Origin of the sequence: Flavobacterium sp. (assembly GCF_036759525.1) — a bacterium.
In the GTDB taxonomy this organism is placed as follows: domain Bacteria; phylum Bacteroidota; class Bacteroidia; order Flavobacteriales; family Flavobacteriaceae; genus Flavobacterium.
On record NZ_DAIOUN010000001.1, the window covers coordinates 325,430 to 383,100 of the forward strand.

Below are 57,671 nucleotides of genomic sequence, written 5' to 3' on the forward strand. Positions count from 1 at the left end.
AGACGGTTTTGCGTTATCTTTAATTAATTTTTTCTAAAAATTTACAATAAAAAAAACCTCCAAGTTTCCTTGAAGGTTTCAGAGGCATCGCCCTCCCGATAGCTATCGGGATAACCGGGTTAGACGGTTTTGCGTTATCTTTAATTAATTTTTTCTAAAAATTTACAATAAAAAAACCTCCAAGTTTCCTTGAAGGTTTCAGAGGCATCGCCCGGATTCGAACCGGGGTAGACGGTTTTGCAGACCGGTGCCTAGCCGCTCGGCCACGACGCCATATAATCGGATGGCAAATGTATATAAAAAGTTTAAAGTTAAAAAACTAAACTTCAAAAAACTTTTGTAAAAGTAAACTTAATCTTAAATTTATGAGATTCCTCATTCTTCGGAATGACAATATTGTGTTGAAAACTTGAAACAAAATCAATTCCTATATTCCTCCATCACCACCGTTACCGCTTCTACATCGCCACCAATAGGGGGATTGAGTTTTGAAACCGAAACTAGAACACGAGAAACTGCCGGAAGTTCGTCAAAAATTCGTTTGATAATTCTTCGTCCAACATGTTCTAAGAGTTTTGATCGAATGGCCATTTCTTCTACTACAATTTGATTCAAATGCACATAATCAACTGTATCTTTTAAATCGTCTGATAGCGAAGATTTTCGCATATCGGTTTTGATTTCCAAATCTACAGAATAATCGGAGCCTATTTTACTTTCTTCAATCAAGCAACCGTGAAACGAAAATGTTCTGATGTTTTGTAATTTGATAATTCCCATTTGTTTTTTAATAAGTACAGGGACAATTACTGATTCCTTGAAAAATGTCTAAGCCAATAGTTACCATATGCGTTCCGGAGTTGTAATTGATCAACTTGTTAAGGGTAACTTGATAGGAATAAGCAAAATAAAAATTATTCTTTTTAATCCCTGCCATGGGTCCGATATTTAAAGGTTCTAATAACTGATCGTTTAAAAAGCGATAGGATATTCCCGCCCAGTAATAATCTTCAAAGTTATAAAATCGTAGCTTCAAATTCAAATCGGTAGTTGATCTTTTATCACTTTCAAAATATTGAAAGAAAACAGAGGGTTCTACTTCGGTATCGCTGTTTTGAAAAGTTCGGAACTTGTAACCGCTAAAAAATTGATAGTTTCTTAATTCTAAGGGCTCAATATCATTAAAAATATCTACATTTTTATTTAACAAGTTGGCCGCTGTAAAACTGGCATAAAATCCGTTTATACGATACAGAATTCCTACATCTGCATTGTGATTGGTAAGCCTTCTATCGTCAACAACACCAAAATCGGTTCCGTTAAAATTTTCGGTTTCAATTCGAAATTGATTCAGATTATACGAAATACCGAAAGATAGGTATTGTTCTTCATATTTATCTAAAACCAAATGGTGAGCAAAGCTGAATTTTAATCCCGATTGGCGGGTATTTCCGTTTCTATCATTGTATAAGTAAACACCTATTCCGGATTGATCATGAATACGCATATCTGCAGCTAAAGATTGATTTTGTGGAGCATTTTTTATGCCAACCCATTGCGTTAATCCGTTGGCACGTATTTTAACATGGTCTCCAATTCCGGCATATACCGGTGATATTACAAACGGATTATCTGCTAAATATTGAGTAAATGAAGGAAGATTTAATTCCTGAGACTTTCCGTTTAAGAAGGCCAATAACATGAAAAGTGGGGCTATTTTTTTCATAGTGTATGTGATATGTGATTTAAACCCTGCCAAATAAATCATAATATTGGGCAGGATTATTTGTATTATCTATATAAAGTTACGTTTCCAACAATTTGTCTTCCATTATCCAAAACAATCGTGTACCAATAATCTCCGGTAGGTAACAGAGCACCATTGTAACGACCATCCCAAGAACCGGTTTGTCCAAATTGGGTTATTATTCGGCCATATCTGTCAAATACTTGGATTTGAACATTAGGAAAACCATCTAAATTGTTAGGTTGCCATGTATCATTTTCTCCATCATCGTTTGGAGTGAAGAAATTAGGAATATCGATATCAATAAAAGTAATATCAATTTGTGTGGTAACCGAACAATTGTTACTATCTACAACGGTAACCGTATAGGTATTGGTTGAAAACACATTGATTACCGACTGATTGCCATAATTGGTTCCGTTTAAAAAGTAGGTATATGAACCTGAACCTCCGGCGGCATTTATAGTAATCTGATTCGGATTACTTTCAATTACACTAACCGTTAAAGGCTGTGCATTTTGAACTGTGAAAGTAAGTGTTTCGGTACATCCAGTTGTATGAAGAACCGTAATTGTGTGAGATCCATTGGATAAATTGGTAAACTGAGGACTATTTTGAAAGGGTAAGCCATCCAAAGAGTAAGTTACTTGTGAAGCTACAGTTCCGGAAACATAAACTGTAACTCGGTTCTGAATTGGATCGTCAAAACAAAAATAACGCACATCAATTTCAGCATCTAGAACTACACCTCCATCAACAGCAACTACCAAACTGGTTTGACATCCATTGGCATCTCTAACGTAAATGGTGTAAGATCTGCCTCCGGCTAGATTTTCAAATAATGTTTGATTGGTTACAAAGTTAGAATTCGGATTTAAACTTGTTTGGTAAGGGGCTGTTCCTCCTTGAATTGTGATTTCAATAGCACCCAGATTATCACCCGCACACAAGTCTGAGAACATCGTTTCTAATTGAGCTACCAAGGTATTTGGTTGTGTAATGGTTATAGTTTCTGTTCGGGTACATTGTATGCCGTCTCTCACGATTACAGTGTAATTTCCGGCAGCCAAATTACTAAACGTAGAAGCTGTTCCAAATTGGTTTAAATTAGGTGAAATAGCATACTCTAAAGTACCGGTTCCGCCTGTGGCATTAATTTGTATGGAACCATTGGTAAGTCCGTTACAAGTTACAGGAGTTGTGTTGAAAGTAAATTGTAAAGGTGTTGAAGGTTGAATTACAAAAGGAACTTGTTGTTCACATCCGTTAGTATGTCTTACGGTAATGGTATGATTTCCTACTGCAACATTTGTAAATGATGCACTAGATTGAAATGCTCCTCCATCTAAAGCATAGGATACTTCATTTTGAACAGCTGTATTAACCGTAACCGTTACTGTATTTCCTACTACATTTCCGGTACACAAATAGGTTATATTGACATTTGGAGTAAGCAATACCGCACTTTGTAATGGCACATTTAAAGTGCTTATGCAATTATTAGCATCTCTAATGTAGATAGTATAAGTTTGACCTCCCGTTAAATTTGTAAAATTCACTTGATTGGATACAAAATTATTAGGGTTATTTAAACTAGTAGCATACGGACCTACTCCACCCGAAATAGCTAGGGTTATACTTCCATTACCATCTCCTACACATAATTCTTGTGTAATAGCACTCACGGTTGTATTTACAGCAGTAGGTTCTGAAATGGTAAAATCTTGACTAACGGTACAACCAATCTCGTCACGTGCCACAATGGTGTAGTTTCCGGCTGTTAAATTATTGAAAGTATTCAAGGTTCCAAAGGTTCCCAAATTGGGTGAAATAGCATATTCTATTAGTCCTGTTCCTCCGGAAGTACTTGCAGTTACACTACCATTCGTTCCAGCGTTACAAGCAACATTCTGAAGGTTTGTAATATTCAATTGTAAGGGTTGATTGTCATCAATATTTACCGTAACCGTTTTAATACATCCATTGGTATGTTGCACCGAAAAAATATGGGTTCCGGAAACTACATTTTGGAAAAGGTTTGAACTTTGATAAGTTCCGCCATCCAAGGCATATTGAACATTGCCCATGGCAGAGGCATTTACTGAAACCGTAACGGTATTTCCGGGAACATTTCCGGTACAATTGTAGGTTACAGTTGCAGAGGGAACAACCTCTTCGGGAGCATTTAAAAAGACATAAGCAATGGTTTCACATCCGTTTGCATCGCGAACGAAAATGAAGTAATCTGTACCTCCGACAAGTCCGGAAAACGAAAGTTGTCCTTCTACAAATGCGGCCGGATCCGGATTATTCAAACTGGTAAAATAGGGTGCAGTTCCACCGGTTACAGTTACGTCAAACGATCCGTCATTATCTCCCAAACACAAGTTTTGAACTACATTAGCCACATCGGCTAGTAATGGTAGAGGTTCTGTAATTTCAATATCCAGCAATTGGAAACATCCTTTTTGATCTTGAACTATAATTTGATAGTTACCCGGGGCTAAATCTGTAAACAATCCGGTGTTAAAAAATTGATTTAAGTTTGGAGAAATTGCAAACTGAATTGTTCCGGTTCCACCTTGAGTAAGGATTTCCACACTACCATTCTCACCACCTGCACAAAGTACCGAGGTTATATTTACATTGGTAACCACAAGCTCGTTTGGTTCGCCTATTTGAATCGTACTGGAATTAGCAATACAGTCGCCACTTTCCACCCGTACCGAATAGATTCCAGAAGGTAAGTTAGCAAAAGTACCATTTGGCTGAGGTCCGGCAATAGCTGTATTGGAACCATCAAATAAGGTATAACTGTAATTTCCTAATCCACCGGTTGCATCTGCAATAATAACAGCTGTATTTTCGCCAAAACAATTGATGTTGGCACTGTTTAAATTCAGATTTAAATCTAAATTTGGAATCATATTTACCGTTACTTGATTGGTATTTACAGCCGTACAATTATTAGCATCCCGAACAAAAAACTGGTAAACTCCAGGTCCCACATTGTAAACCGATTGTGAAGAATAATTAATTCCATCTGAGCTGTATTGATAAGGTGGAGTACCTCCGGTTGCCGAAATTGAAAGGGTTGCATTGGTAGTACAAGTTAATGTTGAGTCAACAGTTAATGAAGCTATTATATTTGAAGGTTCGGTTATTTGAACTGTAGGAGTAGTAAAATCACATCCCCAACCATCCGTAAGGGTAATGCTATAAATTCCGGCACCTAAACCTGTAAAAGTAGGTTCTATTTGTGATCCGGAACTGCTCACAATAGTTGTTCCACTTGCATCGTATTGGTTTAAAATGTATTGATAAGAGCCTTGACCTCCCGTAACACTAGTTGCAGTTATAGAAGCAGTAAAATCACCTTGACACAATAAAAGGGTTTGAGAGGCATTTAATGTAGCGTTAATTAAATTGGGTTGAGTTAAAACAACAGTTGTACTTACAATACATCCTCCGGAGTCTCTGGTTGAAACCAAATAGGTACCGGCAGATAAATTGGTAAATAAAGCATTAGTTCCATAAGGCTGAACGGTAACACCGGTTGATGTATTAATCAATTGGAATTCAAAATTACCCCAACCACCTGATGCCGTAGCACTTATTTCACCTTCAGAATTAGTACATGTAACATTAGCTGTTTCCGATGCAGCAATTACTAAATTTGAAGAAGGTGATACAATGGTAAATGTATTACTTGTAGCACTACAGAAAGGGGTTCCGGTAGCCACAACAGAAAGTGTGTAATTTCCACCGGAAAGACCTCCAATTACCAATGGATTTACAGTTGTGTTACCATTTCCGGAACTTACTATTGTTCCCAATTCGTTTAGAATTTCATAGGTGTACGTTCCGCTATATCCGTTTACGTTTAAAGAAACACTTCCATTGGTATCTCCAAAACAAATGACAGCATCTACAGCAGTAGCAGTAACGTTTAGGGTATCAAATGGAGTAATTTCATAGGGTAAAGAAATTTGGGTACATCCGGTAATGTTATCGGTAATTAAAAAGGAATAACTGCCTGGTGTACTTAGGTTAAAAAGGGCTTGAAATACACCTGCACCCGGAGTTATAGGAGCTTGAGTACCAACCGGCAAAACTTCAAAGGTAAAATCTCCTGAGCCGCCAACAACACTTACCTCAACCTCTTCATCATTCAAACAGGTAATACCAGATACCAAATTGGTTTGGATTGATTGTATTTCAGGTAACGGATTTAGTACTATTGGAGTAGTGGTGATACAACCATTTGAATCTCTAACGGTCACCGTAATATTTTGAACAGAACCGGTATCTGCAATTTCAAATACAGGATTACTGAAGAACGCAGTTCCATTTATACTATAAAAATAGGGTGCAGTTCCGCCGTTGGCAGTTACTGTTAGTTGCGAGGCTTCAAAATTATTTTGGGCATCACATTCAAATGCAGTAGCCGAAGCCGAAACTGTCAAAGCACTTGGTTCGATAATATTAAACGATTCTATACGTGTACAATTTCGGGAAGAAGTAACCGTTACCGTGTAGTTTCCTCCTGGTAAATTGGTAAATAAACCATTATTTTGAATTACAGGTGGGTTACTTCCGTTTGATAAGGTGAACGTGTAAACGGGATTCGTATTTGAAGCATCTAAAACAAGAGTAATACTTCCATTGGAGGCTCCTTCACAAGTTACATTAGTAAAGCTTGATGAAAAAGATACCGGAATTGGATTATCCAAAACAACACTTACTTGACGGTTACAACCGGTTACTAAATCATTAATTTCAATTGTATAGGTTCCGCTATTTAAGTTTGAAAATTGGGGATTCGTTTGGTTGGCTATCAATGTTGTTCCGGAACCATCTAAAAGATTATAAGTAAACGAACCGCTTCCTCCTGATGGAGTCAATGTAATTTGTCCATCGTTTCCAACACAAGAAACAAGTGCAGTAACAGTAGGGCTTAACTGTAGTGGTTGAGGTATAGATACAGTTGCTGTAGCAATACATCCATTAAAGTCACGAACTCGAATACTGTAATTACCAGAAGTTAAGTTGGTATACGTAAAAGTTGGTACAGTTTGAGTTTGAAAAGCACCGCCATTGATGCTAAATGTATATGGAGCAATGCCTGGTGATGTTAACGAAACTTCTAGGGTAAAGTTTCCTTGTGTAGCACTACATAAGTTGGTTACCACAGCACTTATAGAAGGAGCAGGATCGGTAGGTACAAATACGGGTGTAGATTGAATACAACCGTTTGCATCTCTTACATATAAAACGTAGTTTCCACCTTCTACAAAGAATATGTTGGTTGGAATACCGGCCCAAGTAGCTACAGTTGGTGCAGGGTCACCTGCATTAACCAATTGAAATTGATAAGGAGCGGTTCCAAATTGAGCAACTCCAGATATTCTTCCTCGGTTTAAATTACAATTATCGTTTCGTGTTACATTGGCTCCAACTTGTAATAAGTTAGTAGATTGAAAGATATTAAATGCAGCAGAAGAAGCCGTACACCCGGCAAAAGCACCACCCACTTCGGTGAATAAAATGTAGTAATTACCGGGAGCCAGTGGACCTAAGTTCGTTGCACTTATTGGTGACCCCGTAAGAGGTGAAAGGGTTCCTGTAATTCCGGTAGTTGTGTTAGATTGAGAAGTAAAAATTTCATATCCTATGGCTGTTGCTCCTAAATCATAGTTACTCAAAGTAACGTTTACATATCCATCAGAATTTCCGGTACAACTCACATTGGCAATAGTATCTAAAACTATATTTAAGTTGGATGGCGTATTGATAGGCGTATCAGCTGTTTTGAAATAGTAACAATCTGTAACCAAATCATGTACAACAAATGTGTAAATAACACCAGGTATCAACCCGGTAAAAGTTGACGATTCCGGAGTTCCTAAATCGGCCGGTTGGTACGAGGATGAGTATGGAAGCGTGTTAGTCTCCAAAATAGCAAATTCATAAGAACCACTACTCACAGCAGCGGTTACCGATATAATTGCAGTACCTCCGGTTGTACAATCTACCGTTGAGGTACTTACATCAATTATCAAATCACTTGGAGGTGAAGCAATAGTAATATTTTGATTGGCAACTACACAACCGTTTGAATCGATAACCTCAACACTGTAAATTCCGAAGTTTAAAATTACAAAAGAATGATTTTCATTTGATGTTGTGGTATACGTATCAATAAATCCAAAATTATTGAATAAATTGTAAGTATAAGGAGCCGTACCTCCGGTTACTCCTTGTACTCTAATTTCACCAAATGAAGTTCCACCCGGATTGTTACAGGTTATATCTACTGTACTTATGGAAAAGTTAAGCGGACTTGGTTCTGTTATGGTAAAGGTTTCCGTATCAGTACAATTATTTGAATCAATCAACGTAATTTGATATACTCCAGCATTCAATCCCGAAGTAACGGTACCATAATTGACACCTGTAGTAGTATTGATTATTTCAAAGAAAAAAGGAGCCAATCCGGCTAAATTGTTTACAGAGATAACAATTTCGGCATCACTTCCACCATGACAAAGTATAGGTTGGATTTGATTTACCGCAACAATTTCGGGTAATGTTAATGGTGAGATAGTTAAAACATTGGTTTCAAAGGTACAACCTTGTGCATCGGTTACTAAAAACTGATACGTTCCCGAGTTATTGGTGGTGTAAGTAAAACTTGAACCCGCCACATTAGTACTACCGGTGTAGGTTCCGGAGTTGAAAGAAGTTTGAAATGTATAAGGTGCGAGGCCTCCTGAAATTGTAATTTCAATAGCAGCATCTGGAGTGATACTACAATCTAAAGGCTTAACTATTGCAGTATTTGAAACCAATTCTGGATAGATAGTTTGTGTGATACTATCGGTACAACCAAAGGCATCTGTTACCAAAATAGTGTAAGTTCCCGGTTGCAAATTGTTAAAAACCCCATTATTTTGAGCTAAACCTCCATTTAAACTGTAAGAATAAGGAACTACACCTCCCGTTACTGTAATTGCTAATGAAGCCCCATTCGCATCAAAGCACAAGTCAGTTGATGCCGCAAGAACAGCAACAGGATTAGTTGGTGTAGTTAAATTAAATGTATTGCTCACAATACATCCATTGCTATCTTGAACTTGAACCGTATAAGCACCTGTTAGAGTTAAATTGGGGAATATGCCCGAATTTTGTGGTCCAACTTGGGTTCCGTTAGGTTGAAGTAATGTATAAAGATTGGATCCCCAACCCCCGGTTGCTGTAATTTGTACACTTCCTGCACCAATACATGTAATTGGATTAACGGTTAGTGTAGCTGTTAGTGCACTTGAAGGTTGAGATACAGTAACTGAAGCAGAATCGGTACAATTGGTTAAAGTATCAGTTACCAAAAGGGTATAAACAGAAGCATTCAATCCGTTTACTACATGGTTTGAAAGCGTACTTCCTGTAGCCGATGCAACAACAGTTCCCGAGCCATTTGTTACAGTGTAATTGTATGGATTGTTACTATTTACAGTGAAAGTTAAAGAACCATCAGAACCCCCAAAACAAGAAACATTTGAGGTAACCTGACCCAATACAGAAATTGGATTAACCGGAAGTAAAGTATAGTTTTCTTGATAATTACAACCATTAGAATCGGTTACTTGAAAAGTATAAGTTCCGGCTTGTAGATTTGTAAATGTTGGATTTGCATTATTTACAATTGCACTACTTGAAGGAGCAATGATTTCATAAACAAAAGGTCCGGTTCCTCCTGTAACTGCCAAAGTTATAGAAGATGTTAAACTCGGACACGTTAAAGGTGTTGCTGTAAATGAAAGATCGGTAGGTCTAACTAATGGATTGATTGTAATTGGATTTGTAACCCAAAGACAGTTATTTGCATCTCTAATCGTTATCGTGTAAGTGCCTGCCGTTAAATTCGAAAATACAGAGTTGGTTCCAAAGGTTATTCCGTTTATACTGTATTGATAGGGAGCTGTTCCCCCACTTACACTACCGGGTTGAATTCCTATGGTAGCTCCCGTATTTAAACAAGTGTAATTACTCAATAAAGTTGCAGTACCCATAAGTGGAGCCGGTTCTGTTATTGTGTAATCTGCCGGAAAATTACATACTCTATTTCCTTGACGTTGAATCAATACTACGGTATATTGACCAGCAGGTAATCCGGTAAATATTCCCGAGTTATTACTAGCTATAACTTGACCGCTACTATTTAGCAATTGGTAGGAAACCTGATATCCATTTGCAGCTACCAAATTGTAGATTACAGAACCATTAGACGCACCGGCACAAGTAACATTTTGAACACTGGTTGTAAATACAACATTAGGAACCAAATTAATAGTAACCGGATTGGATAAAGCTGTACAATTATTGCGATCTACAACAATGAATTGATAAGTGCCTTGTTGTCCAAAAGGAATATCAAAAATTACACTGGTTTGAAAGTCCGAACTCGTTGGGTTTTGTAAAACTCCATTGTAACTGTAAATTGCATAAGTGTAAGGCGGTTGACCTCCACCGGCATTAACTTGAATATTTCCCTCGTTACAAGTAATATGTTGCGAGATAACTGCGGTTAATGTTATTGTGCTTTGATTGATAATAGTTACGTTTTGCGTAGAAGTACAACCATCATCTGTAGTAACTGTTACAGTATAAGTTCCCGGATTTAGATTTTGAAAAGTATAATCATTATCGGTTACTAAACCACTAGAAATAGTTACCGGACCAGTTATTGAAAAAGTATATTGAGGTGCCGCATTCAAGGCTTGTACTCTCAGGCTACCAAAACCATTACAATTGGCATTTTGAGGAATAACGTTTACACTAAATGTATTTTGTTGGATACCAATATTTCGCACTTCAAACACACAACCATCCGTAACTCCTTGTTGTCTTACTTGAACAAAATATATTCCCGATTGTGTAATAGTAAAGTTTGGACTGTTTTGGTAAGGAACCAATATTGTATTGGTAGTTTGATTGATTAACTGATACTCATAGTTGGCCGGTAGATTGGTAATTTGAATAGATCCTTGACTGTTACAAATGATGTTTGTTGCGGTATACTGAATATCTAACAAATTGGTAAAAACATTGAAATAGTACCGTGTGAAACAGCCGTTTTGATAATTGATAGTAACTCTGTATTGACCGGATGTAGTTGCGTTAAAATTGGCACCGGTACCAACTTGATTCCATGTACAACTTGGGTTTTTGTTGGCACAATCTGCAATTCCTACTGCCGGACAGCTGTTTTCATTTAATACCTCCCAAACTATGCTAACAGCGTCGTTTATTCCGGTTTGAATGAGTCTACTGTCATTTACACCACATAAGAAAATAAGTGGCAATTGTTCACCATCATTAGGACAAGTAACAACCTCATCTGCAAAAGGGATAATAGGATTTGCTTGTGTAGCTCCAAAAAGAGTTACGTTAAAGGTTTGGGTTATCCCAATACAAGGTGGTGTTGGAACATTTACCACAGTATAGGTGCCAACACTGCTCACGGTAATAGTTTGGCTGGTTCCAATTACAGTTCCTGCACTATTGGTCCAAGTGTAGCTTTCATAACCATTTGCCGCTGTAAGTTGAATACTACTTCCACATAAAATTTCATTGGTAGTAAAAATACAATCGTCTATATCTACCAAAAAGTTGGCAGGACCCGGTTGACCAAATCCGCAGCTGTCTAGTCCGGCAAAGCTTGGATCGTCAGAAATTACATTGGTATTCAAAACGCCTTGATAAGTGGTATAAGCTTGATTTTGGATTAGATTAGAACAAGCGTCCTCCAATTCGCTACAAGTTGTAGCAACTTGTACCCGAATTCTTATGGTGTAAATAGGGTCTCCGATTTCTAATAAATTATCAGGCAAAGTAAAAACCAATTCATCGGTTACCGGATTGTGTGTAAAAGTTACCCCGGGAGCCCCACTCAAATCGGCCGAGATAAAACTTGTATTTATAGGTAAAATATCTCTAATGGTAGCATTGGTCGCATCATCATTACCAATGTTTTGAAATGTGATTACATAGTCTAAAAATTGCCCTAGATTAACATCAGCCCCCGCGATGTCATTTCCGGCTATGTCTTGCACGTTTTTAACTAATTTTATTTCCGGCTCAATGATTTCTACATTCAAAGCATTGAAAAACATAAAATAAGCATCTTGATTTGAGGTAATTCTCAAGGTAGCTTGTGTTTCATTGTTAGGCAAAACAGAATTTAACGGATTGTTTATAGCAATAATATCTCCATCATAACCCAGTGTGTTTAAACTGTTGGGTGTTCTCAGGTTAAAGTCGGTATCATTAAGTGTAATTCGACTGTTGAAAAAATTGTTTGCCGTGTTTAATGTGTTACTTAAGGGTGTAAAAACCGTATTCGAATTGGCTCTTATAAGCAATTGATCTCCTGTAATTCGGTTATCGCCCTCTAAAGCAGCTGAAGCCAATCTGGCTCTAACGGGAAACGGAGCCGGTAAAGTTGTAAACCCACTATAATTGATGTCTACCTGACCAATGTTAGCTCTTACCCCCGCAAAGCCATCATATGAAGTTATGTACTTACCGGTTAATGTTGGATTTTCATAAACAAAGAAGATAGTCCAACCTCCAGAAACACCTCCTCCACTTATAAAACCTTGAGTAGCTTTGATATTAGCTACGGTATATTCACCCTCCGGATTGGATAATCCGGAAACCAAGTTGGTTATATCTGCATAACAAGCATAAGGACTATTGGATATAAAGTTTGCATTTGTAAACCCATCAAAAATTATTTGTCCTGTAATATCTTGGTAAGCCCCACCGGGTAATTTGAGTTTTATTTGATTAAAATTATTTTCTCTAATATTATCTCCATCTCCATTGGTGGTAGAAAAACCGTTATTGTAACGATAGGTTGCAGACCAATACAGTCCCGCATAAACAATTTTGTTACAACCGTTATTAGGAATAGATAAAGTTGCACTACTCGAACTGAATGTCGAGGCATCTCCATCTATATCGATATAACGCATGTTCAAATTGTCGTTAAATTCGGAGGAATTACCTAGCAAATTATAAGCGGTATTGGGTGTATTGGTAGCATCTTGTCTGTTTACTATATTGTTGGATATCAGTGTCATATCTCCTTTGAGATTTTGCTGAAACCGAACAGTAAACGGAACGGCTACTTGGGCATGTAGGTTGGTACCCAAGAGGTAAAAACAAGAGAATAGAACTATTGTTTTTAAGGTGTAGGTTAAGTGGGGCATTTTCATTTTGGGTTTATTTAATGTTGATGTTCATAATCCATATTTCATCAAAATAGGTATTGTCTACATTCGTGTAATACGAGATCAGGGCTTCACTCCATTCCGAATGTTTTTTGAGATATACATATCTGTAATTGTTTTTTGGATTCACAAAATAGTTGGCTTTAACTCCTTGCTTTTTTAATTTTTGTAAAAAATCTTCGGCAAAGGTTGGGTCGGAGAATACATTGGCAATGATGTAAAATCCGGGCTCTTGATTGTCTACTTGCAGGTAAATATTTTTTCGGGCAGTAGCTCTTTTTTTGTCGGTTAATTTAGAATAGTATTCTTTTATTTCATCATCGGTTAATTTAAATTTGGTTTTAGCTGAATTATCATTGGGTGTAGTGCTTGATTTTATTTCGGTTAATTTTCGTTCTATTTCTTGTTCTTTTGATGCTTTTTTAGGGGTTTCTATTTTAATATTTTCTTTTTTCGTAGCCGATTTCATCGAAGCTAGTTTTGTTGTTATATCGTATTCTTCCTTTGTTTCATTTTTAATAACTTTATTATTAACCATGGTTTTGGTAGTAGTGGTTACTGTTTTTTCTTCGGTTACCATTGCCTCTGGAGTTTCACAATTACAGTCTTTTTCAGCTATAGTAGTTTCTAATCTTTTGATATATTGTATTAAGTTTTCAATTCTTTTTTCAAATTCTTCTTTTGCCATAGATTCCACAGAATCTTGCTTGATAATCATATCTAATAGCTTTAAATGGTCTTCACTTAATGTCAATTTTAATTTTTCTATTTCACCATTTCTATCGTAACGTGAGTTTGCTTTAGACGCGGTTTTGGCTTTTGTAGAGGTGCTGGGTTTGGTTTTTACAGGAATACTAGGTGTTGTTTTTTCAGTTTCTATTTCCGGTTCTTCAAATTCTTCTTCGAATTCTTCGGTTTCTTGGAAGGCTATTTTTTTTGTTTTTAATGGTTTTACAGGTTGCGGTTTTTTAACCGAGTTTCGAGTATTTGAAATTTGATTTCCCGAGTTGAATCGGTACGACAAAGTAATTTCATGGGTAGGACCAAAATTTACCAATCCTTCATTTATAACCCTTTCATAGGTGTAACCCAAAGAAAGTTTTTGAGTTAAGTGTGCCCCTCCTCCTATTCCTACTCCATAAAAATCATCTACACCGGCTTGAATCCATCCCAATTTAGGATAGTTAACCAGTACCGATCCACCCATTTGAAAACCATCGGTTTGGTTGATTTTACCTCGTAATAGTAATCTGAAAAACCCGGATTCAAACATACCTTCTTGAGCTTCCATTTGGTGATGGTACATCAAATGTGAATTGAATGTTTTTTCAGAGAAATCCTTAATGGTTTCACTTGATTTGAAATTGTAATCAACGGCATTATCTACAGAAACACCTAAGTCAAAACTTCCCCATGTTAAGTTGAGTCCCGGATTTAAAGTCAAAACAGATTGATTTCGTAAGGCCAATATTTGCGGATCGGGTTCGTTACTTACCACTCTGTTTCTGTTTACCCCGGTTGTATAATAGGCCAAATTGAAACCCAATGTAAGTTTCATTTTTTCTTGCAGCTGAATTTCATAAGCATAGTTACCAACTCCCCCAAAGCTTGTGATTACACCTAGGTTTTGTTGAAAAAGACCAATTCCAACACCGGCTCTTTCTCCATACCTTCCGGTATACGAAAGCATATATAACTCTGGTGAATCATCAAATTCAATCCATTGACTTCTGTGATATAGCGTGAGATAGGTTTCGGTTTCACGAACCGCAGAAAAGGTAGGATTCATTATAAACCTATTTAGCAATAAGGCATTTTGGGTGGGTAGCTTAAAGGTTAAAACGGGTTCTTCTTGTGCCCATCCCGAGTGTACAATAAACCAAACCAATAAGAGTGAAAGTAGTTTTGTTTTCATTTTCTTATTGAATTAGGGTTATTGAACCTTTTTTTACTATGGCCTCATTTTCGGAAATGGTATAGTAATATACAGGTTCTTTTTTTGACACTTGTAATCCGGGTTCCGGCCAATTGTTTTGATAGTTTCGGGTTCTGTAAACTACTTTTCCCGTAGAAGAATATATGGTAACCTCTACTTCTTCTTTGTTGACATACTCATTAGGTATTGACCAAAAATCGTTTTTCCCATCATTATTCATGGTTACAACGTTTGGAACTACGGTACTGGTGTTTTCAACAACTGTAACAGTGAAAGATGTACTGTATTCACAACTTCCAGTAGTGCCTATTACAGTATAAATTCCGGGTTGTGTAACCTGGAAATCAGTACCGGTTCCAACGATTGTATTTTCTAGCATCCAAACATAGCTGGTGGCCCCGGATGCGGTTACATTTCTGGAGCCTCCTTGTATTAGGGTAATGTTTTGCGGAATAGATAAACTTATTCCGTTTGAGGTTTCTACACCAACATTTATAAGGCTTGAAGTGTAGGTACATCCTTGAAAAACAGCTGTCAAGAAATAGCTCCCGGGCGTATTAACTGTTAACTCTAACGAAGTTCCCAAAATTTGATTGCTTCCTTCTGCATACCAAGCCAATTCATACTGTGAATTTGTAACCGTAGAACTCAAAACTACCTCACCTCCGTTTTCACATAAAGTACCGCTAGAGGATAACACAATAGTTTCGGCTACCCCTAAATGAATCGTAACATTATTCGAAATTACATTTGGAAAATTAGGTATTTGAACTCTTAATTCATACGTTCCGTTAAGTGCATTAGAACTAACATTAAAAGTTGTACTACTCGAAGATTGAATCATTGTTCCATTTCGATACCAATCGTAAACATAACCAAATGAATTAGAAAGTAAGGATTGGGTTTCTGAGTTTCCAATTGCTTGAAATGAAGTTATACTCAGAGTGGCTTGTGTGCTACTGCAGTTTTCATATCCTGAATTTGGGGCAATTGTTACTGTAAATGAGTTAGGATATTGTAAAACTACTGTAGCTTCTTGAGTAGCATTACAACCTACACTTTGTGTCACTTGAACTCTATATGTTCCGTCTTCTGTTGCATTGTAAGTTGAAGATGTTGCTCCGGCTATTATAGCGTTGTTTCTGAACCATTGAAATTGAGGATTGTTGGCATTGGTTGTCACGCTTAATGTTTTGGATTCTCCGGGTATTAGTAAAGTACTTCCGGAATAATTGAGCTCTGCAGTTATACTGTTCTCTATCAAATTTACCGTGGCCGATGTTGCATTACAGCCCGTATGTGATAGTACTAAATAATAATTACCTATTTGATTTGTAGTGTAGCTGGGTTGTGTAGCTCCGGTAATAAGCACATTGTTTCGATACCATCTGTAGCTATATTCAGAATGGGTAACCGAGCTTTGTAAAGTTACAGTAGATACTCCACACAAAGCCCCTATAATTGATAGGGTTGGTGTTTCTAAACGCAGATTTACCGCTATACTGTTGGTTTCAAATGGAGCATATCCGGGTATTGTTATTCTAAGTTTGTAGTTTCCATTTTGAGTAGCATTAGCTATAGTATAACTGGTTGATGTAGCTCCGGTAATAGGGTTATTGTTTAGTAACCATTGGTAAGTATAGGTTGAATTCGTTGTGTTTACCGGAATATTTCCGTTTGTTGTTTGAGCTGTTAATGTTGCCAAAGTCAATGTGCTCGAAGAACTACTACAGGCTAAATAATCTCCATTATTTTGAATGGTTCCGCTAAATCCTGTTGGAAATTGAACCGTAACATTAAGTTCTTCAGATACATTACAAATAGTGTTTTCGGTAACAATTAACGTATAAATTCCAGGTTGATTTACCGTGTAAGTAGGCGAATTAGCTCCTGAAATCAACACATTATCTTTTTTCCATTGATAGGTTGGGGTTACTGCATTGGTTATACTAGTTATGGTTAATGTCTCTCCGGGAATAAGAATTTCTATGGGGTCTACATCCCAATCTACTAATAAATCCACTAATTCTAAGAAGATAGCATTGGACTCAAACTCACATCCACCAAATGTGATTTTTAATTTATAGGTGCCTTCTTGGGTTGCCGAATACGTTGCGTTTGTGGCTCCCGAAATGGCAACATTGTTTTTAAACCATTGGTATGCGTATCCAGAATTTTGATGTGACGATGTAAGTATTCTGGGGTTTCCGTTACAGATAACTTCTTCTCCATTTGAAGCACTTATGCTTAAATTTATTCCGGATGTCACATTTACAGTCACAATGTTTGAATAGGAATTCATTACACAACTACCATAATCAACAATGGCATAATAGTTTCCGGATTGTGTAATGTTTAATGAAGGTCCTGTTGCTCCGCTAATTTCTGCAAAATTCCGATACCATTTGTAGTTCAAACCGCTATAAAATAAAGGCGAAGCTGGAGTTCCGGTGGCATCAACTTGTAAGGTTGTATTTCCTCCTTCACAAAAAGATAAAGTTCCTATATTATTGTTTATTGAAAAAGGTTGGTTGTGTACCGCATAATAAGCAGAGAAAGCCACACTATTTGGGCTCGTTACTGCAGGAGCAGTACTTCTTACACGTATTCTGTAGTTTTCTCCTGCGGTTTGTGTAGGTAGGGCAAAATTTGCATTAACCGGTGATGTCGAACTTGTGACTGTAGTCAACGTAGTTGCAGTTCCAAAACTTCCGTTTGGATCCGACATTTCGATAATGAATTGATTACCCGATTGTATATTTGCGGTAGGAAATACTGTAAAAGTTAGGTTATAAGAATTGAAGTTTTGTGATGCACAGGCTTGTGTAAAACTTAATGAAGGAGTTCCAATAACTATCGTTTGTGCATAACCCCAAGAGTTTCCTAAAATCAGGAAACCTAAAGCTAGAGAAGCTAACAGTCTTTTTGGGGTAGTTGTAGTAACCATAAAACACTCCTTAAACCCGTTAGTTTTTCCCCAAAAACAAACGACTTTTTATTAATTTTTTGTAATCTTAATAGGCACTACACTACATTCAATTACGAAAAATAAACGATAAAGGTTTTACGCCGATTTTGTCAAATCTTTGTTAATTACTCTCCGAAAGTAAGTATTTTTTTTTCACAAAAATCATTTTTAACACATTTATCAACAGCTGAATGTAAAATTTGTGGAAAACCGTAACTGCAGTTCTATAAAACCGTAAATATTCTCTTGTTTTTTATTTTTTCAAATATGATAAAATAGGTAAGGTGTTCTAATCTTTGTTCCTTTTTTATGTATTTTTGTGGCTCATTTTAAGGAATTATGTCAGAAGAAAAGTCGCTCAATTTTATTGAACAAATTATAGAAGAAGATTTAAAAAACGGTTTTTCAAGAGAAAAACTACGTTTTCGTTTTCCACCGGAACCCAACGGATATCTTCACGTGGGTCACGCGAGTTCAATTTGTTTGAATTTCGGATTAGGGATTGATTACCAATCGCCTGTGAATTTGCGTTTTGATGATACCAATCCCGCCAAAGAAGAACAAGAATACGTTGATGCAATTAAACGCGATGTGCAATGGCTTGGTTTTCAGTGGGCCGAAGAACGCTATGCTTCTGATTATTTTCAAGAATTGTATGATTGGGCGGTTGAATTTATCAAAAAAGATAAAGCGTATGTAGACAGCCAATCTTCTGAAGAAATGGCCAAACAAAAAGGAACACCAACGCAAGTAGGTACCAATAGTCCTTTCAGAAGTCGTTCGGTAGAAGAAAATCTGGACCTTTTTGAACGTATGAAAAACGGAGAATTTCCGGAAGGAACGCATGTGTTACGAGCCAAAATTGACATGGCTTCTACCAATATGTTGATGCGTGACCCAATTATGTATCGAATTTTACATAAACACCACCACAGAACCGGTGATAAATGGTGCATTTATCCTATGTATGACTGGGCTCATGGCGAAAGTGATTATATTGAAGGCATTTCACATTCCCTTTGTACACTGGAATTTTTACCCCACAGAGAATTATACGATTGGTTTTTAGACCAAATTTACGACAGTACAAAAGTACGTCCAAAACAGAGAGAATTTGCCAGAAGAAACCTTTCACATACGGTTGTAAGTAAACGAAAGTTACTGCAATTAGTACAAGAAGGTCATGTTTCCGGTTGGGATGATCCGAGAATGAGCACGATTTCCGGTATGAGAAGACGTGGTTATACACCGGCTTCCATTCGAAATTTTGCCAAAACCATTGGTATTGCCAAACGAACCAATTTAATAGATGTTTCCCTTTTGGAATTTTGCGTTCGTGAGGATTTAAATAAAACAGCTCCTCGTGTCATGGCAGTTTTAAATCCGGTTAAGCTGGTGATTACCAATTATCCTGAAGGTCAAGAAGAGTGGTTGGATGCTGAAAATAATCCGGAAGAAGAAGTTTTAACGTATAGAAAAGTGCCTTTTTCCAAAGAATTATACATCGAAAGAGATGATTTTCAAGAAGAAGCCAATAAGAAATTTTTCCGTTTGACCTTAGGAACCGAAGTACGTTTGAAGAATGCGTATATCATTAAAGGTGAGCATGTTGTGAAAGACGCCAATGGAAATATTACCGAAATTCACGCAACGTATGATGTGGATTCTAAGTCGGGTAGTGGTACAGAGGCTAGTCAACGTAAAGTAAAAGGAACCATACATTGGGTTTCAATTCCGCATGCTGTAGAGGCAGAAGTGCGTATTTATGATCGTTTATTCACGCACGAAAATCCGGATGGGGATAAAGAAGTTGACTTTAAAAATTACATCAATCCCAATTCATTGGAAGTAATCACCGGATATGTTGAACCCAGTTTAACATCGGCTCAACCGGAAGATAAATTTCAATTTCAACGCCTAGGTTATTTTTGCACCGACAAAGATTCTTCTTCACAAAAATTAGTTTTTAATAAGACGGTTGGTTTGAGAGATACATGGGCAAAAGTAGAAGCGAAGGAGTAATTCATTTCTATAATAAAAAACTATATAAGCCACATTTTTTTGTGGCTTTTTCTATTATTTGTATTTTCTATTGGTTTTTATTTTCTATTGTTAAAAACAATTAAAAACGGCTTTTTTAGAGCGTTTTTTAGAAAAGAAAAACAAAGGGCAATATAATTTTATACTTTATTCAACGAAAGTGAATTTAAACAATTCTAATTCGTTTTTGGTCATTTTTCATCTACTTTTTTCCCTTTTAAAAATTCTAAAACAAAAAATTTTGTGTTTTCCGTGTTTTTTATGGGAAAAATATTTTTTTATATTTATCTCTTTCAAAATCTATATTCAAAAAAAAGAGACCCGAAGGCCTCTTTCAAAATTATGCATCATCTTCGGTTGTACCGAATTCATCTTTTTTCTTTTTTCCAATTCGAGAAGTGCTGTTCGCTTTTTTCATGGCTTCACCCACTTGGTTGCTGGCGGTAAAACTGGCTACCATGTTATTTAACATATCACTACCTGCTTGAGGCGAGTTGGGTAACAAAATCAAGTTAGAATTGGTATCGGCTCCAATCGCTTGCAACGTATCATAATGTTGTGTAACTACTATCAAAGCGGAAGCCTCTTGAGAATTTATACCAACCTTGTTTAATACATCTACAGATTCTACCAAACCTCTAGCAATTTCTCTTCTTTGATCGGCAATACCTTGACCTTGAAGTCTTTTACTTTCAGCTTCTGCCTTAGCTTTGGCTACAATTCTAATTCTTCCGGCTTCTGCTTCATATTCGGCAGCGGTTTTTTCACGATCGGCAGCGTTAATTCGGTTCATCGCATTTTTCACTTGAATATCCGGGTCAATATCGGTAATTAATGTATTGATAATGTCGTATCCATAAGTGGTCATTGCTTCATTTAATTCACGTTTTACTGCTATAGCAATATCGTCTTTGCGTTCAAAAACATCATCCAATTTTAATTTAGGAACTTCGGCACGCACTACGTCAAATACATATGACGTAATTTGATCGTGCGGATATTCTAGTTTATAAAACGCCTCATAAACTTTCTCCTGAATTACTTTAAACTGAACCGAAACTTTCATTTTAACAAACACGTTGTCTTTGGTTTTCGTTTCAATGATAACATCTAATTGTTGAATTCTGAGATTAATTTTACCTGCAATACGATCAATTACCGGAATTTTCAATTGTAAACCTGATTGTCTAATACTGCTAAAACGACCAAATCGTTCAATTACTGCAGCCGTTTGTTGCTTCACGGTGAAAAAGGAAGCCAACAATAGAAATACACCTAAAACAATAATAATGTAACCTGTCATAAAAAATAGTTTAATGAGTTATACGTAATGATACGAAATTTCTCGTACGTTTGTTACAACTTAACACAATATTCATGAAAAGATATTTTTCAACTTTAATTTTAGTACTACTTGCCACCTCATCATTTGCTCAATACGGTAAAGGAGATTACAATCATATTGGACTTAGTTTGGGTGTAAATCAAACGCATTTGTTTACCGATAATTTTAATGTAAATCCCGGTATGAGTTGGACGGCAGGTTTAGCTATACGAGGCAATTATTATAATAATTTTGCCATGGTATATGGTATGAATTTTACCGATAATTTGTTTAAAGTAGAAGCCAATTCTTTGTTAGGAACCAAAGAGGTAGAACTTAAAATGATGGCGGTGCAAGTTCATTTATTGTTGAGTTACAAAATTGCCGGTAGTAATTTTTCTATAGATGCAGGTCCTGTTTTACAAGTAAATAGCAAAATTAAGTTTGATGAGGCAGATGCCAATCTTTTTATTGCCGATACCGGATTACTTCGGGTCGAAAATCTTGAAGAAATTTCTCCAATCAATTGCAATGCTCATATCGGATTAACCGGAGGTTTTGACAATGTACGATTGAATTTGAGCTTTCAATACGGTATAACCAATATTCTAAATAACTTAAACAAACAAGACGAAGTTAAATTGGTAACTACCGAAAAATTAAAAGGTAATTTAGGAATTTTAGCTGCAAATATTATTGTATACTTTTAAAAAAAGCTCCAGAGATGGAGCTTTTTTTTAATGTCCCGGTTCGTATATCAACCTAAAGAAGGTACTAAATCTTTGATTTTCTCTTTGAATAGGAATTCCGGTTACAATACCCACAAGTAAGTTTTCGGCAATACCCACACGCATTTGAGGACGAATTACCATATCAAAATCGGTTTGGGTAAATTCTTTATTAATTTCTACTCCAATAAAGTTTCGTGTTCCGGGAATCATATAGTGAAAGTTGCTATTTATTTGCCAATTCGTATACGTGGATTGGGCATCAAAGTGATGAATAAAAAGCGGTCCGGTGTAGAGTAGGGTGTGAAAATTGTTTCCCCAACGCTTGGCTGCTACAAAAAACGGATTGTAAATGTTTCCAATAAATAACTTTCCGTTTGCATAGGCATTGAATTCATTCATTTCAAACTCGTGTATATAGCCCACTGCTAGTGAGGTTTTCCTTTTTTCAGAAACCAAAAACGAATACTGTGCTGCAAATTTCAAACTGTTTAATCTGCTGCCTGGGGCTGTTCCATTTTTACTTGATGGATAAATAGTAAAGGGTAACTCAATTTCCAATCCCAGACGATCTAAGGGAGCCCATTCATACTCTACCAATGCCAAGTATTCTACATAATCATTATTGTCGGTTATACCAAAACCAACATTCCATTCTTTCTCTCCTTTTCTTGCTCCTAAATCGCGAATCAAATCAATAAATAGGGGTTCGGCATGAAGAATTTTGGGCTTTTCGGTTTTTGTTAATACCTCTTCAATGTACAAACTATCTTTAATTGTATTTTCAATCTCTTTTTCAGATTGGGAATAACTGTTTGGATTGTATATTAATAGCATGGAGATTCCAAAGAAAATGTTCAAACTAGAAATTTTCATAAGTTTTAAAAGTTTAATTAATACTAAATTTTGTCTTGTTTAAGTAGAGGACAAGAGGATTTTAGGATAAATAATTAAACTTCCGGTGGTGGGGAATGTATCTCCAAAGAAGGTATTGTTATTTTATTTTTAGTATAGTGAAAACCTTTTTTAAGGGGAAAATAAACGATAATTTTGGCATGAATAGTAAAAGGTGTATGTACAAATTGATCTATTGTAAATCCTTTTTTGGTATTTGGATTTTGTTCGTTGTCATTAGAATCATTTTCGGGAATGGCCTCTTCAAAACCTAAAATTTTCTCAAAAACGAGTTCTACAACACTTTCTTGTTTGTTGTAATTTCTGTTTTTTTGTACTTTTTCATCAAATAGGGTAGTCACATCTATACTGATATTTAACAGATAACATGCCATAAATCCCCATAAAATTGGGGTTATTCTAAAATGTCGAAGCCTATTTAACATGTTGCAAAAGTAAAACCTTTTAACACGATTAAATTTTTTCTATTGCTTTTAGTATTCTTTTAACGGTTTCTTCTTTACCTAGAAGTTCAATAATATCAAATAAATGCGGCCCTTTTAATGCTCCTACCAAGCTCAATCGAAGCGGCTGCATCACTTTTCCCATTCCAATTTCATTGGCTGTCATCCATTCTTTTAAAATTGTTTCAATGTTTAAAGAAGTAAAATCTTCAATCGATTCTAAAACTTCTATAACTTGTTTCATCAAAGCCGGTGTTTCTTCTTTCCAATTTTTGGTTGCTTTTTCGTCGTATGAATTGGGTGCTGCAAAGAAATAATCAGCCAATTCCCAGAAATCGGAAACAAAATTTGCTCGTTCCTTTATGGAAGAAACTATTCGTTTCATGTGCGGTTTGTTTGTCATTTCGACGAAGGAGAAATCTCTTTTCTTTAAGTCAGAAATAAATAAATCAACCAGTTCTTCATCACTTTGTTTCTGCAAATACTGATGATTAAACCATTTGTTTTTCTCCGGGTCAAATTTGGCTCCGGCTTTGTGCACACGGTTCAAATCGAATTTTTCAACTAATTCACCTAGTGAAAATAGTTCTTGGTCGGTGCCGTCATTCCATCCTAATAGAGCTAGAAAGTTGATAACTGCTTCCGGAAAATATCCGGTTTCACGATAACCGGATGAAACGCCTTCCTCAGTTTTCCATTCCAACGGGAAAACCGGAAAGCCCATTTTATCACCGTCTCGTTTGGATAATTTCCCGTTTCCTATGGGTTTTAAAATTAACGGTAAATGTGCAAATTCAGGTGCTTCCCAACCAAAAGCTTTGTACAACAAATGATGAAGTGGGAGTGAAGGCAACCATTCTTCGCCACGAATTACGTGTGATGTTTCCATCAAATGGTCATCTACAATATTGGCCAAATGATAGGTTGGCATTCCGTCACTCTTAAATAACACTTTATCATCTAATAAGTTCGTATCAAATTTAATAGCACCTCGAATGAGGTCTTTCAATTCCAAAACTTCATTCACTGGTGTTTTAAAGCGAATCACATAATCTTCACCCGAAGCAATACGCTTGTTCGTTTCTTCGGCAGAAAGCACCAATGAAGTATCTAATTTTTCACGATTGTGCCAATTGTAAATAAAGGTTTTACCTTGTTCTTCGTGTTGTTTTCTGTGTAAATCCAGAGCTTCCGAAGTATCAAAAGCATAATACGCCCAACCCGATTGAATCAGTTTATCGGCGTACTGTTTATATAAATGTTTCCGTTCACTTTGACGATAGGGACCAAATTTTTCGTTTTTTCCTACCGTTTCAGAGGGAGAAATACCCAACCATTCCAATGCTTCAAAAATGTAAGTTTCTGCTCCGGGAACAAATCGGTTTTGATCGGTATCTTCAATACGCAAATAAAAAACACCGTTATTTTTTTTAGCAAATAAATAATTGAATAATGCAGTTCTAACCCCTCCAATATGCAATGGGCCGGTGGGACTGGGTGCAAAACGAACGCGAACAGGTCTTGACATTTGTATAAATTTTTGGCAAAGATACATTTTATGAGTTTTACAGAAGAAATTGTCTCGAAAAATAAACGCTATTAAAAACTAGAAATTGTAGAATATGGTAGCCGTTTCTATTGGATTTAATCTTTCCTTTTGAGGTGTTTTTTATAAATTATTTTGCTGTTATTCCATAGTAAATAAAAACAATTTGAGGCTGTATTCATTAAAAAACATTTAACTTTTGACTATCAAATAAAATTGTACTTTTATCGGTTACAAGTAAAAGCCACACTATTTTGGAAACAAAAGCATTGATTTATCAAAAGTTAGAAGCATTTATTAAAAAATATTATGCCAATGAACTCCTAAAAGGAATAATCCTTTTTGTGGGTTTTGGATTAATTTATTTGTTTGTTACCCTTTTTATCGAATATTTCTTGTGGCTTAAACCCATGGGAAGAACCCTATTATTTTGGACTTTTGTTGGCGTTGAGTTGTTTTTACTCTCTCGTTTTATTTTGTTTCCGCTTTTTAAATTATTCAAACTTCAAAAAGGGATTGATTACAAACAAGCTTCACAAATTATTGGCAATCATTTTTCTGAAGTAAATGATACGTTGCTTAATTTTCTTCAACTGGCAAATGAAAAACAACCTTCTGAGTTGTTGTTTGCATCAATTGAACAAAAAGGGAAAACGTTGAGTCCTGTTCCTTTTGGTAATGCAATTAATTTTAAAGGCAATGCCAAATATTTGCCTTGGGCCATTATTCCGCTTTTGTTTTGGTTTTTTTTCATGCTTAGCGGTAACCATACGATTTTCTCGGAAAGTATGAATAGAGTTGTGCGTTACAACGAAAAGTTTACTCCACCGGCTCCATTTGCTTTGCAAGTTGTTAATACAAGTTTACAAACAGAACAAGGAAATGATTTTGTGCTTCAGGTTAAATCTACCGGAAAAATGATACCCGAAAGTGCTCTTATTTTTATGGGAGAAGAAAGTTATTTCATGGAAACGGTTCAACCGGGTTTGTTTGAATACCGTTTTTCTAAACCAATTAAAGACATTGCGTTTCATATTCAAGCTAATGCAGTAGTTTCTCCTGATTATGTCTTGTCAGTAGTAGCTGTTCCCACCATTTCTAACTTTGAAATGCTTTTGCAGTTTCCATCCTATTTAAATCGAAAGTCAGAGGTGGTTCAAGGTTCAGGAAATGCCATAGTTCCCGAAGGAACAAAAGTGATTTGGAAAGTAAAAGCCGCTGCAACAGACGAGATTCTGTATCAAGAGGATTCACAATCGGTTCCTTTTTCAAAAGGTTCAGAAGGTTTTAGTCTTTCAAAATCTTTTTACCAAAATACAGATTATCAATTAGTAACCTCAAATTCAAAGGTCAAAAATCACGAAAAATTAATGTATCAGATTACTACTATCAAAGACCAATATCCTTCTATAGCAGTTTCATTGGCTCCAGATAGTTTAAAAATAGCAAAGAAGGTTTTGGTAGGTCAAGTAAGTGATGATATAGGGTTGTCTAAATTACAGATTGTTTATTATCCCAGAGATAATGAAAAAGCCGCTCAAAAGTTTTTACTTCCGGTAAAAAAAGAAATTTTTGATCAATTTGTTTTTTCCTTTCCCGGTAATTTACCGGTTCAACAAGGCGTATCTTATGACTATTATTTTGAAGTTTTTGATAACGATGCGATACATAATTTTAAAAGCACTAAATCTAATGTTTTTTCAGACAGAATCAGCACTGAACAGGAATTACAAGACTTGCAATTAAAGCAACAGCAAACCAACATCAAAAGCCTTCAAAAGTCTCTTAAAAGCCAAGAAAAACAGCTTAGTGAAATGGATAAACTTCAAAAATTATCCAAAGAGAAAGAGCGTTTGGAATTTAAAGACAAACAAAAATTAAACGATTTTATCAAACGTCAAAAACAACAAGAGGAAATGATGAAGGAGTTTACAAAAGATTTAAAAGATAATCTAAAAGACTCTAAAAACGAAAAGGATGCTCAAAAGGACCTATTAGAAAAAAGAGCCGAACGCATAGAAAAACAATCCGATCAAAATCAAAAACTATTAGATGAATTAGACAAACTTACCGAGAAAATACAAGATTTAGATATTCAAGAAAAACTCGACAAGATCAAACAAAATTCAAAAAATCAAACTAAAAATTTGGAACAATTGGTAGAACTTACCAAAAAGTACTACGTAGAAAAGAAAGCAGAACAATTGGCTAACAAATTAGATAAGTTGGCCAACAAACAAGAAAAATTGACCCAAGATGACAATCAAAATTCGGTTCAAAAACAAGAAGAAATAAATGAGGAGTTTAAGAAAATCAGCGAAGAACTTCGTGAACTTGAAAAAGAGAACAAAGAGTTGAAAAGCCCTATGTCTATACCTTCAGATGAAAAAACAGAAAAAAGTATTCAAGAAGATATGAAAAAAGCTTCTGAAGATTTAAATAAAAATCAGAAGGAAAATGCAAAACCCAAACAAAAAAATGCTGCCCAAAAAATGAAACAAATGGGAATGCAAATGATGGAAGGGATGGCTGGTTCTCAAAAAGAACAAATGGAGGAAGATATTAAAATGATGCGTCAGATATTAGACAACTTATTGGCTTTCTCTTTCAAACAAGAAGAGGTAATGAATCAATTTAAAGGCTTAAAAAAGGGTTCTCCATCTTATATTTTTCATCTCAAAAAACAACAAGATTTAAAAGTACAGTTCAAACATATTGACGATAGTCTTTTTGCCATGTCTCTTCGTAATGCTCAAATTACAGAACGCATTACCGAAGAAATTGGAAACGTGCATTACAATGTAGATAAATCTTTAGAATCTTTAGCAGAAGCCTACATTGCAAAAGGAGTTTCACACCAACAGTTTTCTGTAGCTGCGGCTAATCGTTTGGCCGATTTCTTAAGCGATACAATGAATTCAATGCAAATGTCTATGTCGGGTTCAGGTTCCGGCAAACCCAAACCGGGAAGCGGTAAAGGCGGAATGCAGCTACCTGATATTATTCAAAAGCAACAAGGTTTGTCTGATAAAATGAAAGAAGGTATAGGTAAGGGAGAAAAACCTTCCGATAAACCAGGAGAAAAGCCGGGTAACAAACCGGGAGAAAGTTCAGAAAAAGGACAATCTAAAGGAGCAAAGCCCGGTGAAGGTTCCGGTGGTGGTGGCCAACAAAATGGTGATGGTGAGGAAAATGCAAAAGAACTAATGGAAGTTTATAAAGAACAAAGAAAACTTAGAGAACAACTCCAAGACATGCTTGAAAAACAAGGTTTAACACCAGATGGCAAAAGAGTTTTAGACCAAATGAAAGATGCAGAGAAGCAACTTTTAAATAAAGGTTTCAAAAATGAAGTTCTACAACGCATGTTAAATATAAAATACGAGATGTTAAAGCTGGAAAAAGCCCTACAATCTCAAGGAGAAGATTCCCAACGTGAATCGCAAACGAATAAAAATAATTTTACAAACAACCCTGCAACAATTAACCCACAATTACAAGAATATTTAAATAGTATAGAGATTTTAAATAGACAAAGTTTACCTTTGCGGTCCAATTTCAATCAAAAAGTACAAGAATATTTTAAAACCAATGATTAGTTTTAATTACGAATCAGATTTTAGATTGTCTAATGAAATGCATTTCTCGAAATGGATTTCTTCTGTTATACTGTCAGAATCAAAAACAGAAGGGGATATAAATTATATCTTTTGTGACGATGCATATTTGCATCAAATCAATTTAGAATATCTCAATCACGATACACTTACAGACATTATTAGCTTTGACTATAGTGAAGGAAATTTTTTACATGGAGATATTTTTATTTCTATTGAAAGAGTTGAAGATAACGCCTTGGATTTTAAGGTTTCTTTTGAAGAAGAACTTAAGCGAGTAATGGTGCACGGAGTTTTGCATTATTGTGGTTATAAAGACAAGTCTAAAGAGGATGAGTTGATAATGCGTTCAAAAGAAGAAGAGAAAATAGCTATGTTCCACGTGGAACCATAGTTTGTTGTAAATAATGTTTCACGTGGAACAAATTCAGAATTATGTTTTTAGAAAAGTATGATGTAATAGTGGTGGGTGCGGGACATGCAGGCTCTGAAGCAGCTGCAGCTGCAGCCAATATGGGTTGTAAAACACTTTTGGTTACGATGAATCTTCAATCTATAGCCCAAATGTCTTGTAATCCGGCTATGGGCGGTATTGCTAAAGGTCAAATTGTACGAGAAATTGATGCTTTAGGAGGTTATTCTGGAATTGTTTCAGATACAACAGCTATACAATTTAAAATGCTTAATAAATCTAAAGGACCGGCTATGTGGTCGCCTAGAGTTCAAAGCGATCGTATGCGGTTTGCTGAAGAATGGAGATTGATGTTGGAGGCCACGCCAAATCTTGATTTTTATCAAGAAATGGTCTCTGGGCTTTTGTTAGAACAAGATAAAATTGTAGGCATTAAAACGTCATTAGGAATTGAAATTAAAGCGAAGGCTGTTGTGCTAACAAACGGCACCTTTTTGAATGGTTTAATTCACATCGGCGAAAAACAGTTTGGAGGTGGACGTGCCGGAGAGAGTGCTTCTTTCGGAATAACCGAAGATTTAGTGGCACATGGCTTTTCGTCCGGAAGAATGAAAACGGGTACGCCCCCAAGAGTTGATGGTCGTTCCTTAGATTATACCAAAATGCGTGAAGAAAAGGGAGATGATAAACCCCATAAGTTTTCATATTTAGACAGAACAAAACCATTGTCGATTCAAAAATCGTGTTGGATGACCTATACCTCAGAGACGGTTCATGATCTTTTGCGAGAAGGCTTTGATCGTTCTCCTATGTTTAATGGGCGAATAAAAAGCACAGGGCCTCGTTATTGCCCATCTATAGAAGATAAAATCAATCGTTTTGCCGATAAAGACAGACATCAACTTTTTGTAGAACCGGAAGGCTGGAATACTGTAGAGGTTTATGTAAACGGCTTCTCAACGTCTTTACCGGAAGATATTCAGTTTAAAGCCTTACGTTCTGTTGAAGGTTTTGAAAATGTTAAGTTTTTTAGACCCGGTTATGCTATTGAATACGATTATTTTCCACCAACGCAACTTAAACATACTCTAGAGACAAAATTGGTTCAAGGTTTGTTTTTTGCAGGACAAATAAATGGCACTACTGGTTATGAAGAAGCTGCGGCACAAGGATTGATGGCAGGTATAAATGCGGCTTTAAAAGTTCAAGAAAAAGAACCATTTATTTTGCAAAGAGATGAAGCTTATATTGGTGTTTTAATTGACGATTTAATCACAAAAGGTACAGAAGAGCCATATAGAATGTTTACTTCAAGAGCCGAATACCGAACTTTATTACGTCAAGATAATGCAGATGAAAGATTAACACCAAAAGGGTATGCCTTAGGATTGGCCTCAGAAGAACGTTTAAAGCGTATGGAATATAAATTTGGAGAAGCAGCCAAGATGGTTTCCTTTTTTAAAGAAACCAGTATTACTCCAGAAGAAGCCAATCCGGTTTTAGAACAAAAGCATAGTTCTTTAATGAGTCAGTCAGATAAAATGTTTAAAGTGTTTTCTAGACCTCAAATAGAGCTGGAGGACATAGTTTTGTTTGATAAAGTCAAAGAGTATATTGCCACAAATCAACTGGATGAAGAAACAGTTGAACAAGCCGAGATTCAAGTTAAGTATAGTGGTTACATTGAAAAAGAAAAAAACAATGCAGATAAATTAAAAAGACTAGAAGACGTAAAGATTCCTTCAAATTTTGATTACGATAAAATAAAGTCGCTTTCTTTTGAAGCCAGAGAGAAGTTTAAAAAAATTAAGCCGGTTACGGTTTCACAAGCATCTAGAATTAGTGGTGTTTCACCAAGTGATATTTCAATACTACTTATATATATGGGTAGGTAGTTGTTTTAATGTTCCACGTGAAACGATTACCTTGAGCTCAATAAAAACGGGCTTTTAGATTTAAAAATTAAAGAAATGAATTTTTCAAAAGAACCTTTTTTAAAGGTAAAAGATTATTCGGTTACAGGAGAAACATTTGAATTGTTGATGGATCATGATCTCCAATTACTCAAAACCTATCCTCAACCAACGCCAGATGATTTGTCTAAATATTATGAAAGCGATGACTACATTTCGCATACTGATAGCCAAAGGTCATTGTTTGAAAAAATGTATCATTGGGTAAAAGGGAAAGCCATTCAAAACAAATTAGATTTAATTGAATATTGGACCGGCGGAAAAGGGTCTGTTTTAGATATTGGATCAGGTACCGGCGATTTTCTGTTAGAAGCCAAAAAACGAGATTGGAAAACGGTAGGGATAGAGCCCAGTACCAAAGCAAAACAATTAGCTAAGCAAAAAGGCGTTTGTATAGTAGAAGGTTTCCCAGATTTAGAAGATCACTATTTCGACGTTATTACCATGTGGCATGTTTTAGAACATGTTCCCAATTTGGAATTCCAAATTCAAGAATTAAAACGATTACTCAAGCCCAATGGAGTTTTATTTGTTGCGGTTCCCAATTACAAATCTTTTGATGCACACTATTATGGTAAATTTTGGGCCGCCTATGATGTGCCTCGCCATTTATGGCATTTTTCAAAAACAGCTATCGATAAACTTTTTGCATTAGAAAATCTCAAGTTAAAAGATATTAAACCGATGTATTGGGATAGTTTTTATGTATCGCTTTTATCTGAAAAATACAAAACCGGTAAAATGAATTTTTTAACAGCCTTTTGGGTTGGATTGCAATCCAATTGGAAAGCCAAAAAGACCAAAGAGTTTTCTTCTCACATTTACATCATTAAAAACAGCTAATTTTTATTTTAAGGCCTTTTAAGCAGTTTTTGAAACGCGAAACATCAATTTCCTTGTGTTTTTTGCGAAAATCGATTGTGGCATTTCTAAATGATCGATCTTTAATAGTTTTTTATGTTGGTTTTACTTTTTTTCAATAGATTTTTATTATATTTAATAAATCCATTTAAAAACCCATTTGTTTCTTAATGTGGAATTAGTACTTTTACCAAAATTTTTAATAGACAATTCTGATGAAAAAATCAATTTTAGCATTTGGTCTTCTTCTTTCATTACTTTCTTGTGATAAGGCTGCAGAAACCAAAGATTTTAAAACCGCCTATGTAGATACTTCTAAATTGATGGAAGAATTTGTAGAAGCCAAAGATATTGAAGCAAAATACAAAGCAAAAGGTTCTGAAATGGGAAAACAATTGGAAGCTGAGGTAGCTCGTTTTCGTTCTGAAGCAGCCAATTTTCAAAAAAATGCACAAGCTTATGGGCAACAATGGGCCCAACAAAAAGCAGCCGAATTGCAACAAAAAGAACAAGAGTTATCCTATGCTCAACAAGCTATCTTGCGTCAACTTCAAGAAGAAAGCGGTAAAGAAATGGACAGCTTGGTAAAAGATGTAAAGAAATTTATCAAAGAATACGGTAAAGAAAAAGGGTACAACTACATTTACGGAACCGGAGATGTAGCAACGGTACTTTATGCAAAAGAAGAATACGACATCACCAATGAAGTAATCAAACTTTTAAACGAAAAATACAAGTCAAAAGGCAACGCAGAAGCCAAAAAAGAAGAAACCGATTCTACACAGACGAAGAAATAAATAAATTCTGAAAACCTCTCCTAAACGAGAGGTTTTTTTATTTTTGTATTAAATCTACGCCACATGGAATACAATGATATTGCTCATCAAGTTTTACAATTTGTCAATCAAACCCAACGCTCCTTATTTCTCACAGGTAAAGCAGGTACTGGTAAAACAACATTACTTCATCAAATAATTAAAACCACTCACAAAAATACAATTGTAGTGGCTCCCACAGGAATTGCAGCACTCAATGCCGGTGGAGTTACGCTTCACTCCATGTTTCAATTGCCTTTTGGGGCTTTTATACCCGATACTATTCCGGCAATTCATATTTCCACTTTTCAAAAAATAGAAACGCAAAGTACTCTAAGTAAACATTTTAGAATGAACGGAGTAAAAAAAGCCATCTTTTTGAACATGGAACTGTTAATTATAGATGAAGTGAGTATGTTGCGTGCCGATATTCTCGATGCTGTAGATTTTATGTTGCGTAAAGTGAGAAAAAACGAGAAGCCCTTTGGTGGCGTACAAGTCCTTTTTATTGGAGATTTGTTGCAATTGCCTCCGGTTGTAAAAAATGAAGAATGGCAAGTTTTAAAAAAGTACTATCCCGGCATATTTTTCTTTAATGCCAAAGTTATTCGGGAAAATCCACTTTTGTATGTTGAGCTTACAAAAATTTACAGACAATCTGATCAGCGTTTTATTTCGGTTTTAAATAGTCTAAGAAACAATACGATAACGCGTTCCGAATTGCATTTTTTAAATGAATATGTAAAACCAAATTTTGATACCCAATCCCATCCGGGCTATATTACCTTAACAACACATAATGCCAAAGCCGATGCAATTAACGCAGAAGCTTTACACAATTTGAATGCTCCAACTTTTACTTTTAAACCTGAAATTGTTGGCGATTTTCCGGAAAAAATATATCCTGTAGACGAGCTTTTAAGCCTGAAGATAGGGGCACAGGTTATGTTTATTAAAAACGATCCTTCTCCGGAAAAAAATTATTACAATGGTAAAATGGGTTTTGTAAAATTCCTTTCGGATACTGAAATTACCGTTCATTTTCCGGATGAAAACAGAACGATTGAAGTGGATAAATACGAATGGAAAAACATAAAATATTCACTTAATGAACACACCAAAGAAATTGATGAAGAAACTTTAGGAACTTTTGTCCATTTTCCTCTCAAATTAGCTTGGGCCATTACCGTTCATAAAAGTCAAGGACTTACTTTTGAAAAAGCGGTTTTGGATGTTTCTCAGGTTTTTTTACCCGGACAAGCTTATGTGGCATTATCCCGATTGCGAAATTTAGACGGACTAGTGTTACTTAAACCCATTCAAATGAATGGATTGGCAAACGATTCCAATGTTATGCAATATGCTCAAAATAAGGCCGACAACGCTTTACTAACGCAAGAATTGCAAAAAGAAACCGAAAAGTATTCTCGTTTTTTTATTCAAAATGCTTTTGAGTGGTCTGATTTAATTCAACATTGGCGAAATCACAAATTTAGCTACACGGCAGACCAACAAAAATCAGAAAAAGCCAAACATTACAAATGGGCTACAAATCAAGAAGAAATTTTACAATCTCTAGCGGTTGATTCGGTTAAATTTCAAAACCAATTAAACCAACTTTTTCATAAAAAACCGGTAGATTTTCTTTTTGTCAAAGAAAGAGTTGTAGCAGCCAAAACGTATTTTTTCCCAAAATTAGACAAGGTTTTATTTGAGCTTCTTTTAAAAATGGAAGAAGTAAAGCGAAAAAAAAGAGCCAAAGAATTTTATTCAGAACTAGCAGAGCTCGAAGAACGAACTGCAACTGCGGTTTTAAACCTATTTAAAGCCGAAAAATGGGCACAACTTTTGGCCGAGGGGAAAGAGGTAAACAAGGACAGTCTAAGCTCTTTAGAAGCCTTAGATTACAGAAATAAACAAAAAGTACAGGTTCAGGAACATTTTAAAGCCAATTCCAAAGGATTCACAACAGAAGAAGTCGATTCTTTTTACGATTACACTTCTCCAAAAAAGAAAGTAAAAGAACCAAAGAAATCAACCATTCAAGAAACTTTAGTTTTGTGGAAAGAACTAAAATCGATACGAGAAATTGCTCAAATTCGTATGCTAACAGAGCAGACCATCACGAATCACTTGGTCAAATTGATTCGTGCCAAAGAAGTTGAAATAACCGAGATTTTAAGCTCTGATAAAATACAGTATCTTCAAAATCTTTATCTTAACTATCCGGACGAAAGTTTAACGAACCTCAAAGAAATGGCAGGAGATAGACTCACTTGGGAAGATTTAAAACTCTATAAAGCCGCCTTGGAAACGCAAGATTAATTGAGCCAAAAAACAGCCAAAACAGCCGGTATAAAATAAATTACTATCGTTCTGGCTCCGTCATAATCTTTAGCCAATCTTTGTCCAAAAAGTAAAGCCAATAAGGTTAACGAACTCAAAATGGCTGCATAAAAACCATATTCCCGGTCGCCGTTTAAAACGAGTTGAACCATTCCTACAATAGCAAGAATTCCAGAAGCCAATTCTAAAACCAGAATTTTTCCCAAGGCCAAAGGCACATGGTTTTTTAAAATCGTTTTAGAAAAATGTTCCTTCAACCAGGAAACATTGTCATTCCAATAAAACAATTTGTCGTAACCCGATTGCAAAAAGGTTAGAGCTAAAAAAAGTAAAATTAAAAAAGAAGCAGGATTGTTCATGATCTTATTTTTTATGTATTAAACGGGTTAATTTTATAGATAAATCAGTTAAAATGATTTTGGCATTTCCATTTCGTTCTATGTGATAAATGGCATCATTCAACTCTTTGTAGATAGCCAAAATATTATTTCCATTTACAAAAGGAGCAAAATTTTCAAGCTTGAATTGAGCGACTTTGGGTTCTATAAAAACCAATGAATTAGCCTGATAATTTATAAGCAAAGCTTGTCTGAACATTTCTATACAATAGTTCAGAAAATTCTTTTGAGGTTCTCGCCCAATTTTGGCAATTTCTTCGCTCCATTCAATCAATTCCAATATAGCCGAAGCGTTACCTCGAGCTTTAAACGAGGCTCTTACCCATAAAACAAACCATTCTTCAAAAGGATATTCATCGGTTTCATTATGAAGTAACTTAAGGGCTTTGTTGTAATTTCCTTGAGCTTGGTGTGCAATTTTTGCCGCCCATTTAGACTCCGCTTGGTATTGGTTAACCAAGGATTTGGCTATCAATTCTTCAGGAATCCCATTAAAATCCAACACCTGACAACGCGATCGAATCGTTTGTAAAATGTCTTCAGCTTGTTCGGCTATGAGAATAAATACGGTTTTATCTGTGGGTTCCTCCAGAATCTTTAATATCTTGTTTGAGGCCGAGATATTCATTTTTTCTGCCATCCAAACAATCATAACTTTATAGCCGCCTTCATACGATTTTAAGGCCAATGTTTTTAAAATTTCCTGAGCATCATCAACCCGAATTTCAGCTTGCTTTTTTTCGGCACCCAACATTTTAAACCAGTCTTGAAGCCCTCCATAAACAGATTCACTCAAAAACTGTCGCCATTCTTTAATAAAATCACTACTCTTAGGCTTGCTTTTTACATCATCATTTGTGGCAGTTGGGTAAATAAAATGAAGGTCGGGATGAGCAAATTGGGCAAATTTTAAATTGCATGATGCATTTCCGCCCTCATTTTCTCCCTGAATGTTTTGACAAAGCAAATATTGCGAAAAAGCAATGGCTGTAGCCAAAGTGCCCGATCCCTCCGGACCTACAAACAGCTGTGCATGCGGAATCCTACCCGTTTCTACACACCGTATCAAATGATTTTTTATGTGTTCTTGGCCTATTATTTCTGAAAACTGCATGCAACAAATATAGTTGTTTTTTTGTATTTGGGTTTTCAAATTTTAAGACTCCTATTTGGGTCTTAATGTTGCTTTTGGTGAGCCTAATCTCATTAGAAACGCAAAAAGACGACTTTAATCGAGAAAAATATACTTTTTGTCGTTTGTCTTTAGTACCTTTGACATTCAATTCTAATCCCAAAATTAACTGTGCCTCATGAATCTTTTCTTGAATCAAAATATCGCTTCAAAGATTTTTTTGATTTCTTTTTTACAGTTTTCAGTTTCCCTTTTTTCTCAAGAGGGTTTGGCATTTAAGGAACGTTTTAAGACTACATTAAAAGGAGATATTACCCTAATTGCCAATTCTGTTTTGAACAGAATTGACCGAAAAAACAGTCCAAATGACCCCTTTCATTTGCAACAATATGACACCCCGGTCAATGATGAATTTGACATGGAATATATTGATATAGATAACGATAAATCTACCTTTTCATCCAGTAGTGCGGCATTATTCATGAAAAATGAGGCCGATAAAAAGATTGTTTTTGCCGGATTGTATTGGTCGGCAACCTACAAGTATGAAAGCGGATACAAAAAAGGGCAAGATAAGTTTGTAGCTTTTGATAAAACCCGTGAAGCTTTTCATGAAATCTTACTAAAGTTACCCAATACTAAAGATTACACACCCATTTTGGGTCAAGTTCTTTTTGATGGTGCTAAAAACAGTAAATTTAAAGATGCGGCACCTTATCTGGCTTTTGCCGATGTGACTCAGCTTGTTCAAGAATTAGAAAATCCGTTTGGGTTTTACACAGTGGCCAATGTAAAGGCTACGCAAGGTACTTTAATAGGCGGTTCGGCTGCAGGATGGACAATCGTTTTTGTATATGAAGATCAATCTATGACTGAAAAGTATATATCGGTTCAGGATGGGTTTTTAGGAGCAATGAATCAAAGCATGGATATCACTTTTCAATCTTTTGAAACGCCACCCTATGGCGATATTAATGCTAAACTTGTACTTTCTGCTTTAGAGGGCGATTTTAATGTAGACGGCGACTTGATTATGTTCAATTCAACAACTTCTCCGGATTTTACCAATCTCAAAACAGGTAACAGACCTTACAGTAATTTTTTTAATAGCAAAATTACTCACGAAGATGCAATTTTTAAGTACCGAATTCCCGATAGCGAGAATACGTTAGGATATGATGCTTTGGTAATGACTTTGCCAAACAATAACAATAGATTAATTGGGAATAGAGCTAAAGAAGCCAAAGTAAAAATGAAGTCCACAGGTGATGTTTTTTACCTTTTTTTGTGTGGATTAGCCTTAGATGTAAAAGAAGCTTTTGTACCACAGGTTATTGAAAATACGGAAAACCGACTTGTTTTTGAAAACGACACTTTGAAACAAGTAAAAAAAGAGGATTTTGTGGTAAAACCCATTGAACGAAAAGAAGTAAAGCCCCTTTACGAACATTATGTAAACTCTGCCAAACCAGAACTTCCAAAGCTCAAAGCTGAAGAAAATAAATCAATTCAAGAAGATTCAGTTGCTGAAAACAAAACGATGATTTCGGAAAACAAAGTGGAAGTTAAACTTGAGAATGAAAAATCAGAACAAATCAAAAGATTAATGAATATTGATGCTCCCAAAGGATTTTATTTGGTAGCCAATGTGTTTAGCGACCGCGTTAATGCAGCTCGTTTTATGATGCAATTGAGAGATAATGGATTAAACCCCAATTATTTCACCCATCCCGAAACTAAATTTTTATACGTTTATTTGGCTTACTACAATCAAGAGCAAGAAGCCCAATCCCTTAAGGAATCTAAGTTCAATCAGAAATATACCGATGAATTATGGGTTTTAGCGGTTAATATTCCAGAATAAATGTCATAGCAAATGAAAACAGAATAATTTATATTTGTAAAATCTTAAAAAACAATAAATCAAAATCAACTTTATGAAAACGATTAACGATTTTTCTTTTCAGCATAAAAAAGCCCTTATTCGCGTAGATTTTAATGTCCCATTGGATGAAAATTTTAATGTGACCGACGCCAACAGAATTGAGGCTGCAAAACCCACAATTGATGCCATTTTAGCCGATGGCGGAAGTGTAATTTTAATGTCACATTTGGGAAGACCTAAAGGAAAAGAAGAAAAATATTCGTTAAAACATATTGTCAAGAAAACAGAAGAAGTTTTAGGAAAACCGGTTCATTTTGCTTCTGATTGTATCGGAACAGTAGCCGAAACGGCTGCCGCTCAACTCAAACCGGGAGAGATTTTACTTTTGGAAAATCTACGTTTTTATACCGAAGAAGAAGCCGGAGACATAGAATTTTCTAAAAAATTAGCTCAATTGGGAGACATTTATGTAAACGATGCCTTTGGAACTGCACATAGAGCCCATGCTTCAACCACAATTATAGCTCAATTTTTTGAAGGGAAAAAGTGTTTCGGAACTCTTTTGGCCAAAGAAATTGAAAGTCTAAATAGAGTTTTAAAAGACAGTGAAAAGCCGGTAACAGCCGTTTTAGGGGGCTCTAAAGTCTCTTCAAAAATTACGGTTATTGAGAATATATTAGACAAAGTAGACCACATGATTATTGGCGGTGGAATGACTTTTACTTTTATCAAAGCTCTTGGCGGCCAAGTAGGTGATTCTATTTGCGAAGAGGATAAATTGCAATTGGCTTTGGATATTTTGCATTTAGCAAAAGAAAAGAACGTTCACATTCACATTCCCGTAGATGTTGTAGCTGCTAACGCCTTTTCCAACGATGCCGATACTCAAATTGTTGATGTTCGTGAAATCCCCAATGGTTGGCAAGGTTTGGATGCCGGACCCAAATCGTTAGAGAATTTTAAAGAGGTCATTATGAACTCCAAAACGATACTTTGGAACGGTCCTCTTGGTGTTTTTGAAATGGAAAATTTTGCCAAAGGAACTATTACACTTGGAAATTACATCGCCGAATCAACTCAAAAGGGTGCTTTTTCTCTAGTTGGTGGTGGAGATTCAGTTGCGGCTGTAAAACAATTTGGTTTAGAGCCCAAGATGAGCTATGTATCTACGGGAGGCGGTGCCATGTTGGAAATGTTAGAAGGGAGAACACTTCCGGGAATTGCTGCGATACTAAGTTAAAATTTGATTTTTAACAATATTTAAGTAAAAAGTTTCGTTTGAGATATTTATGTTTGCAAACTAACCTAACTTTCTGAAAAATAAAACATTACAAAACAATGAATTTAAAGAATACCACAATGCTTTCCTTGATGTTGTATGCAGCCAATTTACTGGCTCAAGACACAACAGTTGTTAATGTTTCCATTCAGCAAGAACCTAAAATTTCGTATTTAGATTCTATAAAAAAAACATTTGTACATCACGAAATAGCAGCTTGTGTTGAGGAAAGATGGATGAGTGAGTTGAGCAATCAAGATTTGTACAACGAAATGATTTCGGATATTCAAACCTTTAATCCCGATGAAAAAGTGGATTATGAATTGTCTACCGAATTACTCAAGGAACGATTGAAAATTTTAGATTCAAAGTCGGCGTTTCATATCGAATACAATCCCGGTTTGGAAAATATTATCAAGCATTATTTAAAAAACAGAAAGCGTTCTTACGAAAGATTGATGGCTCTTTCTCAATATTATTTTCCCATTTTTGAAGATGCATTGGCCAAGTATAATGTGCCTTTGGAGATAAAATACCTCGCCGTTGTAGAGTCGGCTTTAAACCCTAGAGCGGTTTCCAAAGCCGGTGCAACAGGGCTTTGGCAGTTTATGTATGCTACCGGAAAACAATACAATCTAGACATTACAACATTTACCGATGAGCGAAGCGATTTATTAAAGGCCACCGAAGCTGCTTGCCAATACATGGTGAATATGTATGCTATTTTTGGTGATTGGGATTTGGTGCTGGCATCTTACAATGCCGGACCCGGCAATGTGTCAAAAGCCATAAGAAGATCCGGAGGCAAACAGAATTACTGGAACATCAGACCTTTTTTACCTAAAGAAACGCAAGGATATGTTCCGGCTTTTTTGGCAACCATGTATGTTTTTGAGTTTCACAAAGAACACGGAATTAAACCCAATAAGCCAGTTATCAATCATTTTGCTACGGATACAATCAGAGTTAAAGACAAAATCACATTCAAACAACTTTCAGACCTGTTAGATATTTCGGTAGAACAATTGCAGTTTTTAAACCCATCCTACAAAAGAGATTTTATTCCTTACATGGCCGATAAACCGCATTATTTAAGATTACCATTGGATAAAATTGCTTTAGTAACTTCAAATGAAGATAAAATCTATGCCTATGCGGCCTATGATTTTAACAAGCGTGAAAAACCATTTACTACAAACGAAGCTTATGCTGCAACTTCTGAAATGGTAACTTCGAAAACACGTTTTCATAAAGTCAAAAGAGGCGAAACTTTGGGGGGAATTTCTCAAAAATACGGTGTAAGTTTATCGCAATTAAAAAAATGGAATAATCTTAAATCCAATACAGTACCCATGGGTAAAAGCCTAAAAATAATTACCCAAGAAGCTGTTGTGGTTTCTTATACTCCTAAACCGGAACCAACCAAAAACACGATTGTTTCAAAAGACACAGTCAAATCAAACGTATCCAAAAAGAATATTCCCGATTTTCACCTAGTTGAAAAAGGCGAAAGTTTATTTGCCATATCTCAAAAGTATAATATTTCAAAAGAAGATTTAAAAGAATGGAATCAATTGTCTGATGAAACCATTCAGGTTGGGGCTAAATTAGTTTTGACAGCCACCAAAGAAGAAACTTCGTTTGGGATTCAAAATTATGTTATTCAAAAAGGCGACAATTTACTTTCTATAGCTCAAAAACATGCAGTATCGGTTGATGAATTGATGCAATGGAATAATTTGACTGACGAATCACTCAAAGCCGGAGAAATTTTAAAAATTCATGTGGCAGAGAAAAGTGAAGTAGCTCTTCAAGAAACGAAACCACAAAAGGCTGAAAAACAGTCGGCATACAAGAAAGAAAATGTTTATATCGTTCAAAAAGGCGACTCTTTGTACAGCATTTCACAAAAAATTAAAGGGGTTACTGTTTCCGATTTGAAAAAATGGAACGGTATTAGCGGAGGAAATATTAAACCGGGTATGAAATTAAAAATCAGCGGTTAATTTTATCCCTTTAAATTTTATTTCTCATGAAAAAACTGGCTTTTTTAGGAACTCTTTTTTTGATTTTAATTTCGTGTAACGAAAACAAACAGGAAACAGTTTTAAAAGAATCTTCCGGAAAAATCAATCATCTTTCGGTAATTATTGAAAACAAATTGTGGAATGGCGAAGTAGGTGATAGTATTCGCAGAAAATTTGCGGCTCCCGTAGATGGTTTACCACAAGAAGAACCTCTTTTTACCATAAAACAATACGAACCCCAGCTATTTGAAGGCTTCATGACCAATAGTCGAAATATATTGGTGGTTTTGAAAAAAGAAGAATCGGGCTTTGAACTGCGAAAAAATGAATTTGCACAACCCCAAAATGTAGCCCATATTTCAGGTACCAATGTGGAACAATTGGTTTTACAAATTGAAAGACACGCCGATGCCATTATTAAAGAATTCAAAAAAACAGAAATAACCGAAAATCAAAGACGCATTTCAAAGTCGTTGCTAGACGATTCTAAAATCAAAAACAAACTTAAAGCCTCTCTGAAATTACCAACAGCTTACAGGTACATCATTGAAGATGAAAAGTTTTTTTGGATAAGAAAGGAATTGCCCTCAGGTAACGCCAGTTTATTGGCCTATGAAGTGCCTTTGAATTATTTTGAAAAAGACACCAATATCGTTTCCCGTATGGTTCAAATGCGAGATTCTATTGGTCAAATCCATATTCAAGGGACCTTGCCTCAAACGTTTATGGTTACCGAGGCTTCCTATGCTCCCTACTTATTTGTTACGCAATTGGCCGGAAAAAAAGCCTACGAAATGAAAGGAACCTGGGAATTGAAAAACGATTACATGGCCGGACCGTTCATTAATTATGCTTTAAAGGATGAGAAAAACAATCGATATTTAATACTCGAAGGCTTTTGTTACAATCCTTCTCAAACCAAGCGTGATTTAATGCACGAATTAGAAGCCATTATTAAATCCGTAAAATTATTGTAATGGCTTTTCCAGATTATCAAAACGATGCCCGATTTAAAATTCCAAATAAAGCGATTTAACGAACTTTCTACTCAAGAGTTGTATCAAATACTTCAATTAAGAAGTGAAGTCTTTGTGGTTGAGCAAAACTGCGTTTATCAAGATATTGATGGTAAAGATCAAAAAGCAATTCACCTTTTGGGAATTTTTGAAGATGAAATAGTGGCTTATGTTCGTATTTTCAAACCCGGCGATTATTTTGAACAAGCTTCCATTGGTAGGGTAGTAGTAAAGTTGAAATACCGATCTCAAAAATGGGGATACGATTTAATGAAGAAGGCTATTTTGGCTACTCAAACCGAGATTAATGAGACTAAAATCACAATTTCGGCTCAATTGTATCTTCAAAAGTTTTATGAAAGTCTAGGTTTCAAACAAACCAGCGATGTGTATTTGGAAGACGATATTCCGCACATCGAAATGAAAATAGAGTGAGTTACATTTTGGTAATTACCAATTCAACTCTGCGGTCTAATTCCGGATTATCACCTAGCGGTTTGGTATTTCCGTAACCTTTAAAAGTCATACGGGTTTTGGGCACTTTTTTGAAAACCAAGTAGTTGAAAACGCTCTCAGCCCGATTGTGTGAGAGCTTTCTTTTTTTGGTATCCTTGTCTATAGCTTCTTTATGATGTGGCGGTGTACAACACACATGTCCCTGAATTTCAATGGAAATGTTTTTGTATTTATGCAGCATTTTGGCTATTTTGTCAAGTTCATTTTTACTTTTCAAAGTGAGTTTACTGCTTCCCCTTTCAAAAAGCATATCCGATAGTAGGATGCGATCTCCAATTATATTGTCTTTGGTAAAAGTGGTATAAACTCCCGGTATTTTAAGTTCTTTTTTAGGTAGTGGCTTTAGGTTGAGTACAACATCTACTCTACGATTTTTAGAACGCACTTCGGGTAGGTTTTCTACAATATCATCATCAATCAAAACCCGACCTTTACCTTCAATGGTTACAATCACTTTATAAGTGATGCCATTTGAGGTTATGTTTTCTTTTACTTTGTTGGCTCTGTCTGTAGATAGTTTTCGGTTGTAATCATCCTTACCCACATCATCACAGTACCCATAAATTTGAATAGTTTCAATACGCGAACTATCAATTTTTTGAATAAAAGCAATCATGTTTTTAGATTGCTCTTTGGTGAGTTCAGATTTGTTGGTAGGAAAATAAATAGAGTATACCAGTTCCTCTTGTGCCTGAATGTTTAGTGCACAAAACCAAAAGAAACATAAGGCTTGAAAAAGTTTCATTAACGCAAGATTTTAGTGTACTCAGAAGGATTGGATAATATTTGCGATGCTTTTTTAACTTCTGCATTATTTTGGATGTAATAGGCATAAAGACCCTCTTTGTATTGGTATCTTTTAATCAATTCGTCCAAGATAAGTTTTTTAATTTCTTCTTGGTTTTTTTGCAATAACTGTTCTTCCGTTTTTTGGAGGGCAGCCAGTAAGTTTTGATATTCGGCTTTTATACCGTCATCAATTTTTTCTTTTTGAGCCGATTCTAAGGTTTTTTTAAGTTGCTTTTCTGTTTCTGTATCAAACGAAAAGTTTTCTTTTTTTAAAAAAGTTTTGAATTGGTTAAAATCAGCATCAGTCAGGTTCGGAATTTTTGTTCCCATATTCGGGTTTTGAGCAACATATTGTGTTGCAAAATTGAAAATGGCGTCGTTTTTTTGTAAGGCCTCGGCAATAGCACTTAGTTGGGTTTCTTGAAGTTGTACATCCGGTAAAATTCCACCTCCATCATACACAGTTCTTCCTTTTCGGGTTTTAAAGGCATTAAAGTTTTTAGCATCTGTTTTAACTGCTTTTCCCGAAGCATCTTTTTTAGAATAATCTAAAGCTTGAATACACCTTCCGGAAGGAGTGTAATATCTTGAAATGGTTACTTTTACTTGGGTTCCATAGGTCAAATCCAACGGGCGTTGTACCAATCCTTTCCCAAAACTTCGGCTACCTACTACTACAGCTCGGTCTAAATCCTGAAGAGCACCCGCTACAATTTCACTCGCAGAAGCACTTTTTCCGTCTACTAAAACCACAATCGGAATGTTTAAATCTATGGGTTCTCGTGTGGTTTTATAGGTTTGATTGTGTTTTTCAATCTTAGATTTAGTGGTTACAATAATTTCACCTTTAGGTACAAATAAATTGCAAATGTTTACTGCCTCATTGAGCAATCCACCCGGATTACCTCGTAGGTCCAAAATTAGGTTTTCGATTCCTTGGGATTTTAAATCCAAAAGTGCGGCTTGAGTTTCAAATGAAGCTTTACGGTTGAATTGCGATAATACAATATATCCTGTTGTAGCATTTACTTTTCCATAAAACGGAACCGCTTTTACTTCTACTTCATCCAAAACAATAACTCCTTGATTTACCTTTCCTTGGCGTGTGTATTTAATGTTTATTTTCGTGTTTTTTGCACCACGCATCAAGGCAGAAGCGTCTTCTTTATAATCTTTTAAAAGAATATCGCCAATTTGAAAAATTTCGTCACCGGCTATCAATCCGGCTTTGTCTGCCGGAAAACCTTTGTAAGGTTCTTTAATGATAATATTTCCTTCTTTTCGCGTAATTAAAGCACCAATTCCGGTGTATTCGCCGGAGTTGTTTATTTTAAATTTTACCACGTCGGCTTCATTAAAATAATTGGTGTAGGGATCAAGGTCGGCCAACATACTTTTAATGGCATGGTCCATCATTTCTGCCGGATTGGTTTCGTCTACATAATTCATGTTTACGGTTTTAAACAAATTGGTAAAAATTTCAATTTGTTTGGCAATTTCAAAGAAATCTTCCTTGAATCCGGAGCCAATAAAAAGAAAACCCGAAAATATTACGGGAAGAACATAGCGTTTTTTAAAATATTTCGACATTATGAGATGTTTTTGCGTTTCAATTTTTTACGAATGTAAACAATAACAGCCACTAAAATAAGAATAAATGGCCAAATGTGAAGCAATCCAATAAAGAATCCCGAAATTCCGTTCCACCCCGATTTCAGAGCGTTCCACATTTGGGTTCCATACGAAACCGTTGCATTTTCTGCATTAGCTACTTTTTTATAAAATTCAATAGTCACGGTGCTCAACGAAACGCGGTTTTGCAAATACTTTAATTGTCCTTCTTTCGCTTCAATTTCTTCACGAATAGTAGATAATTCTTTTTCAATTTCTAATATTTCGGATACTTTACTTGCTTTGGAAAGCAATTGAAGATACCGTTCTTCCAAGGTTTTCTTGGCTTTTAATCGGGCTTCAATATCAATGAATTCGGCCGTAACATCTCGGGCAGAAATTTCTTTTCGGTCAAAATAGGCCACGCCTTTTCCCACATCGGCCAAAAAAGCATCAAAATTGGCGTTTGGAATGCGAACTGTAATCGTTCGGTAAAGTGAATTATAATCTTTTCCTTCTGCATCACTTTGAATATAGGCTTTGTTTTTCTTAACGGATGCAATAATTTGCTGATAGGTAGCTTCTAAATCTTGCGTTTCATAGCGAAGATTGCTCTCTTTGATGATTTTTTGTTCGGTTTGGGCTTCAAAATTGCTTGAAGCTACTTTGTCGTCTATCATTGCCGGAGCGACATCCTCTGTAGCTGCGGTTTCATAAACGGTATTATCCGGATTTCCGCCACACATCAACGGAAAGACCAAGAGAGAAAGGTAGGCAATTGTTAATTTCATAATGGATTGATTTTTGGTTTCACGTAATTTTTCTTGCAAAGTCGCAGATAAAGATTTTAAACATTGCATTTAAATTAAAATCTACACCTAAAATCAACGAAACCCAAACTTTGCGTCCCTTGTCTTTGCGTAAAATATAAAACGATAATTTCTCAAAAAACGTACACCAACAATTGTACCCATTTTTACGATTGAATTTCTTTGATAAATTTCTCAAACAAATGAATCGTTTTTTCATTCATTTCAGAAAAAGAAATGGCTTCTTTGCTTTGATAAAAAAACATAAGGGCATAGGGTTTGTTTAAATTTTCCAACAAAATGTGTTTGTTTAGTCGGTAACATTCGCGAAGCAAACGTTTGTAGTAATTGCGATCTACAGCTTTTTTAAAGTGTTTTTTAGAAACCGAAACCCCAAACTTAATTTTCTCGTCTTTATCTAATTCCACCGGTACAAAAACCAACCGCAACGGATACTTGGAAATTGATTTTCCCTCCGTAAACAGTAAATCAATCTGCTTTTGGCTTTTGAGTTTTTCGTGTTTGGGATAAGTGAAAGTCATGAGGCAAAAGTACAAAAAGGTTTTGAGTGATTGTATATTTGTGAATGAGACATGGTATTAACTCATAATGAAGAGCGGGGAACCAGAAGGCTAAGCTTTTATATGAATACCTTAAGATGGTACTTGTTACAATAGCTTTTTGGACTATTTTCTCCAAAAAAAGAACATGTTTTTTTAGTACAGAAATGAAATTATATAAAAAACAATGAAAATTATGTAACACAATTGTGACGCTATTGCACAATCTTTGCCTATCAAATAATTACAAACCCATTTAAAACTAAAGATTATGAAAACGCTTAAATTTATATTATTTGGATTACTATTGCATAGTTATGCCATTCAGGCTCAGGTTTCTGTAAATATTAATTTGGGAACACCACCGGTTTGGGCACCTGCAGATCGAATTGAAGTTCAGTATTATTACCTTCCGGAAATAGATGTGTATTATGATGTTCCGGCAGAACGTTTCATCTATATCAGAAATGGAAGATGGCATCGTTCCGCAGCTCTTCCGGCACGATACAGAAGTTACAATTTGAGAGGTTCAAACATTGTATATTTAACCGATTACAGAGGTAATGCTCCCTACAAATTTCACAAACAGCATAAAGTGAAGTACAGAAACAATGGCAATGCGTATGTTGTAAAACAAAATAAAGCCAAAGGGAATTCCCGTGGAGGTGGAAAAGGCAAAGGGAATTAAACAAAGACCATCTGGTTTTTAATCTAAATGGACTACTTTCATACTTCAGTACGCCTCTAAGAAATTTATATTCTAAGGGGCGTTTTTTTGCGTTTCAACTCTTATAAAAAAGTCCGAACTCAACGTCCGGACTTTTTTTATTTTGCTATGGGATATCTATTATTCTCTTGATTCACATCAGCCATTAAACCACTGGGGTCTATCACCACCGATTTGATTTTTGCTTTTCCTTGCGAAAGCGTGAATTCATAAGTAGGATACGCCCAATCCCAACCGTTCAAAACCGTTCGTTTTATTTGCGGATAGGGGTTTTCTTTTTCCCATCGCATCAACGGGTTCGGAATGTAAAAACTTTCTACAGTTCCGTCTTCATAGGTTACCAAAATATCCAAAGGCATAGGCATTCTACCGATACGTTCGAGAGTAACTTTTCCGGCATCGTCAATGTTTTTTATACTATAATCAATAGTGTTGGTAGTTTGCGTCCAATCCACCAAATACCAGTCTAAAACCGCTCCTGAAACGCGTTCTGCGGTACGTTTAAAATCATTGGGTGTAGGATGCGTGAATTGAAAATCGTGATAATACCGTTTTAAAGTTTTCATCATATTTTCGGTTCCAATCACGTAGCCCAATTGCGTTAGAAAAACGGTTCCTTTACTGTAGGATGAAATACCATAAATTCGATTTTCATCATAGCGGTCGGCATGCGTACTTTGGGGTTGTTCACGCCCGGTATTCACCATAAAATAATAGTTGTTATACGAACTTTGAAACGGACTTTCGTTTTCTTTTTTATTCTTTGGAGGCATAACTACATTCATAGCAAGATCTGAAATGAAAGAGGTAAATCCTTCATCCATCCATTCGTGTTTGCTTTCATTGGTGGCCAATACGTGTTGAAACCAAATGTGAGCCAATTCATGAGCGGTTACACCCACCAGACTGCCTAACGAACGTTTTCCGGTGATAAGCGTACACATGGCATATTCCATTCCGCCATCACCTCCTTGTATCACAGAATATTGTTTATACGGATACAGCCCAATGTTTGTATTGAAAAAACGCAACAATTCTGCCGTTTTAGGTTGAAGTGCTTTCCAATTCTCTATGATTTCTTTATCATTTTTATAGAAGAAATGAAGTTCCACTCCGTTATCACCCATAATTTTATCGTGGATGTAATTGTTATCGGCACCCCAAGCAAAATCATGCACTTTGGGTGCCACAAAATGCCAAGTCAACGTTTTAGTCTTTTTCGGATGATTCACCACCACGCCTTCGTCTTGATAACCGTGACCGATTTCGTTTTTGTTTTGCAAATAACCCGATGCACCAATCGTGTAGGTTTTATCGATGGTAATTTTTACATCAAAATTGCCCCAAACCCCATGAAATTCTCTTCCAATGTAAGGGTCGGCATGCCAGCCTTCAAAATCAAATTCACACATTTTCGGATACCACTGCGTCATCGAAAGAGCTACACCTTCGGAACTGTTTCTTCCCGAACGTCGAATTTGCTCCGGTACTTGTCCGTCAAAGTCCAAGGTAAAAGTTGATTTTGATTTGGGAAGAATCGGTTTTACCAACGTAACTTCCAAAATGGTTCCTACCACTTTTGTAGCAGCAACTTGTCCGTCTTGTTTAAAATTGGCGATTTTCAAATACCCAATTTGATCCGGTTTTAACGAAGAAATTCTACTTTCAGTCACGTCTTTATCCGCTACTTTGAAGCTCTTTACCATTCGTTTGTCTGGATCTTTGATCGATTTTAAGCGAATATCCATTTCGCTTCCCGGCTGAAATGCATTGAAGTACAAGTGATAAAACACTTTATGGAGTGTATCTGGGGAGTTGTTGGTATATTCTAAGGTTTGTGTTCCTTTGTATTGAAAGGTTTTCACATCCATAGTTAATTCCATTTTGTAATCGGCATGTTGTTGCCAATATCCGGGATTAGGGTTGTTTTGACTCCAAAAACTCAAGGAAACTCCACAACAAATAAGGGTCAGAATTGATTTTATCATAATTATTTTGACATTTTTTCGGCCATCAACAAAGCATTGTAGGCATTCACTATTTTTCCGGAAACAGATAAATCTGAAAAAGGGAGTTTTTGGCTTTTATCACCACCTACCGTTACATATCTCGAAAGGGCTATACCGCTTTCCATAAGAATTTGTTTTACTTGTGAAGCTTTTAATTTGGGATAATACGAACGAATCAAAGCGGCTACACCGGCAGCATTGGGCGAAGCCATAGACGTTCCTTGTTCGTATTTGAATTCTTGGTTAGGAATGGTGGCATAAATTTTTACACCCGGAGCAAAAACATCGACGTCTTTTTTTCCGTAATTCGAAAAATCGGCTACAACCTGAGTCCCGTATTCAAAGTTTAAAGCTCCAATTTTGATGAAATTTGTTGCAATTTCATTTTCACCAACCCGATCATTTGGGTAGCTTTCAACTTGGTTCAAATCATTGGAGTCATTTCCGGCGGCATGCACAAAAAGAACATCTTTTGAAGCCGCATATTTTATGGCGTCATGCACCCATTCTTTTTGAGGAGAAAATCCTTTCCCAAAACTACCATTGATGATTTTTGCACCGTTGTCTACCGCATAGCGAATCGCCAAAGCGATGTCTTTATCGTATTCATCACCATTTGGAACCGCACGTAGGGCCATAATTTCAACATGAGTTGCCACACCATCACCCCCTAATTCATTCCCTCGCAATTGAGCAATAATACCGGCCACATGGGTTCCATGTAAAGCATGTTTTTTATCGGGACCCCAAACTTGGTTGTTTCCGTAATATTTATTTGAAAAATCTTCGGCATTATCACCCAATAGAGCTCTGCCGTCGTATGATACGTTTAGGTGGTAATTCAATTGATCTGAAACGTATTCTTCATAATCTTGAATTTCTTTTCGAAAATCGGTCAAAGTAGATTTTGCAAGCATTTGCGTCATTATCATCTTGGCTCTACCTAGCGAACTGCTAAAACTTTGTATTGATTTTAGTTCTTCAAGAGTATATTCTGATTTTTTCAGATGTTCAGAAATAGCTTGGTCTGCACCTTTTATGGCTTCAAGTTGTTCTCGGTTGGCTTGAGCCTCGGCTAATTTTTCATCTAACTTTTGTTTCGCCAATTGATAAGTTTCCGATCCATCATCTCCCTTTTTTACAATTCGGGTCATTTCGAGATTTTCATGAACGATGTTCCCCAAAAAATTCCATCCGTGAATATCATCCACGTATCCGTTTTGGTCATCGTCAATACCGTTCCCTGGAATTTCTTTTGTATTGGTCCAAATTTTCCCCTTTAAATCGTTGTGCTCAATATCTGTACCGCTGTCTATTACGGCAACAATTACTTTTGTGCTTTTTTTGTTTTGAAGCAATTCAGCATAAGCTCTATCCACACTCATTCCGGGAATGGTGTCTCGAATTAAATCCAAATGACTCCAACGAATCAGTTCAGATTCCTGAATTGAACCGTTTTTTAAAAGTACATTTTCGGCAGTAAGAAACGAAAGCTGTGAGTGGGAATTTCGGGTCGAAGCACATCCCATTAGGATTAAAGTACTCAATCCCAGAACCAAATTATTTTTGAGTTTCATCTTGTTTTTTGGAGCTAATTTAAAATGAAATTTATTTATCCCCTAACCATTAACACTATCTTAAGACATCTTCACAACGGAAAACCTCTTTCAAACGAACGCCTTTTTCGGTTTTTTCAACCGTGATGATTTCGTTATGGGCATCGTGTTCTAAAAAGAGATAGTAATTGTTTTCAGCCGCGGCATTCATGAATTTCGTTTTTTCATCTAAGGTTAAAAGCGGTCGGGTATCATATCCCATAACATACGGAATGGGAATATGCCCGGCTGTAGCCAATAAATCGGCACAAAAAACGATGGTTTTATCTTGGTATTGAATGTGTGGCAGCATTTGTTTTTCGGTATGACCATCGGCATAAAAAATGCCAAAATTCAGTTCTTCCGAAAAGCCAAAATCACCCTTGGCTCTTTGGATAAAATGCAACTGACCACTTTCTTGCATCGGAATAATGTTTTCATGCAAAAATGACGCTTTTTCTCGAGCATTGGGTTGGGTAGCCCATTTCCAATGGTTTTCATTCGTCCAAAATTTTGCATTTTTAAAAGCCACTTCATAACCGGTCCGGTCTTTGTTCCAATTGACACTCCCACCGCAATGGTCAAAATGCAAGTGTGTCATAAAAACATCGGTCACATCATCCCGATGAAAACCATATTTTGCCAAGGATTTATCTAACGAATGTTCGCCCCATAGGGAATAATAGCCAAAAAATTTATCCGATTGTTTGTTGCCCATTCCGGTATCTATCAAGGTTAATCGGTTGCCGTCTTCAATTAATAAACATCGAGCTGCAATGTCGATGAGGTTGTTTTCGTCTGCCGGATTGGTTCGGTTCCAAATGGTTTTTGGTACCACGCCAAACATGGCTCCGCCGTCAAGTTTAAAATTTCCGGCTTCAATGGGGTATAGTTTCATATGGTTTAGCTTGATTTTTTAGGTGTTGCAAATTAGGAAAAATACCTGTTTTAAAGAAAGTTTCATAAATATTTTCTATAAAAACATACGTTATAATAATGTTACGAACTCTTTTAAAATTATTATTTTGATGTATCTTTGCAGTTAATTTAGACAAAATCAAAATAACACATGATAAAAGTTTCAGATACAGCCCGAAAAAAAATCATCGACTTGATGTCGGAGGACGGCTTTGATGCAGCTCATGATTATGTTCGTGTAGGCGTAAAAAGCGGTGGATGTTCCGGTTTGTCTTATGATTTAAAATTTGACAAAGAAATAGGAGAAAACGACAAAGTATTCGAAGATAACGATATAAAAGTAGCGGTTGAAAAGAAGAGTTTTCTCTATTTAGCCGGAACAATTTTAGAATTTTCAGGAGGACTTAACGGAAAAGGATTTGTTTTCAACAACCCAAATGCGAATAGAACATGTGGATGTGGTGAAAGTTTTTCGTTGTAAATGAATCAAAAAAATCAAAAAAATCAAAAAAATCAAAACAAGAAAAACAATCTAAATAATCAAAAGCTAGCAAATTGTTATCTGTTCTTATTTTAGATTTTTTAGATTTTTTAAGTTTTTTAAATTTATAATAATGGCAAAATATAGCTCTTTCGAAGAAATGGAAGTTTACCAAAAAGCTTTACAGTTTGGTGTAAAAGTTTATAAACTTACATTAACAAATGAAAAGATTGCTAAAGATTATGGTTTAAAAGATCAATTGCAAAGAGCGGCTTTATCAATTTCTAATAATATTGCAGAAGGTTTTGAAAGAGAAACTAAGAAAGAATTAATTCGATTTCTTTATATTTCAAAAGGTTCTGCGGGAGAGAGTAGAAATATGTTTAATTTTTTACAATTGTTAGAATATATTGATAATGAAAATTTTTATGAACACAGAAATGATGTTCTTGAAATTTCTAAACAATTAGGAAATTATATCAAGTATTTAAAAAATTTAGAAAAGCAGAATAAAGATAACCAAAAAAATCAAAAGGATTGAAGATAAGAAAAGTGTTGCTGAACTTATTTTAGATTTTTAGATTTTTCAATTTTTTAGATTAACATACAATGGCAAAATATACAGAAGACGATTTAAAAGTTGAACTGGAAACCAAAGAATACGAATACGGTTTTTACACCGAATTAGATTCGGAAACGTTTCCGGTGGGTTTAAATGAAGACATTGTCCGTGCGATTTCTCAGAAAAAAGGAGAACCCGAATGGATGACCAATTGGCGTTTAGAAGCCTTTCGGGCTTGGCAAGAAATGACCGAACCGGAATGGGCTAACGTGCACTATGAGAAACCTGATTTCCAGGCTATTTCCTATTATTCGGCACCTAAAAAAGCGTATCCCAATAAAACATTAGACGATGTAGATCCGGAGTTGTTGGCGATGTACAAAAAACTCGGAATTTCGATTGATGAGCAAAAGCGTATGAACAATGTGGCTATTGATATTGTGGTGGATTCCGTTTCGGTAGCCACTACTTTCAAAAAAACATTGGCTGAGAAAGGCATCATTTTCATGAGTATTTCTGAAGCCATCAAAGAACATCCCGAGTTGGTTCAAAAATACATCGGTAGCGTTGTGCCGCCCAAAGACAATTTTTATGCGGCATTGAATTCCGCAGTTTTTTCAGACGGAAGTTTTTGTTACATTCCAAAAGGCGTGCGTTGTCCGATGGAATTATCAACGTATTTTCGTATCAATCAAGCGGGTACCGGTCAGTTTGAACGCACCTTAGTTATTGCTGATGAAGGCAGTTATGTCTCCTATTTAGAAGGCTGTACGGCTCCCAGTCGTGATGAAAATCAATTGCATGCCGCTGTGGTAGAATTGATTGCGTTGGACGATGCCGAAATAAAATATTCTACCGTCCAAAACTGGTTTCCCGGAAACAAAGAAGGAAAAGGTGGGGTTTATAACTTTGTGACCAAACGAGGTTTGTGCGAGAAAAATGCCAAAATTTCATGGACACAAGTAGAAACCGGTTCTGCCGTTACTTGGAAATATCCATCTTGTGTGTTGAAAGGCGATAACTCAATAGGCGAATTTTATTCGATTGCCGTAACCAATAATTACCAACAAGCCGATACCGGCACCAAGATGATTCATTTGGGAAAAAACACCAAATCAACCATTATTTCCAAAGGAATTTCAGCCGGGAAATCACAAAACAGTTACCGAGGTTTGGTTCAAATTTCGTCAAGAGCAGAAAATGCCCGAAACTTTTCACAATGTGATTCGCTTTTAATGGGGAATAATTGTGGAGCTCACACTTTTCCGTATATCGAAAGTAAAAATACATCTGCCAAAATCGAACACGAGGCAACGACTTCCAAAATTGGAGAAGACCAAGTGTTTTATTGCAACCAACGTGGTATTCCAACTGAAAAAGCGATTGCATTAATTGTAAACGGTTTCAGCAAGGAAGTATTGAATAAATTACCGATGGAATTTGCGGTGGAAGCTCAAAAGTTGTTGGAGATTTCACTAGAAGGCTCGGTAGGATAGTTTTGTTTCAAGTTTCAGGTTTCAAGCTGTTCCTAAACTTAAACAAATTAGTATTTAAAATAAAAAAATAATTTACATGAATCGTTTCAAGAGTCATATTCAATGAACCTGAAACATTAAATCTGAAACAAAAAGTAACATGTTAAGCATAAAAAATTTACACGCTTCCATCGAAGACAAAGAAATATTAAAAGGAATCAACCTTGAAATCAAAGCCGGCGAAGTGCACGCTATCATGGGGCCAAACGGTGCCGGGAAATCAACTCTTTCTTCAATTATTGCCGGAAATGAAAACTACGAAGTTTCTGAAGGTGAAATTCTGTTGGATGGGGAGGATATCTCTGAATTAGCTCCGGAAGAACGAGCTCATAAAGGCGTTTTTTTATCGTTTCAATATCCGGTAGAAATTCCAGGTGTTTCGGTAACAAACTTCATGAAAACGGCTATTAACGAACACCGAAAAGCCAACGGTAAAGAAGAAATGCCGGCCAACGAAATGCTAAAACTAATTCGTGAAAAATCAGAATTATTAGAAATCGACCGTAAGTTTTTATCTCGTTCGTTAAACGAAGGTTTTTCGGGTGGAGAAAAAAAACGTAACGAAATCTTTCAAATGGCCATGTTAGAACCCAAATTGGCCATCTTAGATGAAACCGATTCAGGATTAGACATTGATGCATTACGAATTGTGGCAAACGGCGTAAACAAATTAAAAAGCAGTGAAAATGCGGTTTTAGTTATTACGCATTACCAACGTTTATTGGATTATATTGTTCCTGATTTTGTACACGTTTTAATGGACGGAAAAATCGTAAAATCCGGCGGAAAAGAATTGGCTTTGGAGTTAGAAGAAAGAGGTTACGATTGGATAAAAAGTGAATTAGTTTAAAATTTGTTTCAGGTTTCAAGTTTCAAGTTTTTCTCGTTAAACTAGTATAAACCATTTAAATATATATAAGCCATGGCAACCATTACAAAGTTTGAAGATTTAGAAATTTGGCAAGAAGCCAGAAAACTTGCAAAAGAAATTTACATAATTACATAAGAAACGGATTTAAAAACAGATTTTAGATTTAAAGAACAAATAAAAGCATCATCTGGTTCCGTTATGGATAACATCGCAGAAGGTTTTGAAAGAGATGGAAACATTGAATTTCGACAATTTTTATCCATCGCAAAAGGATCTGCCGGAGAATCAAGATCACAAATTTATAGACTTTACGATTACGAATATGTTTCGTTAGAAAAGTTTGAAGATTTGAAAACTAAATATGAAATTTTAAGCGGTAAGATTAAAAATTTTATAACTTATTTAAACAAAACAGATTTTAAAGGAAACAAATTTCAATAACTTGAAACTTGAAACCTGAAACTTGAAACCAATAAAATGGATTTAAAAGAAAAACTCATATCATCCTTCATGGCATTTGAAGAAAAAGTAGATGTTACTGCAGATTTGCATGATATTCGAACTTCGGCCATCAAGAATTTCGAAAACAAAGGTTTCCCAACCAAAAAAGAGGAAGCTTGGAAATATACATCTCTAAATTCGGTTTTGAAAAACGATTTCTCCGTTTTTCCAAAGCGGGATAATGCAATTGAATTTAAAGACGTTAAGAAGTTTTTTCTACACGAAATCGACACGTACAAGCTGGTTTTTGTAGATGGAAAATTCAGTTCGTTTATGTCGTCAACTACACATGAAGGAATTGACGTTTGCTTGCTTTCTTCGGTGCTGACAAAGCCAAAATACAAAATGATTTTGGACACCTATTTCAACCAAATTGCCAGCAAAGACGAAAGTTTAACTTCATTAAACACGGCTTTTGCACAAGAAGGTGCGTTCATCAATATTCCAAAAAGCAAAGTGGCCGATAAACCCATTGAAATCATTCATTTTTCTACCGGAAACGAAAGTGCGTTGATGGTACAACCGCGAAATTTGATTATTGTGGGTGAAAATGCCCACGTGCAAATCATCGAACGCCATCAAAGTTTGAATAGCAATCCGGTGTTGACTAACTCCGTAACCGAAATTTTTGCTCAAAAACGAGCGATTGTGGACTACTATAAAATTCAAAACGACGAACAAACGGCCAATTTGATTGACAACACCTATATTTCTCAAAAACAAGAGAGTAGAGTGGCGGTACACACGTTTTCTTTTGGCGGAAACATCACCCGAAACAACCTGAACTTTTATCATTTTGGTGAACGAATTGATTCTACTTTAAAAGGAATTACCATTATTGGCGATAAGCAACACGTGGATCACTACACCTTAGTGAATCATGCTACGCCCAATTGCGAAAGCCATCAAAACTATAAAACCATTTTAGGCGGAAGCTCAACCGGCGTGTTCAACGGAAAAATTTTCGTAGAAAAAGAAGCCCAAAAAACCGATGCTTTTCAGCAGAATAACAACATTTTGTTGAGCGACAAAGCCACCATCAACGCCAAACCCCAATTGGAAATTTTTGCCGATGATGTCAAATGTTCCCACGGCTGTACGATTGGTCAGTTAGATGAACGAGCTATGTTTTACATGCAACAACGCGGTATTCCGCAAAAAGAAGCCAAAGCGTTATTGTTGTATGCCTTTTCCAACGAAGTCATCGAAAGCATCAAAATCCCGGAACTCAAACAACGCATCATGAAGATTATTGCGATGAAATTGGGAGTGAATTTGGGGTTTGATTTGTAAAAATTAACCGCAAAGCCCGCTAAGTTTTACGCAAAGGACGCAAAGTTAATGATTTAAACTTTGCGTCCTTTGTGATTTTACTTTGTGCTCTTTGCGGTTAAATTATCATTTAATTGAGGAAATAACTCCTTTCATCATCCCATTAAAATCAAAATCCTCATCTTCCGTCAATCCAAAACGAACAATTAC

Annotated in this window: 38 protein-coding genes, 1 tRNA gene and 1 pseudogene (1 of these 40 cut by a window edge); 20 read left to right on the forward strand and 20 right to left on the reverse strand. The window is 35.9% G+C overall.

From position 1 onward, the window contains the following. Positions 1-202 precede the first annotated feature (202 nt). From V7M80_RS01530 to V7M80_RS01555, 6 genes are all read right to left on the reverse strand, one after another. Positions 203-273 (reverse strand) — tRNA-Cys (locus tag V7M80_RS01530). A gap of 147 nt (positions 274-420) precedes the next feature. Beyond that, positions 421-780 carry a dihydroneopterin aldolase gene (folB, locus tag V7M80_RS01535; protein WP_333693529.1) on the reverse strand — a complete coding sequence of 120 codons (360 nt, stop codon included), beginning with the start codon at positions 778-780 and terminating at the stop codon, positions 421-423. A gap of 7 nt (positions 781-787) precedes the next feature. Beyond that, entirely contained in the window at positions 788-1,726 is a 939-nt protein-coding gene (locus tag V7M80_RS01540; RefSeq protein WP_333693531.1) for a PorP/SprF family type IX secretion system membrane protein, read from the reverse strand. Positions 1,727-1,791: 65 nt separating this feature from the next. Continuing rightward, positions 1,792-13,029 (reverse strand): T9SS type B sorting domain-containing protein, encoded by an 11,238-nt coding sequence (locus V7M80_RS01545; protein ID WP_333693533.1) that lies wholly within the window; start codon positions 13,027-13,029, stop codon positions 1,792-1,794. Positions 13,030-13,036: 7 nt separating this feature from the next. Further along, positions 13,037-14,959 carry a PorP/SprF family type IX secretion system membrane protein gene (locus tag V7M80_RS01550; RefSeq protein ID WP_333693534.1) on the reverse strand — a complete coding sequence of 641 codons (1,923 nt, stop codon included), beginning with the start codon at positions 14,957-14,959 and terminating at the stop codon, positions 13,037-13,039. A gap of 4 nt (positions 14,960-14,963) precedes the next feature. Then, the gene (locus V7M80_RS01555; RefSeq protein ID WP_333693535.1) at positions 14,964-17,927 is read right to left on the reverse strand and encodes a gliding motility-associated C-terminal domain-containing protein; all 2,964 of its coding nucleotides are present in this window, start codon (positions 17,925-17,927) and stop codon (positions 14,964-14,966) included. Positions 17,928-18,284: 357 nt separating this feature from the next. Between V7M80_RS01555 and V7M80_RS01560 the strand changes: the two genes are divergently transcribed. Beyond that, positions 18,285-19,970 carry a glutamine--tRNA ligase/YqeY domain fusion protein gene (locus V7M80_RS01560; protein ID WP_333693628.1) on the forward strand — a complete coding sequence of 562 codons (1,686 nt, stop codon included), beginning with the start codon at positions 18,285-18,287 and terminating at the stop codon, positions 19,968-19,970. Between the two features lie 358 nt (positions 19,971-20,328). Here V7M80_RS01560 and V7M80_RS01565 read toward each other — a convergent pair whose 3' ends face one another. Beyond that, complete coding sequence (locus V7M80_RS01565; protein WP_333693537.1) at positions 20,329-21,291, reverse strand: SPFH domain-containing protein; 963 nt, start codon at positions 21,289-21,291, stop codon at positions 20,329-20,331. 74 nt (positions 21,292-21,365) lie between these two features. Here V7M80_RS01565 and V7M80_RS01570 point away from each other — a divergent pair, with 74 nt between their 5' ends. After that, entirely contained in the window at positions 21,366-22,022 is a 657-nt protein-coding gene (locus V7M80_RS01570; protein ID WP_333693539.1) for an outer membrane beta-barrel protein, read from the forward strand. A 27-nt stretch (positions 22,023-22,049) separates the two neighbouring features. Here the strand turns inward: V7M80_RS01570 and V7M80_RS01575 are convergent, their stop codons facing one another. The 3 genes from V7M80_RS01575 to gltX all read right to left on the reverse strand — a co-directional run bounded on the left by V7M80_RS01575 (position 22,050) and on the right by gltX (position 24,926). Then, positions 22,050-22,916, reverse strand: coding sequence for an HAEPLYID family protein (locus V7M80_RS01575; protein ID WP_333693540.1), 867 nt, complete (start codon positions 22,914-22,916; stop codon positions 22,050-22,052). A gap of 74 nt (positions 22,917-22,990) precedes the next feature. Further along, entirely contained in the window at positions 22,991-23,380 is a 390-nt protein-coding gene (locus V7M80_RS01580) for a hypothetical protein (protein WP_333693541.1), read from the reverse strand. Between the two features lie 28 nt (positions 23,381-23,408). Next, on the reverse strand, positions 23,409-24,926 hold the full coding sequence (gene gltX / locus V7M80_RS01585) for a glutamate--tRNA ligase (protein WP_333693542.1): 1,518 nt from the start codon (positions 24,924-24,926) through the stop codon (positions 23,409-23,411). A 272-nt stretch (positions 24,927-25,198) separates the two neighbouring features. Here gltX and V7M80_RS01590 point away from each other — a divergent pair, with 272 nt between their 5' ends. The 6 genes from V7M80_RS01590 to V7M80_RS01615 all read left to right on the forward strand — a co-directional run bounded on the left by V7M80_RS01590 (position 25,199) and on the right by V7M80_RS01615 (position 34,947). After that, positions 25,199-28,543, forward strand: a complete 3,345-nt coding sequence (locus V7M80_RS01590) for a hypothetical protein (RefSeq protein ID WP_333693543.1) — start codon at positions 25,199-25,201, stop codon at positions 28,541-28,543. Beyond that, positions 28,536-28,955: an rRNA maturation RNase YbeY gene (ybeY, locus tag V7M80_RS01595; RefSeq protein ID WP_333693544.1), complete on the forward strand. Its 420-nt coding sequence runs from the start codon at positions 28,536-28,538 to the stop codon at positions 28,953-28,955. Before V7M80_RS01590 ends, ybeY begins: the two co-directional genes overlap by 8 nt. Before the next feature lie 41 nt (positions 28,956-28,996). Further along, positions 28,997-30,868: a tRNA uridine-5-carboxymethylaminomethyl(34) synthesis enzyme MnmG gene (gene mnmG, locus V7M80_RS01600; RefSeq protein WP_333693545.1), complete on the forward strand. Its 1,872-nt coding sequence runs from the start codon at positions 28,997-28,999 to the stop codon at positions 30,866-30,868. 75 nt (positions 30,869-30,943) lie between these two features. After that, complete coding sequence (locus V7M80_RS01605) at positions 30,944-31,789, forward strand: class I SAM-dependent methyltransferase (protein ID WP_333693546.1); 846 nt, start codon at positions 30,944-30,946, stop codon at positions 31,787-31,789. A 233-nt stretch (positions 31,790-32,022) separates the two neighbouring features. Then, positions 32,023-32,604 carry an OmpH family outer membrane protein gene (locus tag V7M80_RS01610; protein ID WP_333693547.1) on the forward strand — a complete coding sequence of 194 codons (582 nt, stop codon included), beginning with the start codon at positions 32,023-32,025 and terminating at the stop codon, positions 32,602-32,604. 63 nt (positions 32,605-32,667) lie between these two features. After that, positions 32,668-34,947 (forward strand): helix-turn-helix domain-containing protein, encoded by a 2,280-nt coding sequence (locus V7M80_RS01615; RefSeq protein ID WP_333693549.1) that lies wholly within the window; start codon positions 32,668-32,670, stop codon positions 34,945-34,947. Here the strand turns inward: V7M80_RS01615 and V7M80_RS01620 are convergent. Both V7M80_RS01620 and V7M80_RS01625 read right to left on the reverse strand, forming a co-directional pair. Then, positions 34,944-35,327: a DoxX family protein gene (locus V7M80_RS01620; RefSeq protein WP_333693550.1), complete on the reverse strand. Its 384-nt coding sequence runs from the start codon at positions 35,325-35,327 to the stop codon at positions 34,944-34,946. The genes V7M80_RS01615 and V7M80_RS01620 overlap by 4 nt on opposite strands. Positions 35,328-35,331: 4 nt before the next feature. After that, entirely contained in the window at positions 35,332-36,480 is a 1,149-nt protein-coding gene (locus V7M80_RS01625; RefSeq protein ID WP_333693630.1) for a DNA polymerase III subunit, read from the reverse strand. Between the two features lie 196 nt (positions 36,481-36,676). Here V7M80_RS01625 and V7M80_RS01630 point away from each other — a divergent pair, with 196 nt between their 5' ends. The 5 genes from V7M80_RS01630 (at position 36,677) to V7M80_RS01650 (ending at position 43,140) form a co-directional block, all read left to right on the forward strand. After that, the gene (locus tag V7M80_RS01630) at positions 36,677-38,362 is read left to right on the forward strand and encodes an SPOR domain-containing protein (RefSeq protein ID WP_333693552.1); all 1,686 of its coding nucleotides are present in this window, start codon (positions 36,677-36,679) and stop codon (positions 38,360-38,362) included. 73 nt (positions 38,363-38,435) lie between these two features. Continuing rightward, positions 38,436-39,623: a phosphoglycerate kinase gene (locus tag V7M80_RS01635; protein WP_333693554.1), complete on the forward strand. Its 1,188-nt coding sequence runs from the start codon at positions 38,436-38,438 to the stop codon at positions 39,621-39,623. A 98-nt stretch (positions 39,624-39,721) separates the two neighbouring features. Continuing rightward, entirely contained in the window at positions 39,722-41,668 is a 1,947-nt protein-coding gene (locus V7M80_RS01640; protein WP_333693556.1) for a LysM peptidoglycan-binding domain-containing protein, read from the forward strand. Positions 41,669-41,694: 26 nt separating this feature from the next. Continuing rightward, positions 41,695-42,666, forward strand: coding sequence for a DUF4837 family protein (locus V7M80_RS01645; protein ID WP_333693558.1), 972 nt, complete (start codon positions 41,695-41,697; stop codon positions 42,664-42,666). Positions 42,667-42,690: 24 nt separating this feature from the next. Next, positions 42,691-43,140, forward strand: coding sequence for a GNAT family N-acetyltransferase (locus V7M80_RS01650; RefSeq protein WP_333693560.1), 450 nt, complete (start codon positions 42,691-42,693; stop codon positions 43,138-43,140). Between the two features lies 1 nt (position 43,141). Here the strand turns inward: V7M80_RS01650 and V7M80_RS01655 are convergent, their stop codons facing one another. The 4 genes from V7M80_RS01655 to rnpA form a co-directional block, all read right to left on the reverse strand. Next, the gene (locus V7M80_RS01655) at positions 43,142-43,966 is read right to left on the reverse strand and encodes an OmpA family protein (protein ID WP_333693561.1); all 825 of its coding nucleotides are present in this window, start codon (positions 43,964-43,966) and stop codon (positions 43,142-43,144) included. Continuing rightward, the gene (locus V7M80_RS01660) at positions 43,966-45,600 is read right to left on the reverse strand and encodes a S41 family peptidase (protein WP_333693562.1); all 1,635 of its coding nucleotides are present in this window, start codon (positions 45,598-45,600) and stop codon (positions 43,966-43,968) included. The genes V7M80_RS01655 and V7M80_RS01660 overlap by 1 nt, the downstream gene beginning before the upstream one ends. Then, positions 45,600-46,412 (reverse strand): DUF4349 domain-containing protein, encoded by an 813-nt coding sequence (locus V7M80_RS01665; RefSeq protein ID WP_333693564.1) that lies wholly within the window; start codon positions 46,410-46,412, stop codon positions 45,600-45,602. The genes V7M80_RS01660 and V7M80_RS01665 overlap by 1 nt, the downstream gene beginning before the upstream one ends. A gap of 185 nt (positions 46,413-46,597) precedes the next feature. Then, positions 46,598-46,972, reverse strand: a complete 375-nt coding sequence (gene rnpA, locus V7M80_RS01670; protein ID WP_333693565.1) for a ribonuclease P protein component — start codon at positions 46,970-46,972, stop codon at positions 46,598-46,600. A gap of 289 nt (positions 46,973-47,261) precedes the next feature. On the opposite strand from rnpA, the gene V7M80_RS01675 reads away from it, so the two are divergent. Further along, positions 47,262-47,678 (forward strand): hypothetical protein, encoded by a 417-nt coding sequence (locus V7M80_RS01675; protein WP_333693567.1) that lies wholly within the window; start codon positions 47,262-47,264, stop codon positions 47,676-47,678. Positions 47,679-47,815: 137 nt separating this feature from the next. Here the strand turns inward: V7M80_RS01675 and V7M80_RS01680 are convergent, their stop codons facing one another. From V7M80_RS01680 to V7M80_RS01690, 3 genes are read right to left on the reverse strand one after another with little or no spacing between them, the layout of a single operon-like run. Next, positions 47,816-49,705, reverse strand: a complete 1,890-nt coding sequence (locus V7M80_RS01680) for a M1 family metallopeptidase (protein ID WP_333693569.1) — start codon at positions 49,703-49,705, stop codon at positions 47,816-47,818. A gap of 2 nt (positions 49,706-49,707) precedes the next feature. Then, positions 49,708-51,303 (reverse strand): S8 family peptidase, encoded by a 1,596-nt coding sequence (locus tag V7M80_RS01685; protein ID WP_333693570.1) that lies wholly within the window; start codon positions 51,301-51,303, stop codon positions 49,708-49,710. Between the two features lie 55 nt (positions 51,304-51,358). Further along, positions 51,359-52,219: an MBL fold metallo-hydrolase gene (locus V7M80_RS01690; RefSeq protein ID WP_333693571.1), complete on the reverse strand. Its 861-nt coding sequence runs from the start codon at positions 52,217-52,219 to the stop codon at positions 51,359-51,361. A gap of 171 nt (positions 52,220-52,390) precedes the next feature. Between V7M80_RS01690 and V7M80_RS01695 the strand changes: the two genes are divergently transcribed. The 6 genes and pseudogenes from V7M80_RS01695 (at position 52,391) to sufD (ending at position 57,482) form a co-directional block, all read left to right on the forward strand. Further along, entirely contained in the window at positions 52,391-52,720 is a 330-nt protein-coding gene (locus V7M80_RS01695) for a HesB/IscA family protein (protein WP_333693572.1), read from the forward strand. A gap of 133 nt (positions 52,721-52,853) precedes the next feature. Beyond that, positions 52,854-53,261 carry a four helix bundle protein gene (locus tag V7M80_RS01700; RefSeq protein WP_333693574.1) on the forward strand — a complete coding sequence of 136 codons (408 nt, stop codon included), beginning with the start codon at positions 52,854-52,856 and terminating at the stop codon, positions 53,259-53,261. A 68-nt stretch (positions 53,262-53,329) separates the two neighbouring features. Then, the gene (gene sufB / locus V7M80_RS01705; protein ID WP_333693575.1) at positions 53,330-54,778 is read left to right on the forward strand and encodes a Fe-S cluster assembly protein SufB; all 1,449 of its coding nucleotides are present in this window, start codon (positions 53,330-53,332) and stop codon (positions 54,776-54,778) included. 139 nt (positions 54,779-54,917) lie between these two features. Continuing rightward, entirely contained in the window at positions 54,918-55,667 is a 750-nt protein-coding gene (gene sufC, locus V7M80_RS01710) for a Fe-S cluster assembly ATPase SufC (protein ID WP_333693577.1), read from the forward strand. Between the two features lie 72 nt (positions 55,668-55,739). Beyond that, a pseudogene (locus V7M80_RS01715) lies at positions 55,740-56,129 on the forward strand (four helix bundle protein). 36 nt (positions 56,130-56,165) lie between these two features. Continuing rightward, positions 56,166-57,482: a Fe-S cluster assembly protein SufD gene (gene sufD / locus V7M80_RS01720; protein WP_333693578.1), complete on the forward strand. Its 1,317-nt coding sequence runs from the start codon at positions 56,166-56,168 to the stop codon at positions 57,480-57,482. 105 nt (positions 57,483-57,587) lie between these two features. Here sufD and V7M80_RS01725 read toward each other — a convergent pair whose 3' ends face one another. After that, positions 57,588-57,671 carry the 3' portion of a serine hydrolase domain-containing protein gene (locus V7M80_RS01725; RefSeq protein ID WP_333693579.1) on the reverse strand. The gene runs 1,260 nt beyond the window's last position, so the window shows 84 of its 1,344 coding nt (coding positions 1,261-1,344); its start codon lies off the right edge, out of view; its stop codon occupies positions 57,588-57,590.

Excerpts from the sequence above, each read along its gene's own strand:
- V7M80_RS01575 (WP_333693540.1), bottom strand. The coding sequence starts at position 22,916 with ATGAAAATTTCTAGTTTGAACATTTTCTTTGGAATCTCCATGCTATTA.
- V7M80_RS01700 (WP_333693574.1), top strand. The coding sequence starts at position 52,854 with ATGGCAAAATATAGCTCTTTCGAAGAAATGGAAGTTTACCAAAAAGCT.
- V7M80_RS01545 (WP_333693533.1), bottom strand. The coding sequence starts at position 13,029 with ATGAAAATGCCCCACTTAACCTACACCTTAAAAACAATAGTTCTATTC.
- V7M80_RS01610 (WP_333693547.1), top strand. The coding sequence starts at position 32,023 with ATGAAAAAATCAATTTTAGCATTTGGTCTTCTTCTTTCATTACTTTCT.
- V7M80_RS01615 (WP_333693549.1), top strand. The coding sequence starts at position 32,668 with ATGGAATACAATGATATTGCTCATCAAGTTTTACAATTTGTCAATCAA.
- V7M80_RS01620 (WP_333693550.1), bottom strand. The coding sequence starts at position 35,327 with ATGAACAATCCTGCTTCTTTTTTAATTTTACTTTTTTTAGCTCTAACC.
- V7M80_RS01555 (WP_333693535.1), bottom strand. The coding sequence starts at position 17,927 with ATGGTTACTACAACTACCCCAAAAAGACTGTTAGCTTCTCTAGCTTTA.
- V7M80_RS01685 (WP_333693570.1), bottom strand. The coding sequence starts at position 51,303 with ATGAAACTCAAAAATAATTTGGTTCTGGGATTGAGTACTTTAATCCTA.
- V7M80_RS01580 (WP_333693541.1), bottom strand. The coding sequence starts at position 23,380 with ATGTTAAATAGGCTTCGACATTTTAGAATAACCCCAATTTTATGGGGA.
- V7M80_RS01605 (WP_333693546.1), top strand. The coding sequence starts at position 30,944 with ATGAATTTTTCAAAAGAACCTTTTTTAAAGGTAAAAGATTATTCGGTT.
- V7M80_RS01570 (WP_333693539.1), top strand. The coding sequence starts at position 21,366 with ATGAAAAGATATTTTTCAACTTTAATTTTAGTACTACTTGCCACCTCA.
- sufD (WP_333693578.1), top strand. The coding sequence starts at position 56,166 with ATGGATTTAAAAGAAAAACTCATATCATCCTTCATGGCATTTGAAGAA.
- V7M80_RS01690 (WP_333693571.1), bottom strand. The coding sequence starts at position 52,219 with ATGAAACTATACCCCATTGAAGCCGGAAATTTTAAACTTGACGGCGGA.
- mnmG (WP_333693545.1), top strand. The coding sequence starts at position 28,997 with ATGTTTTTAGAAAAGTATGATGTAATAGTGGTGGGTGCGGGACATGCA.
- sufB (WP_333693575.1), top strand. The coding sequence starts at position 53,330 with ATGGCAAAATATACAGAAGACGATTTAAAAGTTGAACTGGAAACCAAA.
- V7M80_RS01695 (WP_333693572.1), top strand. The coding sequence starts at position 52,391 with ATGATAAAAGTTTCAGATACAGCCCGAAAAAAAATCATCGACTTGATG.
- V7M80_RS01675 (WP_333693567.1), top strand. The coding sequence starts at position 47,262 with ATGAAAACGCTTAAATTTATATTATTTGGATTACTATTGCATAGTTAT.
- V7M80_RS01550 (WP_333693534.1), bottom strand. The coding sequence starts at position 14,959 with ATGAAAACAAAACTACTTTCACTCTTATTGGTTTGGTTTATTGTACAC.
- V7M80_RS01635 (WP_333693554.1), top strand. The coding sequence starts at position 38,436 with ATGAAAACGATTAACGATTTTTCTTTTCAGCATAAAAAAGCCCTTATT.
- rnpA (WP_333693565.1), bottom strand. The coding sequence starts at position 46,972 with ATGACTTTCACTTATCCCAAACACGAAAAACTCAAAAGCCAAAAGCAG.
- V7M80_RS01540 (WP_333693531.1), bottom strand. The coding sequence starts at position 1,726 with ATGAAAAAAATAGCCCCACTTTTCATGTTATTGGCCTTCTTAAACGGA.
- V7M80_RS01655 (WP_333693561.1), bottom strand. The coding sequence starts at position 43,966 with ATGAAACTTTTTCAAGCCTTATGTTTCTTTTGGTTTTGTGCACTAAAC.
- V7M80_RS01565 (WP_333693537.1), bottom strand. The coding sequence starts at position 21,291 with ATGACAGGTTACATTATTATTGTTTTAGGTGTATTTCTATTGTTGGCT.
- V7M80_RS01640 (WP_333693556.1), top strand. The coding sequence starts at position 39,722 with ATGAATTTAAAGAATACCACAATGCTTTCCTTGATGTTGTATGCAGCC.
- V7M80_RS01660 (WP_333693562.1), bottom strand. The coding sequence starts at position 45,600 with ATGTCGAAATATTTTAAAAAACGCTATGTTCTTCCCGTAATATTTTCG.
- ybeY (WP_333693544.1), top strand. The coding sequence starts at position 28,536 with ATGATTAGTTTTAATTACGAATCAGATTTTAGATTGTCTAATGAAATG.
- gltX (WP_333693542.1), bottom strand. The coding sequence starts at position 24,926 with ATGTCAAGACCTGTTCGCGTTCGTTTTGCACCCAGTCCCACCGGCCCA.
- folB (WP_333693529.1), bottom strand. The coding sequence starts at position 780 with ATGGGAATTATCAAATTACAAAACATCAGAACATTTTCGTTTCACGGT.
- V7M80_RS01680 (WP_333693569.1), bottom strand. The coding sequence starts at position 49,705 with ATGATAAAATCAATTCTGACCCTTATTTGTTGTGGAGTTTCCTTGAGT.
- V7M80_RS01645 (WP_333693558.1), top strand. The coding sequence starts at position 41,695 with ATGAAAAAACTGGCTTTTTTAGGAACTCTTTTTTTGATTTTAATTTCG.
- sufC (WP_333693577.1), top strand. The coding sequence starts at position 54,918 with ATGTTAAGCATAAAAAATTTACACGCTTCCATCGAAGACAAAGAAATA.
- V7M80_RS01630 (WP_333693552.1), top strand. The coding sequence starts at position 36,677 with ATGAATCTTTTCTTGAATCAAAATATCGCTTCAAAGATTTTTTTGATT.
- V7M80_RS01625 (WP_333693630.1), bottom strand. The coding sequence starts at position 36,480 with ATGCAGTTTTCAGAAATAATAGGCCAAGAACACATAAAAAATCATTTG.
- V7M80_RS01650 (WP_333693560.1), top strand. The coding sequence starts at position 42,691 with ATGCCCGATTTAAAATTCCAAATAAAGCGATTTAACGAACTTTCTACT.
- V7M80_RS01665 (WP_333693564.1), bottom strand. The coding sequence starts at position 46,412 with ATGAAATTAACAATTGCCTACCTTTCTCTCTTGGTCTTTCCGTTGATG.